Source organism: Streptomyces sp. NPDC048258 (assembly GCF_043201995.1).
Taxonomy (GTDB): domain Bacteria; phylum Actinomycetota; class Actinomycetes; order Streptomycetales; family Streptomycetaceae; genus Streptomyces.
On record NZ_JBICZH010000014.1, the window covers coordinates 203,805 to 248,556 of the forward strand.

Genomic DNA, 44,752 nt, shown 5'->3' on the forward strand with positions numbered 1-44,752 from the left:
GCGCCCCGCCCCCCCCCCCCCGCCCCCCGCCCCCCCCCCCCCCCCCCCCCCCCCCCCGCCCCCCCCCCCCCCCGCGCCCCCCCCCCCCCCCGCCCCCCACCAGCGGTTTCTGCCAGTGCTGGCCTCCCCACTGGGAGGTGTAGGCCGGATCGACCGCGACGATGGCAAGACCGTGTTCGGCGGCCATCGACACGAGTCGGGCTTTGATCTTGCCGGTCGGGATACCGGAGATGACCTGCCGGAACCGTTTCCTGCGGCCGTGCTTCTCCCGTGTCTTCTCGGCGGTGAAATCGAGGTCTTCGATCGCGATGGCCTTCCCGCTTGCGGCTCGCCCAGGTGTCGGTGCTGTGATCGGGACCGTCCGCGCAACGCTGCCTGAGGTCACGGGATGCGAGCCTGCCCTGATGCTCGCCAACAGCCCGGAGGACCTCCTGATCCTCTGGGGTGAGGTGCTTGAGGCGGTCGCGTATCGCCACACCAGAGGGACCGAGCGCCACAAACGAAGGGGCGATGGCGCGTAACTTCCCGGTCGGCTCAGCCATCGTTGGCCGCTGCCTCCAACGCCCTGCGCGCCCGGTTCTTCGCGGAGCGGTGTCCGTACACGCGGGCACAGAACGCGGTCAGCACCTCGACCATGTCAGCGGCCAGGTCGTCTTCGGCCCCGCCGTCATCCAGAACGACCAGGCGGCGGCCCGTCGCGAAGAGGGCCGCCTCGATGAGTTCGACGTTCACCAGCCCGAGCCGGTCCTTGTGCTCCACCACCACGGTCGTGACATCCGGATCGGCCAACAGGCGACGCGCCTTGGCACGGGAGCCGTTCATCCCGGAGGCAACCTCGGATTCGATCCGCACCACCCGATGCCCGGCCTTCTCCGCCCACGCCGACAACCGGGCCGTCTGACGCTCCAGATCCGGCTCCTGACCGGGAGAGGAAACACGGGCATACAGGCCGACACCACCGACCACGCCTGGGACGGTGTCGGCCTCCACGTTCACCAGAATCGTGCGCGGCCCGACACGCTCAGCCGGAACCGGCAAATTGCCCTCACGGAACCAGCGATACGCGGTCTGCGGATGCACACCCTGCGCCTTCGCCCACTCCTTGAGGTTCATACACCTGACTAACAACACGCACCAAAGCGCACTATCACTCACAAGGGTGAACCAAGGAACCAGTAGCCCCCAACTCCTCAGAAGAAGCGCCCTTGCTCACGTTCGGCCGGCCCTCCTTCAAGCGACGGAGCCGATCCGGCCGATCACCGTGGTCGAGGTGGCCTGGAGGTCGGGGTGGATCGGGATGTGCGCCCCGGTCAGGGCGGCGCCGGTGCCGCCGCGGCGGTTGGCGACGATCTCGGCGGCGATGGACAGCGCGGTCTCCTCCGGGGAGCGGGCGCCGAGGTCCAGGCCGATCGGGGAGCGCAGCCGGGCCAGTTCGAGCTCGGTCACGCCGACCGCGCGGAGCCGCTCGTTGCGGTCCTCGTGGGTGCGGCGGGAGCCCATGGCGCCGACGTAGGCGACGGGGAGCCGGAGGGCCAGTTCGAGGAGCGGCACGTCGAACTTGGCGTCGTGCGTGAGCACGCACAGGACGGTCCGGCCGTCGACGGCGGTGGTCTCCAGGTAGCGGTGCGGCCAGTCGACGACGATCTCGTCCGCCTCGGGGAAACGGGTCTTCGTCGCGAATATCGGCCGCGCGTCGCACACCGTGACCCGGTAGCCGAGGAACTTGCCGATGCGCACGAGGGCGGAGGCGAAGTCGATGGCACCGAAGACGATCATGCGCGGGGGCGGGACGCTGGACTCGACCAGCACCTTGAGCGGCTCTCCGCAGAGCCGGCCGTCGGCGCCCATCTCCAGCACGCCGGTCCGGCCGGCGTCGAGCATGGCGCGGGCCTCTTCGGCGATGGTGCGGTCCAGCTCGGGGTGGCCTCCGAAGCCGCCCTCGAAGGGGCCTTCGGCGCGGACGAGCACCGCGCGGCCCATCAGCTCGGCCGGTCCCTCGGCGATCCGGGCGACCGCCGCCGCCTCCCCACGAGCGGCGGCGGCCAGGCCGGCCGCGAACACCTCCCGTACGGGAGAGCCCACGGGGACCGGGGTCACGAGGACGTCGATGATGCCGCCGCAGGTCAGGCCCACGGAGAAGGCATCGTCGTCGCTGTAGCCGAAGCGCTCCTGGACGGTCTCGCCGTCTTCCAGCGCCTGCCGGCACAGCTCGTACACCGCGCCCTCCACGCATCCGCCGGACACCGAGCCGATGGCCGTGCCCTCGCCGTCGACGGCGAGTGCGGCCCCGGGCTGCCTGGGCGCGCTCCCGCCGACCGCCACGACCGTGGCGACGGCGAAGTCACGTCCCTGCTCGACCCACCGGTTCAGTTCTTCGGCGATGTCCAGCATGTGCGGCCTCCTCGGAGAGGTTCGGGTTCCAGTATCGGATACGTGGAGTGCGCGGTTCTTCGTACGGATCAGGCGCTACGGATCAGGTAGGACCTGACCTGTGCGGCCGGGGTCAGCCGACCCCGAGCCAGCCCTCGATCGGGTGGAGCGAGAAGAAGACCAGGAAGATTCCGGTCAGCGCCCACATGAAGCCGCCGATCTCGCGGGCCTTGCCCTGAGCGATCTTGATGGCGACGTAGGAGATGACACCCGCGGCGACACCGGCGGTGATCGAGTAGGTGAACGGCATGATCACGACGGTCAGGAAGACCGGGATCGAGGTCGAGCTGTCGGCCCAGTCCACGTGGCGCGCGTTCTGCATCATCATCGCGCCGATGACGACCAGGGCCGCGGAGGCGACCTCACCCGGGACGATCTGGGTGATCGGGGTGAAGAAGAGGCAGGCGGCGAAGAACAGGCCGGTGACGACGGAGGCGAGGCCTGTGCGGGCTCCCTCACCGACGCCGGTCGCGGACTCGACGAACACGGTCTGGCCGGAGCCGCCCGCGACGCCACCGATGGCGCCACCGGCGCCGTCGATGAACAGGGCCTTGGACAGGCCCGGCATGCGGCCCTTGTCGTCGGCCAGCTTGGCCTCGGTGCCGACGCCGATGATGGTGGCCATGGCGTCGAAGAAGCCGGCGAGCACCAGGGTGAAGACGATCATGCCGACCGTCATGTAGCCGACGTCGCCCCAGCCGCCGAAGGAGACGTCGCCGAAGAGCGAGAAGTCCGGCATCGAGACCGCGGAGCCGCTGAGCTCCGGCGGACCGTTCTTCCAGGCCTTCGGGTCGATGTCCACGATGAGGTTGATGATCGCGGCGAGGACGGTGCCACCGACGATGCCGATCAGGATCGCGCCGCGGACCTTGCGGGCCTGGAGCATGAAGATGGTGATCAGGGTGACGGCGAAGAGCAGCACGGGCCAGCCGGACAGCTCACCGGTCGCACCGAGCTGGACGGGGGGCATGAACTCCCCGCCGTTGCCGACGAACCCGGCCTTCACGAAGCCGATCAGGGCGACGAACAGGCCGATGCCCATGGTGATGGCGTGCTTCAGCGCGAGGGGGATGGCGTTCATGATCATCTCGCGGAGGCCGGTGACGACCAGGAGGCAGATCACGACGCCGTAGACCACGCACATGCCCATGGCCTGCGGCCAGGTCATCTGCGGGGCCACCTGCGAGGCGAGCACGCCGGACACGGAGAGGCCGGCGGCGAGGGCCAGCGGCACCTTGCCGACGAAGCCCATGAGGAGCGTGGTGACGGCCGCGGCGAAGGCGGTGGCGGTGATGATCGCCGACCCGTCCATCACGGTGCCCGCGACGTCCTTGCCCGAGAGGAGCAGGGGGTTGAGCAGGAGGATGTACGCCATGGCCATGAAGGTCGTGATACCGCCACGGACCTCGTTGCCGACGTTGGATCCTCTGTGCGTTATGTGAAAGTACCGATCGAGCCAAGAACGCCCGGCGGGGGTGCGAGAGCCGTCGCCGGCCTCTTCCGCGGTGGTCTTGGGCTCCACAGACGACTGGGTCATGGTGCCTAACTCCCAAGGTTCAAAGGGGCACCCGCATAAAGATTGGAGACGCGGGATTTGGGAAACTCCGTTGGCTGCACGACCCGGGGTGACGGCCCGAGGCGACGCGAAAGTTCTGCGTGTACTGCGGGTACTGCGGGGGTTACCGCTGGTATTCCGGTACTGCTGGGGGTGTTGCTGGGTGCAGGGGTACTGCCGGGTGAAGCGGACCGCGAGCGGTGCGGTACTTCGTACTCCGGGCGGTGCGATGTGAAGTGTGACGTTCCCATGTCGCACCACCCGGAGAGTCTGAGGGGGTCCGGGGGCCTCGCGGCCCCCGGACCACGCCGTCCTAGAGGGTGCCCGTGAGGGCTTCCGGACGGATCGGCGTCTTGTTGAGCTCCAGACCGGTCGCCTGCCGGATCGCCGCGAGGACGGCCGGGGTGGACGAGAGGGTCGGGGCCTCGCCCATACCGCGAAGGCCGTACGGCGCGTTCGGGTCGGCGAGCTCCAGGACGTCGACCGGGATGGTCGGGGTGTCCAGGATGGTCGGGATCAGGTAGTCCGTGAAGGAGGGGTTGCGCACCTTCGCGGTCTTCGGGTCCACGATGATCTCTTCCATGATCGCCACGCCGAGGCCCTGGGTGGTGCCACCCTGGATCTGGCCGACCACGGAGAGCATGTTGAGCGCCTTGCCGACGTCCTGGGCGGTCGCCAGCTCGACGACCTTGACCAGGCCGAGCTCGGTGTCCACCTCGACGACCGCGCGGTGCGCGGCGAAGGTGTACTGGACGTGCCCGTCGCCCTGGCCGGTCTCCAGGTCGAAGGCGACGGTCGGCCGGTGCCGGAACTCCAGCTCCAGGTCGATCGCGTCCTCGCCCTCCAGGATGTCGGCGATGTCCGCGAGGACCTCGCCGCCGTCGGTGACGACCTTGCCGCCTTCGAGCAGCAGCTCGGCCGTGGCCCACGCCGGGTGGTAGGAGCCGTTCTTGCGGCGCCCGATCTCCAGGACGGCCTCGCGCACGGCCTCACAGGTGTTCTTCACGGCGCCACCGGTCATGTACGTCTGCCGCGAGGCGGACGTGGAACCGGCGGAGCCGACCTGCGTGTCGGCCGGGTGGATGGTCACCTGCGTGACACCCAGCTCGGTACGGGCGATCTGGGTGTGAACGGTGACGCCGCCCTGGCCGACCTCCGCCATGGCCGTGTGGACCATCGCGACGGGCTCGCCGTTGATGACCTCCAGGCGCACGCGGGCGGTGGAGTAGTCGTCGAAGCCCTCGGAGAAGCCGACGTTCTTGATGCCGACCGCGTAGCCGACGCCGCGGACGACGCCCTCGCCGTGGGTGGTGTTGGAGAGGCCACCCGGCAGCGCGCGGACGTCCGCGCCCTCGCCGGCGGTCTCCCACTGGCGCTCCGGCGGCAGCGGGCGGGACTTGACCCGGCGCAGCAGCTCGGCGACCGGGGCCGGGGAGTCCACGACCTGGCCGGTGGGCATGATCGTGCCCATCTCCATGGCGTTCAGCTGGCGGAACTCGACCGGGTCCATGCCCAGCTTCGCCGCGAGCTTGTCCATCTGGGCCTCGTACGCGAAGCAGGCCTGGACGGCGCCGAAGCCGCGCATCGCGCCACAGGGCGGGTTGTTCGTGTAGAGCGCGATCGCCTCGATGTCGACGTCCTCCAGGACGTACGGACCCACCGAGAGGGACGACGCGTTGCCGACGACGGCCGGGGAGGCCGAGGCGTAGGCGCCACCGTCGAGGACGATCTTGCACTTCATGTGCGTGAGCTTGCCGTCCTTGGTGGCGCCGTGCTCGTAGTAGAGCTTCGCCGGGTGACGGTGCACGTGACCGAAGAAGGACTCGAACCGGTTGTAGACGATCTTGACCGGCTTGTTCGTGGCCAGCGCCAGGAGGCACGCGTGGATCTGCATCGAGATGTCCTCGCGGCCACCGAAGGCACCGCCGACGCCCGAGAGCGTCATGCGGACCTTCTCCGGCGGGAGGCCGAGGACCGGGGCGATCTGCTGGAGGTCCGAGTGCAGCCACTGGGTGGCTACGTACAGGTCGACGCCGCCGTCCTCGGACGGCACGGCCAGACCGGACTCCGGGCCGAGGAAGGCCTGGTCCTGCATGCCGAAGGTGTACTCGCCCTCGACGATGACGTCGGCGCGCTTGCGGGCCTCCTCCACGTTGCCGCGGATGATCGGCTGACGGTGCACGATGTTCGGGTGCGGGACGTGACCGATGTGGTGGTCGTCGCGGCCCTCGTGGATCAGCGGCGCGTCGGGGGCGAGGGCGGAGGCCTCGTCCGTGACGAGCGGCAGCTCGCGGTAGTCGATCTTGATCTTGGCGGCCGCGCGGCGGGCGGTCTCCGGGTGGTCGGCGGCCACGAGGGCGACCGGCTCACCGTGGTGACGTACCCGGCCGTTGGCGAGAACCGGGGTGTCCTGGATCTCGAGGCCGTAGTTCTTCATCTCGGCCGGCAGGTCGTCGTAGGTCAGCACCGAGTAGACGCCGGGCATCGCGAGCGCCTCGGAGATGTCGATGGAGACGATCTCGGCGTGGGCGACGGTGCTGCGCAGGGTCTGGCCCCACAGCATGTCCTCGTGCCACATGTCCGAGGAGTACGCGAACTCGCCGGTGACCTTGAGGGTGCCGTCCGGGCGGAGGATGGACTCTCCGATGCCGCCCTTGGTGTGCTTCTGCGTGACGTTGGTCGGCGTACCCGCCGGAACCGTGCGCGTGTTCTGAGCCATGGTCAGACCGCCTCTGCCTGACGGGCGGCCGCGAGGCGGACCGCGTCGAGGATCTTCTCGTAGCCCGTGCAGCGGCAGAGGTTGCCGGACAGGGCCTCGCGGATGTCCTGGTCGGACGGGGAGGAGTTCTCCTCCAGCAGCGCGTCGGCCTGGACCAGGAGGCCCGGGGTGCAGAAACCGCACTGGACGGCGCCGGCGTCGATGAACGCCTGCTGGATGTTGGAGAGCTCGACGCCCTCGCCGGTCTGCGAGTCGCCCGGCTTGGCCTGCCACTGCTTGGCCGCGTCCAGGGAGACGCCGCCCTTGCTGCCGCAGCCGCCGCCGGTGCCGCAGGCACCACCGTGGCCGTGCTCCTCGCGCTGCTTGGCGAACTCCGCCAGGCCCTCGACGGTCACGACGTCGCGACCCTCGACCTGGCCGGCGGCCACCAGACACGAACAGACCGGCACGCCGTCGAGACGGACGGTGCAGGAACCGCACTCGCCCTGCTCACAGGCGTTCTTCGAACCCGGCAGGCCCAGGCGCTCGCGCAGGACGTAGAGAAGGGACTCGCCCTCCCACACGTCGTCGGCTTCCTGCTGACGGCCGTTGACAGTGAAATTGACGCGCATGATTACGCAGCCCCTTCAAGCGAGCGGCCGTTGCCGGTACCGCGGTACTGCTCCCAGGTCCAGACGAGCTGGCGGCGAGCCATGATGCCAACCGCGTGACGGCGGTACTTCGCCGTGCCGCGGACGTCGTCGATCGGGTTGGCCGCGCCGGAGGCGAGGTCACCGAACTGCTTGGCGATCGACGGGGTGATGACCTTGCCGGACTCCCAGAAGCCGCCCTCTTCGAGCGCGGCGTTCAGGAACTCCTCGGCGGCCTTCGCACGGATCGGGGTCGGCGCCGCCGAACCGATGCCGGTGCGGACCGTGCGGGTCTCCGGGTGCAGTGCCAGACCGAACGCGCAGACCGCGATGACCATCGCGTTGCGGGAGCCGACCTTGGAGTACTGCTGGGGGCCGTCCGCCTTCTTGATGTGGACGGTCTTGATGAGCTCGTCGGCGGCGAGCGCGTTGCGCTTGACGCCGGTGTAGAACTCGTCGATCGGGATCAGGCGAGAGCCGCGTACGGACTCCACCTCGACCTCGGCTCCCGCCGCGAGGAGCGCGGGGTGGGAGTCGCCGGCCGGCGAGGCGCAACCGAGGTTGCCGCCGACGCCGCCGCGGTTGCGGATCTGCGGGGACGCGACCGTGTGCGAGGCGAGCGCGAGACCCGGAAGCTCCGTACGGAGGTTTTCCATGATCTGCGTGTACGGGACGGAGGCGCCCAGACGAACCACGTCCTCGCCGACCTCCCACTCCCGCAGCAGACCGATGCGGTTCAGGTCCAGAAGGTACTCCGGCCGACGGTGGTCGAAGTTGATCTCGACCATCACGTCGGTGCCACCCGCAATCGGCACAGCTGTGGGGAACTCGGCCTTAGCGGCGAGCGCCTCCTCCCAGCTGGCGGGGCGAAGGAAGTCCATGAGCGGCTCTCTTCTTCTTCATCGTGTCGTTCACTTCAAGCCAGGAGGCCGTGGGGCCCTCGACTGGTCGTTCACGTGCTGTTAACGCGGTGTGGAGTCAGTACACAAGCCGCGCGTCCCCCGGGTGCAGTCACCGAAACCATGAAGGAGTTGGCTGGCGGCCTCCCTCGTCTTGTAGATTCGTATGAAAGGCAGGATGCAACGACCTGCCCGATTTCCAACGGCAACATTCGAGACAGATCGGCGGCGACATCATGCGGCTGCGCGCACTGCTGGAAACCGAGGCGCTGGGGCTGCGGCTGCTGGGCGGCGAGGACGAACTCGACCGGACGGTGCGCGGGGTCATGACGACCGACCTGCGCGATCCCAGCCGATACCTCTCCGGGGGCGAACTCGTCCTCACTGGCCTGGCCTGGCGAAGGAATTCAGCCGACTCAGAGCCGTTCGTACGAATCCTCGCGAGCGCCGGCGTCGCCGGGCTCGCCGCGGGCGAGGCGGAGCTGGGAGACATCCCGGATGATCTGGTATCAGCCTGTCGGCGCAACCGGCTGCCGCTGTTCGCTGTGAACGAAGACATTGCATTCGCCACGATCACCGAGTACGTGGTGCGCCAGGTTTCCGGCGAGCGCGCGGGGGATCTCGCGGCCGTCGTCGACCGCCATCGCCGTCTGATGACCTCGGGCCCGGCGGGCGGTGGACCCGATGTGGTGCTGGATCTGCTCACCACCGACCTCGATCTCCGGGCCTGGGTGCTCTCGCCCACGGGCCGGCAGATCGCCGGGGCCGGCGAGCCGCTGGCACCGGGCATCTGCTCGGCGCTGGCGAGTGAGCACCTCGCGGCGGTCCGGACGGGCCGCAGGGGGCCGCACCGGATCTCCATTCAGGGTATTACCTACTCCCTTTTCCCGATCAGGGGACACGGCCGCGGAGCCGCTGGTCCGGCCTCCCGGGACGTGCGCGAGAGCGTGCTGTCGGACTGGCTGCTGGCCGTCGAGGCGGACGCCGGTGACTGGCCCGCCGAGCGCCTGGACCTGCTCCAGGGCGTGACCCAGCTGATCGCCGTCGAGCGGGACCGGCGCGACGCGGCCCGCACGGTGCGCCGCCGCCTCGCACAGGAGGTCCTCGAACTGGTCCAGACGGGTGCCCCGCCCGCCGAGATCGCCGCCCGCCTGCGGGTGGCGGCCCCCGTGCTGCTGCCCGGACTGGGCGCCGCGCCGCACTGGCAGGTCGTCGTGGCCCGGGTCGACTGGGACGGCGGGGACATCCCCGGCGGCCCGGTGGCCCAGTCGCTGCTGGAGGAGATCCTCGTCGACCCGTCCGTCTCGGGGCCGGAGCCCTCGGACCGGATCGCCGTCGCCCACGCCGGGGACGAGGCCATCGCCCTCGTGCCGCTGCCATCGCTGTCCGGGGAGGGCGGGGAGGAGAAGGGCCCCGACTCGGCCCTGCACGCCGACGAGCTGCTCACGGCCGTACGGGACCCCCTGCAGGCCGGTCTGGCGGACGACGGGCGCCTCACGCTCGGCGTCAGCGCGGCCGTGCACTCCGCCGAGGGGCTGCGCGGGGCGCTGGAGGAGGCCCGGCACGCCCGCCGGGTCGCCGCGGCCCGCCCGGGCCGCGTCTGCGCGGCGGGCCACCACGAGCTGGCCTCGCACGTGCTGCTGCTGCCGTTCGTGCCGGACGACGTGCGCCGCGCCTTCACGGCCCGGCTGCTGGACCCTCTGCGGGACTACGACCGGCGCCACCGCGCGGAGCTCATCCCGACGCTGGAGGCCTTCCTCGACTGCGACGGTTCCTGGACCCGCTGCGCGACGCGGCTGCACCTGCACGTCAACACCCTGCGCTACCGGGTAGGGCGAATCGAGCAGTTGACGGGACGTGACCTGTCCCGGCTGGAGGACAAGCTCGACTTCTTCCTGGCACTGCGCATGAGCTGAGAAGATCCACCCCCGCGGCCGCCGGGTCCGGCCCGGGGGTGGCTGATGATCCGTCCGGACTTTGTGAAAAGGTTCACCCGACCCCTTGGCCGGAGCCGCCGATCCGTGCTCTCATTTCGCCCCAGGGCTCAACGATGTGCTGCTTGATTGCTTTGGGGAGGGCAATGTGGCGGATACCGCCATGTCGGGTGCCGGATCTACCGGGGGAGACGACCCCCTCCAGCGGGCGATATGGCGGCTGCGCTCGCGCGGCTGTTGGACCGACGCGGCGGCGCTGCTGACGCCACACGTCGGCAAACCCGCCCATGCCGGAGCCGCTGTGCAGCGGACCGCGCTGCTGGTCGAGCGGTGCCTGTTCACGGGGCAGGGCTGGGCCGAGGCCGAGGACGCGCTGCGGATCGCCGAGGCGGTGGCGCGGGACGACGACGACCGGGGCGCGGCCGCGTGCGAACGGGGTCACCTGGCCTACGCGGCCACCGTGCTCGGCGTCCGCGACCGGGCCGACGAGGCCCGTTCGGCGCTGGGCCGGGCGGCGGCCCTGCTGTCTCCCGGCTCCCGGACCCGCCCGCTGCTGGACTTCCGTCGCGGCCTGGTGGCCGAGCACCTGGCGGACGCCCCGCAGTCGGCCCGTCCGGCCTACCACCGGGCCCACGCCGGAGCGGTGGTCCACGGGGACACGCTGCTGCTGTCCTTCACCTGGCGGCACCTGGCGGCGCTGGCCCTGCGGGACGGCGAGGTCGCGGAGGCGCGCAAGGGGTTCCTGGAGTCCCTGCGGATCCGGGAGGAACTGGGCTTCCTGATCGGCACGGCCCCGGCGCTGGCCGCCCTGGCCGAGGCCGAGCCGGAACCCGAGGCGGCCCGCCTCCGCGCGGAGGCCCGCCGCCTCTTCCACCTCCTGGGCGGCATCCCCACCTGGCTGGCGGACCAACTCCAACCGTCCCCCTCCCCCGCCACCTCGCCTGCGGCGTAGCCCCGCACCAAGCGGGACTCAACGACCTGGGGCTCCGCCCCAGACCCCGCGCCTCAAACGCCGGCGAGGCTGAAATTGCCCTGCGGGCAACCCAGCCCGCGCCAGGCAGGCAGCACCAGCCGAAATCCAGCCCCGCCGGCGTTTGAGGCGCTGGGGGTCCCCCCGGACGGAGTCTGGGGGAGGGTCCGGGGGCGAAGCCGCCCGGCAACGGCGCCGCACGCTTCGAACCCCGCCGGCTATTGAGGCATGGGGGTCGGAGAGTAGAGCTCCCGGCAGCCAACCAGCCCCGCCGGCGTTTGAGGCGCGGGGGTCCGGGGCGGAGCTCCCGGCAGCGGCGCCGCACCGGGCCACGGCGGACGGGCCGGAGGGTCAGAGGGCGGAGCCCGCGAAGTGTTCGCGCACGAGGGACTCCACCACCGGGAGGTCACCGGCGATCAGGGCCTCCAGCAGCGCCGCGTGCTCCGCCGCATCGGCGACGAGATCCGCCCGCCGCACCCGCGGAGCACCCGGCAGGGGCCACTGCGCCCGCCGATGGAGCTCCTCGGCCACCTGGACCAGCTGCTCGTTGCCGGCCAGCGCGAGCACCTCGCGGTGGAAGGCCCGGTCCGCCTCCGCGTAACCCGGCACGTCGCCCGCCGCCGCCGCCTCCGCCGTCGCGGCGGCCGCCGGCCGCAGCGCCTCCCACGTCTCCGCGGGCACCCCACGGGCCAGCCGCAGCATCACGGGGACCTCGAGCAGGGCCCGTACCTCGGCCAGCTCGGCCAGCTCGCGCGGAGTGTGCGACAGGACGCGGAAGCCGCGGTTCGGGAGGCATTCCACCGCCCCCTCCAGCGCCAGCTGCTGCATCGCCTCGCGTACAGGGGTCGCGGAGACCCCGAAGCGCTCCCCCAGCGCCGGCCCGGAGTAGATCTCGCCCGGCACCAGCTCGCCCTCGACCAGCGCCGCGCGCAGGGCGTCGAGGATCTGCCCGCGCACCGAATGGCGTAGCACCTTCCGGGCGGTTTTCTGCGCCGGAATCGACGGCACGCGGTCCTCCTACAGGTCTCGACCTGTTCTGAGGATACGACCTGATCGCGATCGGGTAAGGTAAGGCTAACCTGTTAACGATCGCGCGATTCGGTGGTCCGTCATGACCGTCACGGCCGTACCCCCCACCCCGGACGTCACGTCCGCCCCGCCCGGCTCCGCGGTGGCGGACGCGTACGCCCGTCTGGCGGAGGCGTTCGCCGGGCTGAGGGTCGCCGAACGGGCCGCGCACGAGGACCCGCCCAGCGGTGTGGGCTGGGTCGGCGCGGACGAGCTCGCGGCGGGCGGACCGGCCCTGGACACCTTCCTCGCCTGGGACGAAGCCCAGGTGCTGCGGGACTACGGGCGCCAGGCCCGGCCCGATGTGGTCGCGAGCTTCGGGCTGCACCGGTACGCGTGGCCGGCCTGCCTGCTGATCACCGTCCCCTGGTTCCTGCACCGGCGGGTGCCCCGGCTCCCGGCCTCCGAGGTGGCCTTCCACCGGACGCTGGGCCGGATGACCGTGCGGGTCGAAAGCTTCGCCTGCCTGCCGGACGACCCGGCGGCCGCTCTCCCGGGGGCCCGTGTCGTGCCCGGCGAGGAGGCGCTGCGCGATGAGGTGCGGGCTGCGGTGGCCCAGCACCTCGGCCCCGTGCTGGAAGGTTTCGGCCCGCGCATGCGGCGCGGCCGCCGCGCCCTGTGGGGCATGGTGACCGACGAGGTCGTCGAGAGCCTCTGGTACGTCGGCCACCTGCTCGGCGAGGAGCAGCGGGCCATGGCCGAGCTGGAGGCCCTCCTGCCCGGCTCGACCGCCCCGTACACCGGGGGCGCGGGATTCCGTACCCTCACCGGCCCGGACGGCACGGAGCTGCCCACGCGGGACCGGGCCAGCTGCTGCCTCTTCTACACGATCCGGCCGGACGACACCTGCGTCACCTGCCCCCGTACCTGCGACGCGGACCGCGTCGCCCTCACCGCGGCCGCCACTGCCTGAACCCACCCGCAGGGGTGACCATAATCGAACTCAACTCGGCTCGTACGGGCGTCAGTTCGAAGAACAACACCCTATCCGGCGGGCCCCGCCCCCCGATGGCGTCCACTTGCCCCGAATCCCGCGTGCACGGCCGGCCGGCTGCGCCACTATGGCGCCCGGAAGCCGCACAGCCGCAGACGCGAGGCAAGGAAATCCGCATGAGACTGACCGACATATCGCTGGACTGGCTGCTGCCCGGCAGCCTGCTGATCCTGGGCGTACTTGCGGCAGTTGCGGTACTGGCCCGGGGCAAGCGCGAGAGCGAGAAGGCCCCGGCCGAGGACAGCTGGGAGCGCAGCGAGGAGCGCCGCAGGCGCAAGGAAGCCGTCTACGGGACCGCCTCGTACGTCCTGCTCTTCTGCTGCGCGGCGGTCGCCGCCGCGCTCTCGTTCCACGGGCTGGTCGGCTTCGGCCGGCAGAACCTCAACCTCTCCGGAGGGTGGGAGTACCTGGTCCCCTTCGGGCTCGACGGCGCGGCCATGTTCTGCTCGGTGCTCGCCGTCCGCGAGGCCAGCCACGGCGACGCGGCCCTCGGCTCGCGCATGCTGGTCTGGCTGTTCGCGGGCGCGGCAGCCTGGTTCAACTGGGTGCACGCGCCGCGCGGGATGGGCCACGACGGGGCCCCGCAGTTCTTCGCCGGCATGTCGCTCTCGGCGGCCGTCCTCTTCGACCGGGCCCTCAAGCAGACCCGCCGGGCGGCGCTGCGCGAACAGGGTCTGATCCCCCGGCCGCTGCCGCAGATCCGCATGGTCCGCTGGCTGCGGGCGCCCCGGGAGACCTTCGGCGCGTGGTCGCTCATGCTGCTGGAGGGGGTGCGCACCCTCGACGAGGCCGTGGACGAGGTGCGCGAGGACAAGAAGGAGAAGGAGAACGACCGGCACCGCCGGCGGGAGCAGCACCGCCTGGACCGCGCGCACATCAGGGCGCTGGGCCGGCAGAACAGGGCGTTCGGGCGGGCACGCGCCCGCGAGGGCGACATGCCGGGGCTCGCCCCCGGAACGGGCTCCGCGCCGGTCGGCGCGGAGCCGGCCATACCGGAACGGGACCAACTGCCATCACTGCGCCGAAGGCCCTCCCTGCAGGCCGTCAACGCAACCGAGTCCCTTGAGGTGACCGGTCCCCGGACGGTGGACCTCACCGCCGAGGACGACACCCAGACGATCCCCCGGCTCGACTCACTGGAGCGCAAACTGAAGGACCTGGAGCAGCAGTTCGGCTGATGGGTCCTGCACCGGAACATCCGGTGGGAACCCCGGAGGGCTCGCCTTTTCTCAGGCGAGCCCTCCGTCCAGTTCGAACCAGACCACCTTGCCGCGGCCCGGTTCCACCACGTCCACGCCCCACGCGTCGGCGAGCGCCTGCACCAGCATCAGCCCCCGGCCGTGCGTACCGTCGTCGGCGGTCGGTACGTACGGCAGGGGCCGGCGGGAGGCGTAGTCCCGGACCTCCACCCGTAACCGGGTGGCGGCGAGGCTCGCGGACACCTCCGCGCCCTGCTCGGTGTGGACGAGGGCGTTGGTGACGAGTTCGGTGACCAGGAGTTCGGCCACCTCCGCGCTGTCGGTCCGGTACCGGTGGCGCATCAACTCCCGGAGCGCCCGCCGGATTTCCCCCACGGCCTTCAGATCCGCCCGGCGCACGCTCCGGGTGATCTCCACCCCCTCCACCGCTCCCCCGTCCTCGACCGACGGTTCGCGCGGTACGGGCCGGCCCCTCCTCCACGGCTTCCCTGTCTTCGCCCCCACCCGCACGGCGATGTCCCTCCCGTGTCCACTGCTCTCGAACAGGTCTACGGGATGCATGCCCCCCGGGCGGTTCCGCACTCCTGCGGGCTTATGGGCGCGGTACGTTGCGGAGGTTGGATCGAGCCATCTGGATCATCCGGCCCACCCCGCCGTCCAGCACGATCTTGCTGGCGGAAAGTGCGAATCCGGTCACCATCTCGGCGCTGATCCTCGGCGGAATCGACAGGGCGTTGGGGTCGGTCACCACGTCCACCAGAGCAGGTCCCCGGTGCTTGAACGCGTCCTTCAAAGCCCCTGTGAGCTGCTTGGGCTTCTCCACGCGGACCCCGTAGGCGCCCGCCGCGCGGGCGATGGCGGCGAAGTCGGGGTTCTTGTTCGTCGTCCCGTAGGAGGGCAGGCCGGAAACCAGCATCTCCAACTCGACCATACCGAGGGATGAGTTGTTGAAGAGGACCACTTTGACGGGTAGGTCGTACTGCACCAGGGTGAGGAAATCTCCCATCAGCATCGAGAAACCGCCGTCGCCCGACAGCGACACCACTTGACGGTTCCGGTCGGTGAACTGTGCGCCGATGGCCTGCGGGAGGGCGTTGGCCATGGAGCCGTGACTGAAGGAGCCGATGATGCGCCGCTTGCCGTTCGGGGAAAGATAGCGCGCGGCCCACACATTGCACATGCCGGTGTCGACGGTGAACACGGCGTCCTCGTCGGCAAGTTCGTCGAGCACCGAGGCCACGTACTCGGGATGGATGGGCGTGTGCTTCTCCACCTTGCGCGTGTAGGCCTTGACCACGCCCTCCAGCGCGTCCGCGTGCTTCTTCAGCATCCGGTCCAGGAAGCGGCGGTCCGTCTTGACCTTCACCCGGGCGTTCAGGGCGCGCAGGGTCTCCCGTACGTCCCCCCAGACCGCGAGGTCCAACTGGGAGCGGCGGCCGAGGTGTTCGGGCCGGATGTCCACCTGGACGATCTTCACGTCGTCGGGGAGGAAGGCGTTGTACGGGAAGTCCGTGCCGAGCAGGATCAGCAGGTCGCACTCGTGGGTCGCCTCGTAGGCCGCGCCGTAGCCGAGGAGCCCGCTCATACCGACGTCGTACGGATTGTCGTACTGGATCCACTCCTTGCCGCGCAGGGCGTGCCCGATGGGCGCCTTGACCCGGCCGGCGAACTCCATCACCTCCGCGTGCGCCCCGGCGGTGCCGCTGCCGCAGAAGAGCGTGACCTTGTCGGCCTCGTCGACGAGGCGGACCAGCTTCTCGATCTCGCCGTCGCCGGGGCGTACGGAGGGCCGGGCGGTGACGAGGGCGTGCTCCACCGTCTTCTCCGGAGCGGGCTCGGCGGCGATGTCTCCGGGCAGCGCGACCACGCCGACGCCGCTGCGGCCGATGGCGTGCTGGATGGCGGTCTGGAGCACGCGGGGCATCTGCCGGGGGTTGGAGATCAGCTCGCTGTAGTGGCTGCACTCGGTGAACAGCCGGTCGGGGTGGGTCTCCTGGAAGTAGCCGAGGCCGATCTCCGAGGAGGGGATGTGGGAGGCGAGCGCGAGGACCGGGGCCATCGAGCGGTGGGCGTCGTACAGGCCGTTGATCAGGTGCAGGTTGCCCGGGCCGCAGGAGCCCGCGCAGGCGGCGAGACGGCCGGTGATCTGGGCCTCGGCGCCGGCCGCGAAGGCGGCCGCCTCCTCGTGGCGGACCTGGATCCAGTCGATGTCACCTGTCCGGCGGATCGCGTCCACCACGGGGTTGAGGCTGTCGCCGACGACCCCGTACATCCTGCGGACGCCGGCGCGCACGAGGATGTCGACGAGCTGCTCTGCCACGTTCTGCTTGGCCATGGGGGAGGCACCCTTCGCGGTCTCCGGTCCGGTCCCGTCCGGTTCTCCGTTGCGTGTGCCTCCCATCCAGCCATGTGTGCGCCGGTTACGCCTCCCAGACTGCGGCGGCCGTGCGGTCGTCGGCGTAGCCCTTGAGGCGGAGCTGGGTGTCGGCGAGGAACGCGGCGAGCCCGGGCGGTTCCGGGTCGGCCCAGCGCGCGGCGAGCTCGGCCGCGAGGACCGCCTCCTCCCGCATCGGCTCGGCCAGACCGCCGGAGCACAGCAGCAGGGTGTCGCCCGGGCGGGCCACGGACGCGCGGAACCGGAAGCCGCCGTCGGCGGGCTCGGCGGCTTCGGCGGTCTCGGGCGGCCGGACGGTCCCGGCCGCCGGTTCCAGGTCCTGCCACGCCCCGGCCCGGAGCCGGAACAGCCCGCCCGCGCCCGCGCCGAAGCACACCCGGGTCCGGCATTCGGGGTCCACCGGGAGCAGCAGCCCGCGCACTCCGGCGGTGTACGCCTCCTCGGCGAGCCCCAGCTCGGCGGCGCGGGCCCGCAGCCGCCCGTACCCCCGGTCGGTGAGGCGCTGGAGGCCGGAGCGCAGGGCGTCGCGGCGCCCGGCCCGGATGTCGTCGCCCAGCCGCTCCTGGCTGCGCCCGACGGCCGCCGCGATGGTCCGGCAGAGCTCGGCGGCGGCCTCGGCGGCTCCGGGGGCGGACCGGTCGCCGCCCGCGAGGGCCACCAGGACCAGGGCGTCGTCGCCGCCGCCGAAGCGGGCGGTGAGCAGGAAGTCCCGGCGGGCCTCGCCGCGGAAGCGGGCGGAGTCGCCGCGCAGGGAGGCGGCGCGCAGGGTGTACGTGCCGTAGCGGGCGCCCTCCAGGACGGTGTCGGCGGTCAGCCCGTCGAGTGCGGCCGGGTCGGCGGGCGGAAGCGCGCCGGGCTCGGCGGCGTACGTGGGCGCGCGGTCGCCGAGGTGACGCACCTCGGCCCGCCGGTCCGGCTCCGCCGGCTCAGCTGCGGGTGCGGGTCCGGGCTGCGGCACGTCCCGGCGCCGGGCGGGCAGCCCGGGCGGCTGCACCGGCGGTACGTCCACGTCCCCGAGGACGTACCCGGTGACACCCCCGGCCCGCGGATCCCGCGGGGGCACGGGCGGGAGGACCGCTTGCTGCTCCGCGGCCGACCGCGGCCCGGGAAGCAGCCCCGGCCCCGGCCGGTCGGCTCCGGGGTCCGGGGCCGGCCCCGGACCCTGAGGTGCGGCCTGCGGCGGACCGGCCTCCGGGACCGTGCGCGGGGGCGGAACCTGAAGCGGGGCCTGCGCCGGCCCCTCCGGGGGCGGCAGCGGGGCCTCCGCCGGCTCCGCCGGGGCGAACTCCCCCGGCGGCGGCACGGCCGGGGACGGCCCGGCCGCGGACCAGGCCCCCACGGGCGGAGCCGCGTGCGACGGTCGCACCGGCAGTCCCGCGTCCTGGCCCGGTGCCTGGTCCGTGCCCGGAAGCGGGGGCTGCGGCGGCGCCGGTACGCCGGACTCGACCGGCGGAACCGTGCTCTGCGACGGCGCCGAATCCCACGGCGGAGCCAGGGACGGCGGCGGAGCCGGGGACTTCGGCGGAGCCGCATGGGCGGGCCCGGCCGGAAGCGGGGGCTGCTGCGGCGCCGGTACGCCGGACTCCCCCGGCGGAACCGTGCTCTGCGACGGCGCCTGCGCCTGCGCCGAATCCCACGGCGGAGCCGGGGACGGCGGCGGAGCCGCATGGGCGGGCCCGGCCGGAAGTGGGGGCTGCTGCGGCGCCGGTACGCCGGACTCCCCCGGCGGAGCCGTGCTCTGCGACGGCGCCTGCGCTGGGGCAGAATCCCACGGCGGAGCCGGGGACGGCGGAGCCGCGTGGGCGGGTCCGTCCGGAAGCGAGGGCTGCGGCGGCGGTGGTGCGGCGGACTCCAGTGGCGGAGCCGGGGGTGGGGCGGGCGGCCAGCCCGGCGGGGGTGGGGGCGGCGAACGGCGGGGGCCCGGGAGCAGCGGCTCCCCGGCGGGCGGGGCGGGCGCGGCGGGCGGTGGCGCCGGCGGGCGCTCGGGCACCGGCTCGCGGCCCGGCGGCGCCGGAACCGATCCCGGTCCCGGGTCCGTCGTCAGGACCGACGCCGAGCGGAAGCGGTTGTCCAGGGTGTCCCCCGGGTCGGCTTCCGGGACCGCGTCCGGGTCCTCGTAGAGCTTCTGCCACCAGTCGTCCGCGCCCGCGCCCTGCTGACTCATGCCCTCATTCTCGGCCTCCCGCACGGGCGGAAAACGCCGAATGCGCGAAAAGGGTCCACCGGGCCGCCCCCCGGTGAACCCCTTCCGCATAACCCGTACGGACTAGCGGACGTCGTACGCCCGCGCGACCGTCTGGGTCACGGACGCGCCGTTCGCGTCGGTCAGTTCGACCTTCAGCGAAACCGGCTTGCCCGCGGCTCCGGCGTGGTCCACGACCGCCGTCCACCGGCCGCCGCGCTCGCTCACCTTCGCCTCGGTCCAGTTCTCACCGTCGTAGGAGTACGACAGCTTCGCCGACTTCAGCGCGCCGGGCGCGTAGCCCGCGTGCCCGGTGACGCTCAGCCCGATGCTCTGGCCGTTCGCCGCCGCGACCGTCTTCATCCCGTCCAGCGGGGCTGCGTAGCGCGGGAAGAGGATCGGCAGTCCCTGCGAGTAGGCCGACGGGTCGAGCTTCGAGGTGAAGCCCCAGCTCGTCCGGACCGAGGTGGACCGCTGCCAGACGCGCGACGGCGGGCCGATCTTCTCGATGGCCTGGGTCAGTTCGTACCGGCCCTCCTCGGCCGGGATCTCGAAGACCCCGAACGGGTACCAGCTGTCGCCGATGACCTCCCCGTTGCGCTTGAGCTGGAGGTTGCCGATGTCACCGAAGCTGCCCGGCTGCGCGGAGTGGCTGCTGTCCCCCCACATGGCGGAGGCGAAGCCGATCAGGTTCCCCTGCCGCTCGGCGGCCAGGACCTCCTTGCCCGCGCTGTCGCGCGGCGCGACCGGGCCGGTCACCCCGTCGTACCAACTCGCCTCGGCCTTCTGCCCCTTGGCGTAGGTGTGCTGCTCGCCGACCATGAACTCGCCCCAGGGGAAGCTGCTGGAGAGCACCTGGTCCCAGGCCGTGTCCCCGGCGGAGTAGTACTCGGTCCGCCGGCCCGGCGCCGCCACGTTCTCGAACCCGCCGAAGTACACGGCGCTGCCGATCGGCCGGTAGGCGCCGGCCAGATCGATGAAGTCGGCGGCCACGCCCATGGAGTGGTAGGTGGAATCGACCTGGCCGAGGTCGCGGTCGCGCACCCGGTAGGTGTGGCCCGCCTTGACCTCTCCCGTCTCGGGGAAGGCGAGCGAGTAGACGTACGGGCTCTTCGCCGTGGCCTTCCAGGACAGCGTGACCCGGCCCGCCGCCAGCTTGTCCAGCAGTGCCTTGCCCTCGGCCGCCTCGATGGCCAGGGAGGGCAGTGCGCCGCCCGCGTAGCCGGTGAAGCCGACCCAGCGGCCGGGGGCCTCCCGGTAGGCGAGCAGTGCCCTGGCTCCGGCGGCCTGCGCGTTCCGCGCGACCTCGTACAGCGCCCCGTCCGTGGCCTTGACCAGGACGATCGCGTCCTTGGCGGCGACCGCGGCGAGCTCCTCGGGGGTGCCGGTGCCCGCGTTCACGAGCGGCGCGCTGCCGTTTCCGTCGAGGTTGTCACTGCCGGTGGACGCGGTGATCGGGTGCAGGACCGGACCGCCGACGGCCTTCAGCTCGGAGACGAGCGGCGCGGCCGCCCGCCAGTAGCTGCCGAACTCGAAGTCTCCGTCCTTCGCGCGGCCTTCGACGGAGGCGTAGAAGCCGCGGATGGTCCGGCCGCCCGCGGCGGTGCCGGCGTGCAGCCAGGCGTCGTCCCAGCTGCGGGCGAACCCGAGGGTGGTGTTGCGGGCCTCGACCGGCTTGTCGGCCTCGACGGCCAGGCGCCCGGCCTTGCGGGCGTCGAGCACGACGGTCGTGTCCTTCTTCACCTCGGCCTGCGGGCGGCCGAGGTAGGTGAGGGAGTCGATCAGCCGGCCGTCTCCCTCACCCGCGTCGGGGGTGCCCACGAAGGCGGAGAGGAAGTACGCGCCCGGACGGACCCGGTAGACCTGGTCGACGGAGCCGTCGTTGAAGCGGCGCTCGCCGGTGGCGTCGTCGGTGCCGATCACGTCCAGGGAGGACGGTCCGGCGGCCGGCTTGCCCGAGCGGTCGATCAGCTTGACCCGCAGGGTCACCGTCTCCGGCTCCACGTACAGCGAGAAGGGGGTGGAGACGCGCACGCCGTTCGCCGTGGCGACGACGCGGCCGGTGACGTCCCCGTACTGGGAGCGCTCCAGCTTCGCGGCCGGGTCGAGCGCGAGCGGCACCTTGACGGTGACGCCGGCCGGGACGGTCACCGTACGCCGTTCGAGTCGGGCGACCTGGCTGCGGACGGCGGAGCCGTCGTTGCCGGTGACCTTCTCGACGGCGAGGTCCAGCGTGACCGGGCTCTTGCCCGTATTGGTGTACGGGACTTCGACGGTCGTGCGGTCGCTGCGGTCCTGCGGCCAGTTGTACGTGCCGCCCTGCACGGCGGGCGCGCCGGTGACGGTGGTGCCGATGGCGGCCCGCACATCGAGGCGGCCGCCGCCGGTCTCCCGTACGTCCCCGGGGACGCCGGTGTCGGCCGAGCCCACGAGGGCGGCCTTGACCTGCTGGGACGTCCAGTCGGGGTGGCGCTGCTTCACGATCGCGGCGGCGCCCGCCACGTGCGGGGTGGCCATCGACGTGCCGGACATGGACTGGTACGCGTACACCCCGCGCCCGCCCGCCGCGGCGGCCGAGATCCCGACGCCGGGGGCGGCGATCTCGGGCTTGAGGATGTGCTGGAGTCCGGCCGGGCCGCGGCTGGAGAAGGAAGCCGTCCTGTCGTCGCGGTCGACGGCACCGACGGTCAGCACACTGGCCGCGCAGCCGGGCGAGGAGACCGTGTTGTTGCCGGGGCCGGAGTTGCCGGCGGCGATGACGAACAGCGGGCCCTGCTGGGAGAGCCGTTCGGCGGCCGCGGCGAGCGGGTCGTCGCAGGAGGTCTGCGAGGGGTCGCCCAGGCTCATGGAGACCACGTCGGCCTTGGACGCGACGGCCCACTCCATGCCGGCGATGATCCACGAGTCCAGGCCGTAGCCCGCGTCGTTGAGGACCTTGCCGCTGAGCAGTTCGGCGCCGGGGGCCACGCCCTTCTTGGCGCCGCCGCTCTCGGCTCCGGAGCCGCCGACGGTGGAGATGGTGTGGGTGCCGTGGCCCTGCCGGTCGGCGTCGGTGTCCGAGTCGGTGAAGTTCTTCGACCCGGAGACGCGGCCCTTGAGGTCGGGGTGCTCCAGGTCGGTGCCGGTGTCGAGGACGGCGACCTTGGTGCCCTTGCCGTCGTATCCGGCGGCCCAGGCTGCGGTGGCGTTCACCTGCCGGGTGGAGCGCTCCAGGTTCGCCTGGACCTTGCCGTCCAGCCACAGCTTCTTCAGCCCGCCGGAGGCGGAGCGCGCGCGGGCGTCCGTACCGGTGACGTCGGCGGTGACATCGGCCCAGAAGGCGGCGGCCTGCGCCTTGTCGGCGGCGAGGGCGACACCGCCGATGGAGCCGAGGACAAGGGAGCGGTCGGCGCCGCGGGGCGCGGGCGGGGCGCTGCGCGCCACGTTCACGGAACCGTCGTAGACCGCGATGAGCGGGAGCTTCTTGGCGTGCGCGTCGTCGTAGCCCTGCCGGATGAGGCCGGTGACGTTGAAGAGTTCGTGGTCGGCCTTGCCCGCGGCGAGCGCCTTGACCGCGCTCTCGGGATAGACGTACAGGTCCTTGCCGGACTGGCGGGTCTGTACGACCGGCTGCGAGCCGTCCTCCCGCGGCATGGCGGTGGCGGCGGTCCGGCCGGCCGCGTCGGTGGAGACCGCGATCCGGTCTCCGGTGACGAGGGTCACCGTGACGGGGGCGGTGGGCTGCCTTCCGGCCGCCTCGCTCCCCACGAGTGGTCGCTTTCCCGCTTCGGACGCTCCATCGCTCGGCTGTGCCGTCGACGGGCCGACGGCGGTGACAGCCAGGACGGCCGCTGTGGCCGCCCCGAGTGCCGTACGCGATATCGGGCGCATCGCTCTCCCCAGGTGAATTCCGGCCAACTACTGCATTGCACGGCAAAGCTGCCGCGTAAATGGCTTCTGGCCAGCGGATGTTGGTGCTGCGGTGGCGTCACCTTGGCAGAGTGGCGGGGGGTGCGGCGATGATGTCCGCGGCGGGTTTGCGCCGTGGCCGCTTCCCGCCAGGCGGCGTGTTCTGAGAGGTGGGTGGACGGGTTGCTGGGTGCGATAGGCCTGGACGAGGGCCAGGAGTCGGCGTACCGCGCGCTGGTGGCGCTGGGGGCGGCGGAGGTGCCCGACCTCGCGCACCGGCTGACCCTGCCGGTGCCGCAGACCGAACGGGCGCTGCGGCACCTGGAACGCCAGGGCCTGGCCGCCCAGTCCTCGGCGCGCCCGGGGCGTTGGGTGGCGGCGCCGCCCGGGGTCGCGCTGGGGGCGCTGCTGACCCAGCAGCGGCACGAGCTGGAGCAGGCTGAGCTGGCGGCCGCACTGCTGGCGGAGGAGTACCGGGCGGAGGCGGCCGAGCCCGCCGTGCACGACCTCGTGGAGGTGGTGCAGGGCGCGAGCGCGGTGGCGCACCGCTTCCACCAGCTCCAGCTGGGCGCGGAGAAGGAGGTGTGCGCGCTGGTCACCGGCCGCCCGCAGGTGGTGACGGGCACCGACAACGAGGCGGAGGACCGGGCCTCCGTACGCGGTGTCGACTACCGGGTGGTCATCGAGCGGGAGGTGCTGAACTCGCCGAGCGGTATCCGGGAGGCGTCGACTGCGCTGGCCCGGGGCGAACGGGTCCGGGTGACGGGCGAGGTCCCGACGAAGCTGGTGATCGCGGACCGGACCCTCGCCATGGTCCCGTTGACGGCGCGCGGGGCGGAGCCGGCGGCGCTGGTGGTGCACGCGTCGGGGCTGCTGGAGTCCCTGATGGGCCTGTTCGAGGCGGTGTGGCGGGAGTCGCTGCCGCTGCGGCTGGGCGCGTCGGGCTCGCCCGAGGAGTCCGACGGCGGCCCGGACGCCACGGACCTGGAGATCCTGACCCTGCTGCTGGCGGGGATGACGGACGCGAGCGTGGCGAAGCACCTGGAGCTGGGCCTGCGGACGGTGCAGCGGCGGGTGAAGGGCCTGATGGAGCTGTCGGGGGTCACGACACGGCTCCAGCTGGGCTGGCACGCGTACGAGCGGGGCTGGGTGGCCCGATAGCCCCTGATCGGTCACGCTGAGCAGATGGATCCGCCTCAGCTGCTCCTGGTGGGGCTGGTGCTGCTGCTCGGGGTGCTCGGGGTGCTGGTCCCCGGCGTGCCGGGCACCTGGCTGGTATGGGCGGGTCTGATGTGGTGGGCGCTGCACGTACGGTCGGCGCCGGCCTGGTCCCTGCTGGTCGCGGCGACGGCCCTGCTGCTGGTGGTGCAGGTGGTGAAGTGGCTGCTCCCGCCCCGGCGGCTGCGGGGTGTCGGGGTGAGCCGCAGGATGGTGGTGTACGCGGGCGCCGGCGCGGTACTGGGCTTCGTGCTCATCCCGGTGCTGGGGGCGATCCCGGGCTTCGTGGGCGGCATCTACCTCTGCGAGCGGCTCCGCCTCGGCACGCACGGCGAGGCGTTGGCGTCGGTCCGGGCGGTGATGCGGGCGGTGGGCACGAGCGTGCTGGTGGAGCTGTTCGCGTGCCTGATGGTGGTCGGGGCGTGGCTGGGCGCGGTGGCGGCGGGGGTCTGACGACGTAGGACCGGAGCCCGATGTGGGTGGCCACGGATTTTGCGAGGCTTTCGGGCATGACGGACTTCAAGGGTTTCAGCGAGGCGGAACTGGCGTACCTCCGGTCCCAGCGCCTGGGCCGCCTGGCCACGGTGGACACGGCCGGGCAGCCGCAGGCGAACCCGGTGGGGTTCTTCCCCCAGGAGGACGGGACGGTCCTGGTGGGCGGGATGGCGATGGGCACGACGAAGAAGTGGCGCAACCTTCAGCGGAATCCGCGGCTGGCGTTGGTCGTGGACGACCTGGTGAGCACTCGCCCGTGGCGTGTCCGGGGCATCGAGATCCGCGGCCACGCCACGCTCGAGGTCGGGCCGCACAGCCTGGGCCCCCACTTCAGCCCGGAGGTCATCCGCATCCACCCGGACCACGTCCACGCGTGGGGGCTCTGACCGCTGGGAGGGGCACCCTCTGCCTCACATCCCGGCGGGGCTGGGACTTCCAGCCCCGCCGGGATGTGAGGCGTTCACAACGTCAGCCGTGTCAGGAGATGGGTTCGTCGTTGTACTTGCCGTCGACGCAGATCCACCGGCCGGTATCGGAGTCGTACTCCACCGTTCCGCCCCCGGACATACACGTCTGCCCGTCGACACCGGGTACGGCAGCTTGTGCAACAGAGCCCATGGCGCCGAGAGCGGTCAATATCACGGCAGCGGTGAACCCGAGAAGTCGTCTACGCATGGGGAGCTCCTGTCAGGACGAGTGATTCGTCCTGACCAGGCTCACCCCGCACTGCGTCAAGACGCCCACCTGGTTACTCCATTCGAGTGAAGGCGCTCTCCCGGTACGACAGGGACGCGCACCCGAGGCGCGCCCCTCAAGGAGCGTTCACCCCACATCAGCGGCAGGCTGGTGTCATGGCGAACACGCCCGCGGTATCCGTAGGTGCACCGGATGACCTCGGCTTGCGGAAAGTCATCATCGACGGTAAGACCGCAGGCAAGGTCTGGTCCCCCAGAGAATTCCGAAGGCTCCTGCGTCGCGCTGGTCCGGCGTACGGCCCCGACGACATCCATTGGCTGGGCGGAGACAGCGCTGTCTGGCCGGACCGCGCGTGGCGGCGGCGCATCGTCGGCACCCTCATGGCGGCCGGGCTCCTCACGACGGCAAGCGTGCTCGCCAGGATCGGCATGGCGGACACTTTTGATGCCCTCACTTACGGCGGACGGATCGCGGGAGTTACTTTCCTCGTGTTGGCCCTCGTCGAGGTATTGGCCGCACTGACCACTCTCGACTATTGGCGCAAACGGCGATCCACCTACTCGGGAGTCATCATCCTTTTCGGATCCCTGGTCGCCTTCGGAATCAGCTCGCTGCTCCTCACGGTGCAGCTATGCGGCCGGGTGTACAGCGGCTACCTGCTGCTGTGGACGACCCTCACGCTCTGGTCCTCATGGGCTCTGTGCACACTTTTCCGCGACCGGGCATGGAAGGGTGTGCACAATCCCAGGCGCATCGCGATCGGGGCGTTCATCCCCACCCTCCTCGCAGGCGCCAACCTGACGTATTCACAATTCTACGTCCCCTATGTGACATCTCCGCTGGTGCAGACGGCGGCTGAATTCAGAACGCCAAGTCTGAACAAGGACGGGACGACGATGTACCTGCCGATCCATGTCTACGTGAAGAACGCAGGCCAGGTGCCGGTGTACATCCTCGGCAGCATCTTCTGGATCCGCGGTCGGCCTGATGGCACTGAACGCTCCAAGCTGATCAAGGCTGACGAGTTCATCACACCACCGGGCGGGGCGTTGAATCCGGGAGAACAATTCTCACTGGATTCGGTCATCGAGATCAAAAATCCTGAGAAGTCCGCCATTGAAACAGTCAGCGCGCAGACCGAGCTTTACACGATCCGTAAAGACAGAATGACCATGAATGCCGATTACGAGTTCTCCAAAAAATTTGTCGGGAAGCTCAGGAAAGAGGGTAAGGAAAGAGATCCTCAGGGACCCGCCGGCGAATACTACAGATATCAATCCGAAATCTCGAACAGCAGCGAGATTCTCAATGTCACACGAGGCCGACAACGCGTGACGATGTGGTGGGCGCTGCGCAGGGAGCGGCCATACATCCATGTGGATGTGGCACCACCGGGCGTGCGGAGGGACTTCGACCTCAATAACCCCGACGCGAACAAGGACAGTATTGATCGGTACGGTCTCGCGAAGGTGCGTGGCCCACTGGCACAGATGCCGTTCGTGGAACTCCTGGAGAAGGCCGAGCGCTCCACCCGGTGATCCCGGCGCACAGGAACTCCCGCAGCACGGCCGCGTGGTGACCGTGGGCGGGCGGCCGGCGGACCGCACCGCGCACGGCGACCTCATCGCATCGAGCAGTTCGGCGGCCAGGGGCAGGGGTCAGGCCCCCGCCCCTGGCCGGCAGGGGCTACGCCCGGCCGCCGCGCTTGGCCGCGTAATTGGCCCGGCCCTGCGCCGACTTGAGGCGCCAGTCACGGCGGATCTCCGAGCGGAGCCTGGCGTCCGTCTTCGCCACGATCCGCTGGTTCTCCCTCAGCAGCTTGCGGTAGCTCTCCAGGCGGCGCTCCGGGAGCTCACCCGAGGCAACCGCGGCCAGCACCGCGCACCCCGGCTCCGCCTCGTGCCCGCAGTCGTGGAAGCGGCACCGCTGCGCGTACTCCTCGATCTCCGAGAAGACCTGGCCGACCCCGGCCTCGGCGTCCCAGAGCCCGACGCCGCGCAGCCCCGGCGTGTCGATCAGGACGCCGCCGCCCGGCAGAGCGAGCAGATTGCGCGTCGTCGTGGTGTGGCGGCCCTTGCCGTCGACCTCGCGGGCCTCCTGGACCTCCATGACATCGGAGCCGAGCAGCGTGTTGGCCAGCGTGGACTTGCCGGCCCCCGAGACGCCGAGCAGCACACTGGTGCCGTCCGCGACGACGGCGGCGAGGACGTCCGTGCCCTCCCCGGTGAGGGAGGAGACGGTGAGGACCTGGACCCCCGGCGCGGTGGTCTCCACGTCCTGGACCAGGTGCGCGAGCGTCGCCGGGTCCGGGACCAGGTCCGTCTTGGTGAGGACGACCAGCGGCTGGGCCCCCGACTCCCACGCCAGGGCCAGGAAGCGCTCGATGCGCCCGAGGTCCAGTTCCACGGCGAGGGAGACGGCGATGATCGCGTGGTCGACGTTGGCGGCGAGGATCTGCCCCTCGGACCGCTGCGAGGAGGTGGACCGTACGAAGGCGGTCCGGCGCGGCAGGTACGCCTTCACGTAGCGCGGGTTGCCGGCCGCCTCCACCGCCGCCCAGTCCCCGGTGCAGATGACCCGGAGCGGGTCGTGCGGGGTGACGAAGGCGGTGTCGGCGCGGACGATGCCGGCCTCGGTCATGACGTCGCACTGACCGCGGTCGACGCGTACGACCCGGCCGGGTACGAGGCCCTGCTCGGCGTACGGGGTGAACTCGGCCGCCCAGGCGTCGTCCCAGCCGAAGGGGCTGAGCGCGTGCGAGAGCGAAGAGGCCTGCGGGAAAGACGGGAAAGAAGAGAAAGACAAGGGGAACCCTTCACAGGGTGGCCCCGGCAGTCCGCGCCCGCTCGGTGGCGGCGCGCGAAGAGGTGTGTGAGGTCAGCCGGAGACCACGGAAGTGACATTGACGGTCTTCTGAGTGCGGGCAGCGCCCTGCGCGACGACGACAGTCATCAATGAACTCACCTCCGGGTCATGCACGTGCTGTGCTGACGGTTCCGCACCGGTCGGCGGGAACGGATGCACCGTAACAAGTCCCCTCCCACGCGCGCCATTTATTTTTCGGCGGCCCGCGCGCAGCATCAGAGGCCGTCCGGGTACGAGGCCTCGGCGTGGCCCGAAGCCGCCTCGATGTCCAGCGTGCGGGGCGAGCCCGCGTCGCGCAGGGCGTCCGGGACCCCGCAGTGGCCGGCTCCGGCCTCGCAGCGGACCCGGAAGCGGGTGGCCGCGGGCGCGGTGAGGACGAGGTGGCCGGAGCCGACGCGGGCGGTCACGTGGTCCGGCGGCGCGATGAAGGCCGTGTCGGCGCGGCCGGAGCCGACCCGGATCTCGGCCTGGGCGGAGGTGAGGTCGGCGGCCCGCAGGCGCCCGGAGCCGATCTCCGCGCGCAGGGCGCCCCGCAGCCCGGTGATGTCGACCTGGCCCGAGTCGACCCGCGCGTCGACGTTGCCGCCCAGGCCGCTGAGCGAGACCCGGCCGCCGCCTGCCGTCACCTTCACCGGGATGCCCACGGGTACGGTCACCCGCAGCCGCACCGAGCAGCCTGCTCCGGCGGTCACCCAGGAGTCCGCGCCGGGGCAGTGCGGGGTCAGCCGCAGGGTGTCGCCGACCCAGCTCTGCTCGATGGTGGGCGCCCTGAGGGACCAGCTGACCTCGGCGCGGTAGCCGACCTCGTGGTCCCCGCGGGGGGTGACGGCGACATCGGAGTCGCCGCCCACGATCTCCAGGGCGGTCACCGGGCGGCCGCCGCTGCCGCCCTGCAGGACGCGGCTCTGCGCGGTCCCGTACGACCATGCCTGCCAGGTGACCGGCGCGATGACGAGCAGCGCGCCGAGGACCGCGGCGACGGTCCACGCGAGCCGCCGCCTGGGACGGTCGGGGGACTGGGCCGCAGCCGGGGCCGCAGCCGGGGTCGGGCCCGGGGCCGCAGCCGGGGCCGGGCCCGGGGCCGGGCCCGGGGCCGGAGCCGCCGTCACGGCGTACCGTCCAGGAAGCGCAGGACCGCGAGGACCCGGCGGTGGTCGCCGTCGGCCGGGGGCAGGTCGAGCTTGGCGAAGATGTTGTTGATGTGCTTGGCCACCGCGCTCTCGCTCACGACGAGTTCGGCCGCGATCCCGGCGTTGGAGCGGCCCTCCGCCATCAGGGCCAGCACCTCGCGCTCGCGCGGGGTGAGCCGCTCCAGAGGGTCCGGTCCGCCGCCGCGGCGCAGCAGGAGCTGGGCGACGACCTGCGGGTCGAGCGCCGTGCCGCCGGAGGCCACGCGCCGCAGCGCGTCGATGAACTCCTCGACGTCGGCGACCCGTTGCTTGAGCAGGTAACCGATGCCGGAGCCGCTCGGGGCGCCCAGCAGGTCGGCGGCGTACCGTTCCTCCACGTACTGCGACAGCAGCAGCACGGCCGTACCGGGGCTCTGCTGTCGGATCATCAGGGCCGCCCGGACGCCCTCGTCGGTGAAGCCGGGTGGCATCCGTACGTCGACGAGCGCGAGCTCGGGGCGGTGTTCCTCGACGGCGGCGAGCAGGCCCTCGGCGTCGCCGGTCTCGGCGGCCACCTCGAATCCGGCCATTTCGAGGACTTTGACGAGTCCTATGCGCAGCAGGACGGAGTCCTCGGCGATCACAGCCCGCACGGCAGCTCCACGGTGATGGCGGTCGGGCCCCCGAGGGGGCTGTCGATCATGATGGTTCCGTCGACCGACCCTATGCGTTTGCGCAGGCCGACCAGGCCGGTGCCGCCCGCCGGGTCGGCCCCGCCCACCCCGTCATCGGTGACGGTGACGCGCAGCAGGTCCCCCCGGCGGCCGGCCCCGCCCGGCGCGGGACCGCGTACGACCCGTACCGAACACCGGTCGGCGCGGGCGTGTTTGGCCACGTTGGCCAGGGTCTCGGAGACCACGAAGTAGGCGACGGCCTCGACGGTGGCCCCCGGCCTGGTCCCGATGTCCACGGTCAGCTCGACGGGGAAAGGGGCGCGGGCGGCGATCCCGGAGAGCGCCGCGTCGAGCCCGCGGTCCTCCAGTACGGCCGGATGCAGGCCCCGTACCAGGCTGTTGAGCTCCTCGATGGCCTCCTTCGCCTCCCGGTGGGCCTCGTCGATGACGGCCTTGGCCTCGGGCGGCAGGTCGGGGAGGGTGGCGCGGGCGATGCCCAGGTTCATGGCGAGGGCGACGAGCCGCTGCTGGGCGCCGTCGTGCAAGTCCCGCTCGATGCGGCGGCGTTCGAGGTCGGCGGCGTCCAGGACGCCGGCCCGGCTCTCCGCGAGGTCCTCGACCCGCCGCTCCAGTTCCCGGGACCGGTTCGGGCCGAGGAGGGCGGCCGCGGCGAAGGCGTCCAGGCGGGTCACGAGGGCGGCCGCCCAGGGCGCGGCGAGCAGCAGCAGGGCGCCGGCGCCGGTGATGAGGTCGTATTCGCCGGTCCAGCCGGGGGTGCGGGTGTCCGCGGGCAGGAACCAGCACCAGGCGTAGACGCTCGCGCCGGCGGCGCCGCAGACCCAGGTGAGGACCACCAGCGCCCCGGCGGCGGCGGCGAGCGGGCTGACGAGGAGGTGGTAGCCGTACTGCCGCCAGGTGGACTCCGAGCGCAGCCGCTCGGCCAGCCCGCGCGGGCTCCACCAGCGCCGCTCCCGCACGAGCTCCGGCACGTCGAGGCCGAGCAGCGCCCAGAAGCGGCTGCGCTGGAGCCGGGTGAGCAGCGGGGAGAGGGCCAGGACCAGGAGCAGCGGGACCGGGCTCCGGCCGGGTACGAGGGCCATGTACGTGAGGCCGAGGAGGGCGGGCAGGGCCGGTGGTATCGCGGCCGCCGTGAAGGCCGTGTTGCGCCGGGCCCACGCCGACCACGGTGCGCGCGCCGCGATCCAGGTGTACATACGCGTCGGCGCGCCGGGAGTTGCCATGCCAGTACGGTAATCGCACTGGTCAGGGGCGTGCCATCACCCTGGTACCCGCCCGGGGGTGTACCTGGCACCACCCTGGCTCCGGACCGTGGTGTGAGTGACCGCGGCGGCCCGGCGGACCAGGGTGGTGGTGTGCCCGGGGGACGGACCGCCGGGCCGGAAGGAGACCCACGGCCATGGCACTTGTCGCCCCGCAGGCCCGCGTCCGGCACACCCGCCGTACGGCGACGGCAACGGCCGCCCTGTTCACCGGAGCGGGGGTGGCGCTGGTGCCGTGGATGCTGGTTCTGGCGAAGACCATGCCGCGGACGGCCGAGGTGTCGAACTGGGCCACCGCGTGGATCGGCCTGGACCTGATGCTGGCCGCCGGGCTGACCGGCACCGGGCTGCTGCTGCGCAAGGGGGACCCCCGGGCGTCGGCGGTGGCGGCGGCGACCGCCGCGCTGCTGGCGATGGACGCCTGGTTCGACGTCACCACCTCGCTGGGGACCGGCCAGCAGGGCATGGCGCTGCTGCTGGCGGCGGGCGCCGAGCTGCCCCTCGCCCTGGCGTGCGCGGCGGTGGCCGTACGGCCGCGGGGCTGAGGTCCGCGCCCCCGGGCCGGAGCGTGTCCGTTTCGTTCAAGACGGCCCGGCCGGGGCGTGCCTAGCCTGCCCGTATGACTCCTCGACTCGACATGATCGGCCTGGTCGTCTCCGACATGGCCGCCTCACTCGCCTTCTACCGGCGCCTCGGGCTGGACGTCCCGGCCGACGCCGATGACCAGCCGCACGTGGAGGCGGCCCTGCCCGGGGGCCTGCGGATCGGGTGGGACACGGAGGAGACCATCCGCTCCATCGACCCGTCCTGGACCCGGCCCACCGGTGACGGCCGCCGGGAGCTGGCCTTCCTGTGCGACTCCCCCGCCGAGGTGGACGCGCTGTACGCCGAGCTGACCGGCGCCGGACACCCCGGGCACCTCAAGCCCTGGGACGCCTTCTGGGGCCAGCGCTACGCCGTGGTCCTCGACCCGGACGGCTGCGGGGTCTCGCTGTTCGCCCCCTCGGAGCCCGCGACGTAGGCGCTCAGCGTCGTCCCGGCCAGGGCGCGCACCTCGCGGGCCAGATGCGCCTGGTCGGCGTACCCGGCGACGCAGGCGACCTCCGCGTACGCCATGCCCGCGCGGGCCAGGGCGAGGGCGCGGCGCAGCCGGAGCACCCGGCCCAACGTCCTGGGCCCGTACCCGAAGGCGTCGAGCGAGCGCCGGTGCAGCTGCCGCTCGCCGAGGCCGACCGCGGCGGCGATCCGGGCCACGCCCTCCCCGGCCCGGAGCCGGGCCGTGACCTCGGCGGCGAGGGGGTCCGGCGGGCCGGTATCGGCGGCGCGGCGGGCGGCCAGCGCCTCCAGCCCGGCGCGCGGGTCCCCGTACGCCGCCACCTGCCCGGCCAGGCGGCCCACCTCCCGGGCGGGCCACAGGTCGGCGAGCTCGACGCGCCGGTCCCGCAGCAGGTGCGCCGGTACGCCGAGCAGCGCGGGCGCGGTCCCGGGCGCGAGCCGGATCCCGGCGAAGGCCCCGCCCGGCACCTCCCCGGCGGGATGCGGCCCGGTGTCGGGCCCGGCCACCAGCAGCCGCCCGTCGGCCCACAGCAGGTCCATGCACCCGTCGGGGAGCACCACCCCGCCGCCTCCGGCGCGCCACAGCACGGCCCCGGGCACGGCTTGCGACCGCTGTTCCTCGTACACCCCTCCAGGCTAGGAGGGACGCCCGTGCCCGCGCAGCTGTCAGTGCTTGCGCAGCCGCGACGAGTAGTCCTCCGGCGGCAGGAACTTCGACCAGCGCTCCGGGAACTCGGACGGCATCCCCTCGTCCTCGTCGTCCTCCGACTCACCCTCTGCCATCGCCCGCCAGGCCGCGGCCCGCGCGATCAGCTGCGCGGCCTCCGCCTCGCGGGCCCGCTCGTTCGCCTCGCGCGCGGCCGCCGTGGCCACCGAGGGCCAGACCCGGTCGATCGCCGCGTTGACGGCCGCGCCGACGAGGACCGCGAAGGCCGAGATGCCGATCCACAGCAGCACCGCCACCGGCGCGGCCAGCGAGCCGTAGATCGTCGGCCCCTCCACGGTGTTGGTCAGGTAGATCCGCAGCAGGAACGAGCCCAGCACCCACATGGCCAGGGCCACCAGCGCGCCCGGCACGTCCTCGATCCAGGGCGAGCGCACCGGGACCGACACGTGGTAGAGCGTCGTCAGGAAGGCGATCGACAGCAGGGTCACGGTCGGCCAGTACAGGACCGCGATCACCTCGGTGCCCCAGGGCACCAGCCGGACCACCGCGTCGGGTCCGACCACCATCAGCGGCAGCACGATCGCGCCGATCAGCAGCGCGATGACGTACAGCAGGAAGGCCAGCAGCCTGGTCTTGACGATGCCGCGCTGTCCGTCGAGCCCGTACATCACGGTGATGGTGTCGATGAAGACGTTGACGGCGCGCGAGCCGGACCACAGGGCGAAGGCGAAGCCGAGCGAGATCAGGTCCGGGCGGCCGCGCCCGGTGACGTCGTCGAGCAGCGGTCTGGCGATGTCGTTGACGCCCCGGTCGGACAGGACGGTGCCGACCGCCCCCAGGATGTTCTCCTCGATGCTCTCGACGGTGCGGGTGTCCGTCCAGCCGTCCACGTAGCCGAGGAGGCCGAGCAGGCCGAGGAAGAGCGGGGGCAGCGAGAGCAGGGTGAAGAAGGCCGCCTCTGCCGCGAGGCCGAGGATCCGGTACTCGATGCACGAGTTGACGGTGTCCTTCAGGAGCAGCCAGCCCATCTTCCGCTTCGAGACGTTGCGGTAGAGGGCGCGGGCCCGGTGGAGCCGTCCATGGCGTCCGAGGATCCGCTCGGGTGTTTCTTTTGCTGGCTGCACGTCCTTACGGTATCGGCATGGCAGCCACCACCCACACAGTCACCAATCAGGCCCCGCCCCTCGTGGGCCACGACGTCTACGGGGGCGACCGGGCCCTCACCGAGGGCGTGGAGCGTCATCTCGCCTCCGCGGACCCCGAACTCCTCGGCGAGGTACAGGAGGAGCTCACCCTCCTCGGGCGCTCGGCGGGCTCCGCGCAGGCCCAGGAATGGGGTGCGCAGGCGAACGAGAATCCGCCGAAGCTGCGGACGCACGACCGGTACGGGAACCGGATCGACGAGGTGGAGTTCCACCCGGCCTGGCACCGCCTGCTCGGGAAGGCGGTGACCTCCGGGCTGACCGACGCCTGGGGGCGCCCGGCCGGGCATCTGCGCCGCGCCGCCGGGTTCTTCGTGTGGTCCCAGGCCGAGGCGGGGCACGGTTGCCCCGTCTCGATGACGCACGCGGCCGTGCCGGCGCTGCGGGCCGATCCGGAGCTGGCCGCCGAGTGGGAGCCCCGGCTGACCTCGCACGTGTACGAGGAGGGGCTGCGGCCGGCCGCCGAGAAGGCCGGCGTGCTCTTCGGCATGGGGATGACGGAGAAGCAGGGCGGCAGCGACGTACGGGCGAACACGACGGCGGCGGTGCCGCTGGACGCGTCGGGCGAGTACCTGCTGACCGGGCACAAGTGGTTCTGCTCGGCGCCGATGTGCGACGGGTTCCTGGTGCTGGCGCAGGCTCCGGGAGGACTGACCTGCTTCCTGGTGCCGAGGGTGCTTCCGGACGGCACGCGCAACGTCTTCGCGATCCAGCGGCTGAAGGACAAGCTGGGGAACCGGTCGAACGCGTCGAGCGAGGTGGAGTTCGACGGGACCTGGGCGCGGCGGGTGGGCGAGGAGGGCCGGGGCGTGCGGACCATCATCGAGATGGTCGCGGCGACCCGGCTGGACTGTGTCATCGGCTCGGCCTCGCTGATGCGGCAGGCGCTGACGCAGGCCGTGCACCATGCGGAGCACCGCTCCGCTTTCGGAGCACCGCTCATCGACCAGCCGCTGATGCGCAACGTCCTCGCCGACCTCGCGCTGGAGTCGGAGGCGGCCACCACCCTGACCCTGCGGCTCGCGGCCGCCTACGACGCCGGGACCGACCAGGAGAAGGCCTTCCTGCGCCTCGCGGTCCCCGCCGCCAAGTACTGGGTGACCAAACGCTGCACGCCGATGGTGGCAGAGGCCCTGGAGTGTCTGGGCGGCAACGGCTACGTCGAGGAGTCCGGGCTGCCGAGACTGCTGCGCGAATCCCCGCTGAACTCCATCTGGGAGGGCTCGGGCAACGTCCAGGCCCTGGACGTGCTCCGCGCCCTCCAGCGGGAGCCGCAGGCGCTGAACGCCTTCCTCCAGGAGGTCGGCCTGGCCCGGGGCGCGGACCACCGGCTCGATTCGGCCATCAAGGACCTGCTGACGGACCTCGCCGACCTGGACGGCATCGAGGCCCGGGCCCGCCGCGTGGTGGAGCGCATGGCCCTGGTGCTGCAGGGGTCACTGCTGGTCCGGTGGGCCCCGCCGGAGGTGGCGGACGCGTTCTGCGCCTCGCGGCTGGGTGGCGACTGGGGCGCGGCCTTCGGCACGCTCCCGCACAGCCTCGACCTGCGGACGGTCGTGGAACGAGCGCGGATCGCGGGCTAGGGAGACGGGGGCCGCCGGGCACCCCTGCGGTCCCCCGACCGCTCCCAGCCGGGATCCGGGCCCGTGACCGGGAACAGGGATGGCGCCGCGCCGACTCGGCACCACCCCTGATCCGAGAAGCCCCGAGGAGGAGCTGTCACGCCGCTCAGCGGCGTCCGGACAGTTTCGGTCGGGCGACCGGGACTTGGCGAGAGTTGCATACCGTTGCAACCTTTGAATCGGCAGCCGCCCCGGCGGCTTCCGTCGTACGTCCTGTTCGCACGGGGAGGTTCCGATGGCCGACACCACCGGCCGTACGGTCGATGCGGCCCGCATCTCGGCCATGGACGCGCGGGACGCCGCGCGTCTGCTCAAGGGCGTACGGGCGGCCGCGCTGGCCGGGGACCGACCGCCGGCGGCGCCGCGGCCGGAGATCGCCGAGTCCTGGCGCCGGATGCTGGCGGGCGGGGTGCACCCGGACCGGGACGCGCGCTCGCGGATGCTGTCGGCCGCCGAGACCGAGGAGCGGCGGCACGTGTCGCCGCTGCGGGAGATCCTCCCGGTGCTGCGGGAGGGACTGCTGCCGGCGCTGGACGAGGCCCTGCACATCATGGTCGTGGCCGACGCGGAGGGGCGGCTGCTGTGGCGGGAGGGCCACGCCTCCATCCTGCGCAAGGCGGACCGGCTGGGCTTCGGGGTGGGGGCCGACTGGGACGAGGCCGTGGTCGGCACGAACGGGGTGGGCACCGCGCTGGTGGCCCGGCGGCCGGTCCAGGTGTTCTCCGCGGAGCACTTCGTCTCCAGCCACCACGACTGGACCTGCGCGGGGGCGCCCGTACGGGACCCGCGGGACGGCCGGCTGCTCGGTGTGGTCGACGTGAGCGGGCCGCTGGCCACCATGCACCCGGCGACCCTGGCGTGGGTGAGCTCGGTGGCCCGGCTCGCGGAGCGGGAGCTGCGCGTACGGCACCTGGAGTCGCTGGAGCGACTGCGGGCGGTGGCGGCCCCCCTGCTGGCCCGGCTGCCGGGACGGGCGCTCGCCGTGGATCCCAACGGCTGGACGGCGGCCGTGACGGGGCTGGCCCCCGTGGACCGCGTCCCGCTGCCGAAGTCCTTCGGGCCGGGGCGGGTGTGGGTGCCGCAGCTCGGCCACTGCGCGGTGGAGCCGCTCCCCGGCGGCTGGCTGCTGCGGATCGCGCAGGAGCGTGCGAGCACGGGCGTGACCCGGGTGGTGCTCGACCTCAGCCGGTCCGGGTCCTGGTCGGTGACGGTGTACGGGGCCGCCGGGAGCTGGTCGCAGGAGCTGAGCCCGCGCCACGCGGAGCTGCTGTTCCTGCTGGCGGAGAGCCCGCGGGGACGCTCGGCGGCCGATCTGTCCGGGGAGCTGTTCGGGGACCCGACGCGCACGGTGACGGTCCGCGCGGAGATGTCCCGCGTACGCCGCAACCTGGCGGGGGTGCTGACCCACCGGCCGTACCGCTTCGCGGACGACGTGGAGGTGGAGCTGATCCGCCCGGAGGACCCGGCCGCGCTGCTCTCCCACTCCACCGCCCCGGCGGTGATCCGGGCCCGCCTGGGCCGTTCCGGGCCCGGCGTGATTCCCTGACGTGCATGAACACCATCACCCTCACCACCTGGTCCCTGGAGATGACCTCCCCGGAGGACCTGATACCCGCGACCGCGCCGGGCCCGGAGATCACCATCGCCCGGGCGGAGGTGCCCTCCCCCGAGTTCAGCCGCTTCCTGTACGCCTCGGTGGGCGGTGACATCCACTGGACGGACCGGCTGTCCCTGACGCGGGCGCAGTGGGTGGAGCAGCTGGGCCGGCCGGGCGTGGAGACGTGGGTGGCGTACGACCGGGGCACGCCGGCGGGCTACGTCGAGTTCGACCCGCAGGCCGACGGTGTGGTGGAGATCGTCTACTTCGGTCTGCTGCCGGACTTCCGCGGCCGCCGCATCGGCGGGCACCTGCTGTCGGTGGGCATCGCCCGCGCGTGGGACCTCGCGGAGCGCTGGCCGGACCGCGAGCCGACCCGCCGGGTCTGGCTCCACACCTGCAGCCAGGACGGCCCGACGGCGATGGACAACTACCTCCGCCGCGGCTTCAAGCTCTTCAGGACCGAGACGGAGACCAAGGAGGACACCCCGACGCCCGGCCCCTGGCCGGGGGCCTGAGGCCCACGGCTCGGCGTGGCTCCGAGCCGGCGGCTCATCTCACGGAACGGGGACGAGCCGCCCCCTCCACCCCTGCCCCCGCTGCCCCCGCCACCTCCCCGTCGGCCGCCGCCCTTGAGAGACTCGGGGCGGAGGGCCCCGAGGCGGCCGGCATCGAGACCTCGACCCCCTTCCGGCCCGTCACGCTCGCTCCTCCGGCGTCGGCGACGCGCTGACCGGAAAGCGCACACCGGCGGTTCTCCGGCGCCTTCCGGGCCGTGACCCGCGTCACGCCGTCCCACCATTCGGGACGACTTCGTCCGCATCATGGACAGTAGTGGACTCCTCCAATCGGCACATGACACGCTTCCGCCATGAATGGAGCTGGAATTGCCTTGGTGAGTCGGCGGCACGTCGACCTCGGCCGCATGTCCAGCGCCATCTGTCCGGCGCGCTGACGGAACCAGCCACGCCGCACGTCGTCGCCGTCCCCGCCGCCGCGGACGCGCCGATCACCCGATAGCCCCCTGAGGCCGATGTACCGCCCTGCCCGCCGGCAACCCCGGCAAGGGGGCGGGAATCTGCCACACCCGCTCAGAGTCCAGGGGTCACGCTACGCCGCCGCCTCCCCCTGCCCTTGCCTTGAGCCGCCGAAGAAGGACGTACCGCCATGGCCGCCACCCCCGAAACGCCCGCAGCCGCAGCTCCCGCAGCCGCCGCGCGCCGCAAGACCGGCCGTCACCGCGGTGAGGGCCAGTGGGCCGTCGGACACCACACGCCCCTCAACGGCAACGAGCAGTTCAAGAAGGACGACGACGGTCTCAACGTGCGGACACGCATTGAGACGATCTACTCCAAGACGGGCTTCGACTCGATCGACCCCAACGACCTGCGCGGCCGCATGCGCTGGTGGGGTCTCTACACCCAGCGCAAGCCCGGGATCGACGGCGGCAAGACCGCGATCCTGGAGCCGGAGGAGCTGGACGACAAGTACTTCATGCTGCGCGTCCGCATCGACGGCGGCCGGCTGACCACCGAGCAGCTCCGCGTCATCGGCGAGATCTCGCAGGAGTTCGCGCGCGGCACCGCCGACCTCACCGACCGGCAGAACGTGCAGTACCACTGGATCCGGATAGAGGACGTCCCGGAGATCTGGCGCCGTCTGGAGGCCGTCGGCCTCTCGACCACCGAGGCCTGCGGTGACACGCCCCGCGTCATCCTCGGTTCGCCCGTCGCCGGCATCGCCCAGGACGAGATCATCGACGGCACGCCCGCCATCGACGAGATCTACCGCCGCATCGTGGGCAACCCCGCCTTCTCCAACCTGCCCCGCAAGTTCAAGTCCGCGATCTCCGGCTCGCCGCTGCTCGACGTGGCGCACGAGATCAACGACGTGGCGTTCGTGGGCGTCAACCACCCCGAGCACGGCCCCGGCTTCGACGTCTGGGTCGGCGGCGGCCTCTCCACCAACCCCAAGCTCGGTGTGCGCCTGGGCACCTGGGTCTCGCTCGACGAGGTCCCGGACGTCTACGAGGGCGTCATCTCGATCTTCCGCGACTACGGCTACCGCCGGCTGCGCACCCGCGCCCGCCTGAAGTTCCTCGTCGCCGACTGGGGCCCGGCCAAGTTCCGCCAGGTCCTGGAGGACGAGTACCTGAAGCGCGAGCTGACCGACGGCCCCGCGCCGGAGCAGCCCAGCGGCCAGTGGCGCGACCACGTCGGCGTCCACCAGCAGCAGGACGGCCGCTTCTACGTCGGCTTCGCGCCCCGCGTGGGCCGCGTGGACGGCGCCACCCTCACCAAGATCGCGGACGTCGCCGCGCAGCACGGCTCCGGCCGCCTGCGCACCACCGCCGAGCAGAAGATGATCGTCCTCGACATCGAGGCCGACCAGGTCGACTCGCTGGTCGCGGCCCTGGAGGCGCTCGACCTGCGGGTCAACCCGTCCCCGTTCCGCCGCGGCACGATGGCCTGCACCGGCATCGAGTTCTGCAAGCTGGCCATCGTCGAGACCAAGGCGCGCGGTGCCTCGCTGATCGACGAGCTGGAGCGCCGCCTGCCGGACTTCGCCGAGCCGCTCACCATCAACATCAACGGCTGCCCGAACGCCTGCGCCCGTATCCAGGTGGCGGACATCGGTCTCAAGGGTCAGCTGGTCCTGGACGACGACGGCAACCAGGTGGAGGGCTACCAGGTCCACCTGGGCGGCGCCCTCGGCCTGGAGGCCGGCTTCGGCCGCAAGGTCCGCGGCCTCAAGGTCACCTCCGCCGGTCTGCCCGACTACGTCGAGCGGGTCGTCAAGCAGTACGAGGAGCAGCGCGAGGACGGCGAACGCTTCGCGGCGTGGGTCTCCCGCGCGGACGAGAAGAGCCTCTCGTGAGCGAGCGCGCCGCACCGTTCTACTGCCCGTATTGCGGCGACGAGGACCTGTTTCCCCACGAGACGAGCCACGGAGCCTGGGAATGCAGGGCCTGCAACCGAGCCTTCCAGCTGAAGTACCTCGGGCTGCTGGCCCGGGGCATTCAGTCCAAGACCGCTGGAGGGGACGAGATATGACCACCACTCAAGACGCGGGTCTCAAAGCTGCGACGCTCCGAGAACTGGCCGAGCAGGCGGGCCGCGACCTGGAGGACGCCTCCGCGCTGGAGATCCTCACCTGGGCGGCCGAGACCTTCGGCAAGAAGTTCGCCGTGACCTCCTCCATGGAGGACGCGGTCGTCGCCCACCTGGCGTCGCGCGCCTTCCCCGGCGTGGACGTGGTCTTCCTCGACACGGGCTACCACTTCGAGGAGACCATCGGCACCCGCGACGCGGTCGAGGCGGTGATGGACGTCAACGTCATCACCCTCACGCCGCGCCAGACGGTCGCCGAGCAGGACGCGGAGTACGGCCCGAAGCTGCACGACCGCGACCCCGACCTGTGCTGCGCGCTGCGCAAGGTCAAGCCGCTCGAAGAGGGACTGACCGCGTACGACGCGTGGGCGACGGGCCTGCGCCGCGACGAGTCCCCGACCCGGGCGAACACCCCGGTGGTCGGCTGGGACGAGAAGCGGCAGAAGGTCAAGATCTCGCCGATCGCCCGCTGGACCCAGGACGACGTGGACGCGTACGTGGCCGAGCACGGCGTGCTCACCAACCCGCTGCTGATGGACGGCTACGCCTCCGTCGGCTGCGCCCCGTGCACGCGCCGCGTGGCGGAGGGCGAGGACGCGCGGGCCGGCCGGTGGGCCGGGCGCGGCAAGACCGAGTGCGGACTGCACGGCTGATGACGACCAGCGAAGAACTTACGGAGACAGAGCAGATGAGCGTGAGCGACCAGGGCGCCACCGTGTGGCTGACCGGGCTGCCGAGCGCGGGCAAGACCACCATCGCCTACGCGCTGGCCGAGCGGCTGCGCGCCGAAGGCCACCGCGTGGAGGTGCTCGACGGGGACGAGATCCGCGAGTTCCTCTCCGCCGGCCTCGGTTTCAGCCGCGAGGACCGGCACACCAACGTGCAGCGGATCGGCTTCGTCGCCGAGCTCCTCGCGAGCAACGGTGTCAAGGCGCTGGTGCCGGTGATCGCGCCGTTCGCGGACAGCCGTGAGGCCGTCCGCAAGCGGCACGCGGCCGCCGAGACGAACTTCCTCGAAGTGCACGTGGCCACCCCGGTCGAGGTGTGCTCCGAGCGTGACGTGAAGGGCCTGTACGCCAAGCAGGCGGCGGGCGAGATCTCCGGTCTGACCGGGGTCGACGACCCGTACGAGGCACCGGAGTCCCCGGACCTCCGTATCGAGTCGCACACGCAGTCCGTGCAGGAGTCGGCTTCGGTCCTGCACGCGCTGCTCACCGAGAGGGGTCTGGCATGACGACGACCGTCGCACACGTCCACGACGAGACGGACGCTCCCTACGCGCTGTCGCACCTCGACGCCCTCGAGTCCGAGGCCGTGCACATCTTCCGTGAGGTGGCGGGTGAGTTCGAGAAGCCGGTGATCCTGTTCTCCGGCGGCAAGGACTCGATCGTCATGCTGCATCTGGCGTTGAAGGCGTTCGCGCCGGCGCCGGTGCCGTTCACCCTTTTGCACGTCGACACGGGGCACAACTTCCCCGAGGTGCTGGAGTACCGCGACCGCACGGTCGAGAAGCACGGGCTGCGTCTGCACGTGGCGTCCGTGCAGGAGTACATCGACGCGGGCAAGCTGCGCGAGCGCCCGGACGGGACCCGCAATCCGCTGCAGACCGTCCCGCTGACCGAGGCGATCCAGCAGCTCAAGTTCGACGCCGTGTTCGGCGGCGGACGCCGCGACGAGGAGAAGGCCCGCGCCAAGGAGCGGGTGTTCTCGCTGCGTGACGAGTTCTCCCAGTGGGACCCGCGCCGCCAGCGCCCCGAGCTGTGGCAGCTCTACAACGGCCGCCACGCGCCCGGCGAGCACGTGCGGGTCTTCCCGCTCTCCAACTGGACCGAGCTGGACGTGTGGCAGTACATCGCCCGCGAGGGCATCGAGCTGCCGGAGATCTACTTCGCTCACGAGCGCGAGGTCTTCCAGCGCAACGGCATGTGGCTGACGGCCGGCGAGTGGGGCGGCGCCAAGGAGGGCGAGACGCCCGAGACGCGTCTCATCCGCTACCGCACCGTCGGTGACATGTCCTGCACCGGCGCCGTCGACTCCGACGCCGCCACGCTGGACGCCGTGATCGCCGAGATCGCCGTCTCCCGCCTCACCGAGCGGGGCGCCACCCGCGCCGACGACAAGATGTCCGAGGCCGCGATGGAAGACCGCAAGCGCGAAGGGTACTTCTAGACATGACCTCCACCACCGAGCAGTTCGCCGATCTGTCGGCGACCACCCTGCTGCGCTTCGCGACCGCCGGCTCCGTCGACGACGGCAAGTCCACCCTCGTCGGCCGGCTGCTGCACGACTCCAAGTCGGTCCTGACCGACCAGATGGAAGCCGTCGAGGCCGTCTCCCAGGCCCGCGGCCAGGACGCCCCCGACCTCGCGCTGCTCACCGACGGCCTGCGGGCCGAACGCGAGCAGGGCATCACCATCGACGTCGCCTACCGCTACTTCGCCACCGCCCGCCGCCGGTTCATCCTCGCCGACACCCCCGGGCACGTGCAGTACACCCGCAACATGGTCACCGGCGCCTCCACCGCCGACCTGGCCGTGGTCCTGGTCGACGCCCGCAACGGCGTGATCGAACAGACCCGCCGCCACGCCGCCGTCGCCGCCCTGCTGCGCGTCCCGCACGTGGTCCTGGCCGTCAACAAGATGGACCTCGTCGGCTACCAGGAGACCGTCTTCGCGGAGATCGCCGAGGAGTTCACCGCCTACGCCTCCGACCTCGGCGTTCCGGAGATCACGGCGATCCCGATCTCCGCGCTGGCCGGGGACAACGTGGTCGAGCCGTCCGCGAACATGGACTGGTACGGCGGCCCGACGGTGCTGGAGCACCTGGAAACCGTCCCGGTCAGCCACGACCTCACCGCCTGCCCGGCCCGTTTCCCCGTGCAGTACGTGATCCGCCCGCAGACCGCCGAACACCCCGACTACCGCGGCTACGCCGGCCAGATCGCCTCCGGCGTCCTGCGCGTCGGTGAGGCCGTCACCGTCCTGCCCTCCGGCCGCACCTCCGTCATCGAGGGCATCGACGCGCTCGGCGAGTCCGTCGACATCGCCTGGGCCCCGCAGTCGGTGACCGTGCGGCTCAAGGACGACATCGACATCTCCCGCGGCGACCTGATCGCACCGTCCGCGAGCGCCCCGGCCACCACCCAGGACGTCGAGGCGACCGTCTGCCACGTCGCCGACCAGCCCCTCGCCGTCGGCGCCCGCGTCCTGATCAAGCACACCACGCGGACGGTCAAGGCGATCGTCAAGGAGATCCCCTCGCGGCTGACCCTCGACGACCTGTCCCAGCACCCGAACCCCGGACAGCTCGTGGCCAACGACATCGGCCGCGTGGTCGTCCGCACCGCCGAACCCCTCGCACTCGACGCGTACGCCGACTCCCGCCGCACCGGATCCTTCCTCCTCATCGACCCGGCCGACGGAACCACCCTGGCGGCAGGCATGGCAGGCGAATCCTTCGCCTCCACGGCCGAGACCACCGTGCAGGCCGACGAAGAAGGGTGGGACTTCTAGCCCATGCCTTCCGACATCTACTCGACCTTCGCGAAGGAGGGCGGCCGCGTAGGCAGCGGCGCCCTCGGCAGCGGCCAGGGAGGGGTGGCGCGATGTGCGCGATGACGTACGCGCACCGCATGCGCGCCCACACCCCCCACGAGCTCTACCTGCCCTTGCTCCACAGACGAAGACGTGCGTCATGAGATGACCACGTCACGAGAGGAAGCCCTCCCGTGCCTGCCATCCGCACCACCCGGACCACCCTGCGCCGCAGCGTCGTCGCCGCTGCCGCCCTGCCGCTGCTGATCGGCGCGCTCGCCTCCTGCGGCTACGGCTCCCAGGCGGACAAGTCCGCCGGCAAGGACGCCGACAAGGCCAACGTCGCCGCCACCGACGGCAAGAAGCTGTCGGCCTCCGAGGTCCGTATCGGGTACTTCCCGAACCTGACGCACGCCACCGCTCTGGTCGGTCTCCAGGAGGGCCTGATCGAGAAGGAACTGGGCGGCACCACGATCAAGCCGCAGTCCTTCAACGCCGGCCCGTCCGAGATCGAAGCCCTCAACGGCGGCTCTCTCGACATCGGCTTCATCGGCCCCTCGCCGTCGATCAACGCCTACGTCAAGTCCAAGGGCTCCAACCTGCGGATCGTCTCCGGCTCCGCCTCCGGCGGCGTGAAGCTGGTCGTGAACCCGGACAAGATCAAGACCCTCGACGACCTCAAGGGCAAGAAGATCGCCACCCCGCAGAAGGGGAACACCCAGGACGTCGCGTTCCTCAACTGGATCGCCGAGAAGGGCTGGTCGGT

General features: G+C 72.0%; 39 protein-coding genes and 1 pseudogene. 21 read left to right on the forward strand and 19 right to left on the reverse strand.

Translation table 11 applies throughout. The features are described from left to right. Positions 1 to 92 precede the first annotated feature (92 nt). The 7 genes and pseudogenes from ACGFYQ_RS28670 to ACGFYQ_RS28700 form a co-directional block, all read right to left on the reverse strand. A pseudogene (locus tag ACGFYQ_RS28670) lies at positions 93 to 316 on the reverse strand (IS200/IS605 family accessory protein TnpB-related protein); the annotation flags it as partial. A gap of 218 nt (positions 317 to 534) precedes the next feature. Next, positions 535 to 1,113, reverse strand: coding sequence for an IS607 family transposase (locus ACGFYQ_RS28675; RefSeq protein WP_393748791.1), 579 nt, complete (start codon positions 1,111 to 1,113; stop codon positions 535 to 537). Between the two features lie 117 nt (positions 1,114 to 1,230). Then, on the reverse strand, positions 1,231 to 2,391 hold the full coding sequence (locus ACGFYQ_RS28680; protein ID WP_393748793.1) for an XdhC family protein: 1,161 nt from the start codon (positions 2,389 to 2,391) through the stop codon (positions 1,231 to 1,233). Positions 2,392 to 2,503: 112 nt separating this feature from the next. After that, positions 2,504 to 3,967 carry an NCS2 family permease gene (locus ACGFYQ_RS28685; protein ID WP_215146377.1) on the reverse strand — a complete coding sequence of 488 codons (1,464 nt, stop codon included), beginning with the start codon at positions 3,965 to 3,967 and terminating at the stop codon, positions 2,504 to 2,506. 331 nt (positions 3,968 to 4,298) lie between these two features. After that, on the reverse strand, positions 4,299 to 6,704 hold the full coding sequence (gene pucD, locus ACGFYQ_RS28690) for a xanthine dehydrogenase subunit D (protein ID WP_393748795.1): 2,406 nt from the start codon (positions 6,702 to 6,704) through the stop codon (positions 4,299 to 4,301). A 2-nt stretch (positions 6,705 to 6,706) separates the two neighbouring features. After that, on the reverse strand, positions 6,707 to 7,315 hold the full coding sequence (locus ACGFYQ_RS28695) for a (2Fe-2S)-binding protein (RefSeq protein WP_393748797.1): 609 nt from the start codon (positions 7,313 to 7,315) through the stop codon (positions 6,707 to 6,709). A 2-nt stretch (positions 7,316 to 7,317) separates the two neighbouring features. Continuing rightward, positions 7,318 to 8,214, reverse strand: a complete 897-nt coding sequence (locus tag ACGFYQ_RS28700; RefSeq protein ID WP_031151493.1) for a xanthine dehydrogenase family protein subunit M — start codon at positions 8,212 to 8,214, stop codon at positions 7,318 to 7,320. Positions 8,215 to 8,468: 254 nt separating this feature from the next. Here ACGFYQ_RS28700 and ACGFYQ_RS28705 point away from each other — a divergent pair, with 254 nt between their 5' ends. Together ACGFYQ_RS28705 and ACGFYQ_RS28710 are read left to right on the forward strand one after the other, a co-directional pair. Beyond that, positions 8,469 to 10,148: a PucR family transcriptional regulator gene (locus ACGFYQ_RS28705; protein WP_393748800.1), complete on the forward strand. Its 1,680-nt coding sequence runs from the start codon at positions 8,469 to 8,471 to the stop codon at positions 10,146 to 10,148. A gap of 166 nt (positions 10,149 to 10,314) precedes the next feature. Beyond that, positions 10,315 to 11,118 (forward strand): hypothetical protein, encoded by an 804-nt coding sequence (locus ACGFYQ_RS28710; protein ID WP_393748802.1) that lies wholly within the window; start codon positions 10,315 to 10,317, stop codon positions 11,116 to 11,118. A 369-nt stretch (positions 11,119 to 11,487) separates the two neighbouring features. Here the strand turns inward: ACGFYQ_RS28710 and ACGFYQ_RS28715 are convergent, their stop codons facing one another. Continuing rightward, a complete protein-coding gene (locus tag ACGFYQ_RS28715; protein ID WP_393748804.1) occupies positions 11,488 to 12,144 on the reverse strand; it encodes a GntR family transcriptional regulator in 657 nt (218 codons plus the stop codon). 103 nt (positions 12,145 to 12,247) lie between these two features. On the opposite strand from ACGFYQ_RS28715, the gene ACGFYQ_RS28720 reads away from it, so the two are divergent. Both ACGFYQ_RS28720 and ACGFYQ_RS28725 read left to right on the forward strand, forming a co-directional pair. Next, on the forward strand, positions 12,248 to 13,117 hold the full coding sequence (locus tag ACGFYQ_RS28720) for a (2Fe-2S)-binding protein (protein WP_393748806.1): 870 nt from the start codon (positions 12,248 to 12,250) through the stop codon (positions 13,115 to 13,117). A 197-nt stretch (positions 13,118 to 13,314) separates the two neighbouring features. Next, entirely contained in the window at positions 13,315 to 14,376 is a 1,062-nt protein-coding gene (locus tag ACGFYQ_RS28725) for a DUF2637 domain-containing protein (protein ID WP_393748808.1), read from the forward strand. Positions 14,377 to 14,427: 51 nt separating this feature from the next. Here ACGFYQ_RS28725 and ACGFYQ_RS28730 read toward each other — a convergent pair whose 3' ends face one another. The 4 genes from ACGFYQ_RS28730 to ACGFYQ_RS28745 form a co-directional block, all read right to left on the reverse strand. Beyond that, positions 14,428 to 14,814, reverse strand: a complete 387-nt coding sequence (locus ACGFYQ_RS28730) for an ATP-binding protein (RefSeq protein ID WP_393748810.1) — start codon at positions 14,812 to 14,814, stop codon at positions 14,428 to 14,430. Between the two features lie 175 nt (positions 14,815 to 14,989). Further along, complete coding sequence (locus ACGFYQ_RS28735) at positions 14,990 to 16,732, reverse strand: pyruvate dehydrogenase (protein ID WP_393748812.1); 1,743 nt, start codon at positions 16,730 to 16,732, stop codon at positions 14,990 to 14,992. A gap of 85 nt (positions 16,733 to 16,817) precedes the next feature. Continuing rightward, on the reverse strand, positions 16,818 to 18,956 hold the full coding sequence (locus ACGFYQ_RS28740) for a protein phosphatase 2C domain-containing protein (RefSeq protein ID WP_393748814.1): 2,139 nt from the start codon (positions 18,954 to 18,956) through the stop codon (positions 16,818 to 16,820). A 102-nt stretch (positions 18,957 to 19,058) separates the two neighbouring features. Then, positions 19,059 to 22,844, reverse strand: a complete 3,786-nt coding sequence (locus tag ACGFYQ_RS28745) for a S8 family serine peptidase (protein WP_393748816.1) — start codon at positions 22,842 to 22,844, stop codon at positions 19,059 to 19,061. A 201-nt stretch (positions 22,845 to 23,045) separates the two neighbouring features. Here ACGFYQ_RS28745 and ACGFYQ_RS28750 point away from each other — a divergent pair, with 201 nt between their 5' ends. The 3 genes from ACGFYQ_RS28750 to ACGFYQ_RS28760 are packed head-to-tail and all read left to right on the forward strand — an operon-like array spanning position 23,046 to position 24,961. Next, the gene (locus tag ACGFYQ_RS28750) at positions 23,046 to 24,023 is read left to right on the forward strand and encodes a helix-turn-helix domain-containing protein (protein ID WP_393748818.1); all 978 of its coding nucleotides are present in this window, start codon (positions 23,046 to 23,048) and stop codon (positions 24,021 to 24,023) included. Between the two features lie 24 nt (positions 24,024 to 24,047). Next, positions 24,048 to 24,533 (forward strand): DUF456 domain-containing protein, encoded by a 486-nt coding sequence (locus tag ACGFYQ_RS28755; RefSeq protein ID WP_393748820.1) that lies wholly within the window; start codon positions 24,048 to 24,050, stop codon positions 24,531 to 24,533. 56 nt (positions 24,534 to 24,589) lie between these two features. Next, positions 24,590 to 24,961 carry a PPOX class F420-dependent oxidoreductase gene (locus tag ACGFYQ_RS28760; protein ID WP_393748822.1) on the forward strand — a complete coding sequence of 124 codons (372 nt, stop codon included), beginning with the start codon at positions 24,590 to 24,592 and terminating at the stop codon, positions 24,959 to 24,961. 91 nt (positions 24,962 to 25,052) lie between these two features. Here ACGFYQ_RS28760 and ACGFYQ_RS28765 read toward each other — a convergent pair whose 3' ends face one another. Next, positions 25,053 to 25,250 carry a hypothetical protein gene (locus tag ACGFYQ_RS28765; protein WP_393748824.1) on the reverse strand — a complete coding sequence of 66 codons (198 nt, stop codon included), beginning with the start codon at positions 25,248 to 25,250 and terminating at the stop codon, positions 25,053 to 25,055. Between the two features lie 176 nt (positions 25,251 to 25,426). Here ACGFYQ_RS28765 and ACGFYQ_RS28770 point away from each other — a divergent pair, with 176 nt between their 5' ends. After that, entirely contained in the window at positions 25,427 to 26,809 is a 1,383-nt protein-coding gene (locus ACGFYQ_RS28770; RefSeq protein WP_393748826.1) for a hypothetical protein, read from the forward strand. A 148-nt stretch (positions 26,810 to 26,957) separates the two neighbouring features. On the opposite strand, the gene rsgA is transcribed toward ACGFYQ_RS28770, so the two are convergent. The 4 genes from rsgA to ACGFYQ_RS28790 all read right to left on the reverse strand — a co-directional run bounded on the left by rsgA (position 26,958) and on the right by ACGFYQ_RS28790 (position 31,160). Continuing rightward, positions 26,958 to 28,076: a ribosome small subunit-dependent GTPase A gene (gene rsgA / locus ACGFYQ_RS28775; RefSeq protein ID WP_393748828.1), complete on the reverse strand. Its 1,119-nt coding sequence runs from the start codon at positions 28,074 to 28,076 to the stop codon at positions 26,958 to 26,960. Between the two features lie 275 nt (positions 28,077 to 28,351). Next, complete coding sequence (locus ACGFYQ_RS28780; RefSeq protein ID WP_393748830.1) at positions 28,352 to 29,245, reverse strand: hypothetical protein; 894 nt, start codon at positions 29,243 to 29,245, stop codon at positions 28,352 to 28,354. Next, on the reverse strand, positions 29,242 to 29,898 hold the full coding sequence (locus ACGFYQ_RS28785) for a response regulator transcription factor (RefSeq protein WP_393748832.1): 657 nt from the start codon (positions 29,896 to 29,898) through the stop codon (positions 29,242 to 29,244). Before ACGFYQ_RS28785 ends, ACGFYQ_RS28780 begins: the two co-directional genes overlap by 4 nt. Continuing rightward, entirely contained in the window at positions 29,886 to 31,160 is a 1,275-nt protein-coding gene (locus tag ACGFYQ_RS28790) for a histidine kinase (RefSeq protein WP_393748834.1), read from the reverse strand. The genes ACGFYQ_RS28785 and ACGFYQ_RS28790 overlap by 13 nt, the downstream gene beginning before the upstream one ends. 176 nt (positions 31,161 to 31,336) lie before the next feature. On the opposite strand from ACGFYQ_RS28790, the gene ACGFYQ_RS28795 reads away from it, so the two are divergent. After that, complete coding sequence (locus tag ACGFYQ_RS28795) at positions 31,337 to 31,744, forward strand: hypothetical protein (RefSeq protein ID WP_393748836.1); 408 nt, start codon at positions 31,337 to 31,339, stop codon at positions 31,742 to 31,744. A 74-nt stretch (positions 31,745 to 31,818) separates the two neighbouring features. Beyond that, positions 31,819 to 32,220 carry a VOC family protein gene (locus tag ACGFYQ_RS28800; protein WP_393748838.1) on the forward strand — a complete coding sequence of 134 codons (402 nt, stop codon included), beginning with the start codon at positions 31,819 to 31,821 and terminating at the stop codon, positions 32,218 to 32,220. Here ACGFYQ_RS28800 and ACGFYQ_RS28805 read toward each other — a convergent pair. Continuing rightward, the gene (locus ACGFYQ_RS28805) at positions 32,151 to 32,882 is read right to left on the reverse strand and encodes a helix-turn-helix domain-containing protein (RefSeq protein ID WP_393748840.1); all 732 of its coding nucleotides are present in this window, start codon (positions 32,880 to 32,882) and stop codon (positions 32,151 to 32,153) included. The genes ACGFYQ_RS28800 and ACGFYQ_RS28805 overlap by 70 nt on opposite strands. Before the next feature lie 39 nt (positions 32,883 to 32,921). Then, the gene (locus ACGFYQ_RS28810; protein ID WP_393748842.1) at positions 32,922 to 34,046 is read right to left on the reverse strand and encodes a YihY/virulence factor BrkB family protein; all 1,125 of its coding nucleotides are present in this window, start codon (positions 34,044 to 34,046) and stop codon (positions 32,922 to 32,924) included. Between the two features lie 17 nt (positions 34,047 to 34,063). Here ACGFYQ_RS28810 and ACGFYQ_RS28815 point away from each other — a divergent pair, with 17 nt between their 5' ends. From ACGFYQ_RS28815 to ACGFYQ_RS28865, 11 genes are all read left to right on the forward strand, one after another. After that, positions 34,064 to 35,707, forward strand: coding sequence for an acyl-CoA dehydrogenase family protein (locus ACGFYQ_RS28815; protein WP_393748844.1), 1,644 nt, complete (start codon positions 34,064 to 34,066; stop codon positions 35,705 to 35,707). Between the two features lie 274 nt (positions 35,708 to 35,981). Then, complete coding sequence (locus ACGFYQ_RS28820) at positions 35,982 to 37,292, forward strand: GAF domain-containing protein (RefSeq protein WP_393748846.1); 1,311 nt, start codon at positions 35,982 to 35,984, stop codon at positions 37,290 to 37,292. Positions 37,293 to 37,297: 5 nt separating this feature from the next. Beyond that, complete coding sequence (locus ACGFYQ_RS28825) at positions 37,298 to 37,861, forward strand: GNAT family N-acetyltransferase (RefSeq protein ID WP_393748848.1); 564 nt, start codon at positions 37,298 to 37,300, stop codon at positions 37,859 to 37,861. Positions 37,862 to 38,214: 353 nt separating this feature from the next. Then, the gene (locus tag ACGFYQ_RS28830) at positions 38,215 to 38,298 is read left to right on the forward strand and encodes a putative leader peptide (RefSeq protein WP_312847410.1); all 84 of its coding nucleotides are present in this window, start codon (positions 38,215 to 38,217) and stop codon (positions 38,296 to 38,298) included. Between the two features lie 212 nt (positions 38,299 to 38,510). After that, positions 38,511 to 40,220, forward strand: a complete 1,710-nt coding sequence (locus ACGFYQ_RS28835; RefSeq protein WP_393748850.1) for a nitrite/sulfite reductase — start codon at positions 38,511 to 38,513, stop codon at positions 40,218 to 40,220. Next, on the forward strand, positions 40,217 to 40,396 hold the full coding sequence (locus ACGFYQ_RS28840; protein ID WP_393748852.1) for a hypothetical protein: 180 nt from the start codon (positions 40,217 to 40,219) through the stop codon (positions 40,394 to 40,396). Before ACGFYQ_RS28835 ends, ACGFYQ_RS28840 begins: the two co-directional genes overlap by 4 nt. Further along, entirely contained in the window at positions 40,393 to 41,106 is a 714-nt protein-coding gene (locus tag ACGFYQ_RS28845; protein ID WP_393748854.1) for a phosphoadenylyl-sulfate reductase, read from the forward strand. Before ACGFYQ_RS28840 ends, ACGFYQ_RS28845 begins: the two co-directional genes overlap by 4 nt. A gap of 35 nt (positions 41,107 to 41,141) precedes the next feature. Beyond that, positions 41,142 to 41,687 (forward strand): adenylyl-sulfate kinase, encoded by a 546-nt coding sequence (gene cysC, locus ACGFYQ_RS28850; protein ID WP_393748859.1) that lies wholly within the window; start codon positions 41,142 to 41,144, stop codon positions 41,685 to 41,687. Further along, the gene (gene cysD, locus ACGFYQ_RS28855) at positions 41,684 to 42,622 is read left to right on the forward strand and encodes a sulfate adenylyltransferase subunit CysD (protein ID WP_393748861.1); all 939 of its coding nucleotides are present in this window, start codon (positions 41,684 to 41,686) and stop codon (positions 42,620 to 42,622) included. The genes cysC and cysD overlap by 4 nt, the downstream gene beginning before the upstream one ends. A gap of 2 nt (positions 42,623 to 42,624) precedes the next feature. Continuing rightward, the gene (locus ACGFYQ_RS28860; protein ID WP_393748863.1) at positions 42,625 to 43,965 is read left to right on the forward strand and encodes a sulfate adenylyltransferase subunit 1; all 1,341 of its coding nucleotides are present in this window, start codon (positions 42,625 to 42,627) and stop codon (positions 43,963 to 43,965) included. A 224-nt stretch (positions 43,966 to 44,189) separates the two neighbouring features. After that, a partial coding sequence (locus ACGFYQ_RS28865; protein WP_393748871.1) for an ABC transporter substrate-binding protein occupies positions 44,190 to 44,752 on the forward strand: 563 nt, incomplete at its 3' end.

Coding starts and splice junctions, on each gene's coding strand:
- ACGFYQ_RS28740 (WP_393748814.1), bottom strand. CDS start 18,956: ATGAGTCAGCAGGGCGCGGGCGCGGACGACTGGTGGCAGAAGCTCTAC.
- ACGFYQ_RS28720 (WP_393748806.1), top strand. CDS start 12,248: ATGACCGTCACGGCCGTACCCCCCACCCCGGACGTCACGTCCGCCCCG.
- ACGFYQ_RS28795 (WP_393748836.1), top strand. CDS start 31,337: ATGGCACTTGTCGCCCCGCAGGCCCGCGTCCGGCACACCCGCCGTACG.
- ACGFYQ_RS28760 (WP_393748822.1), top strand. CDS start 24,590: ATGACGGACTTCAAGGGTTTCAGCGAGGCGGAACTGGCGTACCTCCGG.
- ACGFYQ_RS28800 (WP_393748838.1), top strand. CDS start 31,819: ATGACTCCTCGACTCGACATGATCGGCCTGGTCGTCTCCGACATGGCC.
- ACGFYQ_RS28765 (WP_393748824.1), bottom strand. CDS start 25,250: ATGCGTAGACGACTTCTCGGGTTCACCGCTGCCGTGATATTGACCGCT.
- ACGFYQ_RS28705 (WP_393748800.1), top strand. CDS start 8,469: ATGCGGCTGCGCGCACTGCTGGAAACCGAGGCGCTGGGGCTGCGGCTG.
- ACGFYQ_RS28825 (WP_393748848.1), top strand. CDS start 37,298: ATGAACACCATCACCCTCACCACCTGGTCCCTGGAGATGACCTCCCCG.
- ACGFYQ_RS28835 (WP_393748850.1), top strand. CDS start 38,511: ATGGCCGCCACCCCCGAAACGCCCGCAGCCGCAGCTCCCGCAGCCGCC.
- ACGFYQ_RS28790 (WP_393748834.1), bottom strand. CDS start 31,160: ATGGCAACTCCCGGCGCGCCGACGCGTATGTACACCTGGATCGCGGCG.
- ACGFYQ_RS28700 (WP_031151493.1), bottom strand. CDS start 8,214: ATGGACTTCCTTCGCCCCGCCAGCTGGGAGGAGGCGCTCGCCGCTAAG.
- ACGFYQ_RS28675 (WP_393748791.1), bottom strand. CDS start 1,113: ATGAACCTCAAGGAGTGGGCGAAGGCGCAGGGTGTGCATCCGCAGACC.
- ACGFYQ_RS28815 (WP_393748844.1), top strand. CDS start 34,064: ATGGCAGCCACCACCCACACAGTCACCAATCAGGCCCCGCCCCTCGTG.
- ACGFYQ_RS28770 (WP_393748826.1), top strand. CDS start 25,427: ATGGCGAACACGCCCGCGGTATCCGTAGGTGCACCGGATGACCTCGGC.
- ACGFYQ_RS28820 (WP_393748846.1), top strand. CDS start 35,982: ATGGCCGACACCACCGGCCGTACGGTCGATGCGGCCCGCATCTCGGCC.
- cysD (WP_393748861.1), top strand. CDS start 41,684: ATGACGACGACCGTCGCACACGTCCACGACGAGACGGACGCTCCCTAC.
- ACGFYQ_RS28695 (WP_393748797.1), bottom strand. CDS start 7,315: ATGCGCGTCAATTTCACTGTCAACGGCCGTCAGCAGGAAGCCGACGAC.
- ACGFYQ_RS28830 (WP_312847410.1), top strand. CDS start 38,215: ATGAATGGAGCTGGAATTGCCTTGGTGAGTCGGCGGCACGTCGACCTC.
- ACGFYQ_RS28725 (WP_393748808.1), top strand. CDS start 13,315: ATGAGACTGACCGACATATCGCTGGACTGGCTGCTGCCCGGCAGCCTG.
- ACGFYQ_RS28680 (WP_393748793.1), bottom strand. CDS start 2,391: ATGCTGGACATCGCCGAAGAACTGAACCGGTGGGTCGAGCAGGGACGT.
- ACGFYQ_RS28745 (WP_393748816.1), bottom strand. CDS start 22,844: ATGCGCCCGATATCGCGTACGGCACTCGGGGCGGCCACAGCGGCCGTC.
- ACGFYQ_RS28735 (WP_393748812.1), bottom strand. CDS start 16,732: ATGGCCAAGCAGAACGTGGCAGAGCAGCTCGTCGACATCCTCGTGCGC.
- ACGFYQ_RS28860 (WP_393748863.1), top strand. CDS start 42,625: ATGACCTCCACCACCGAGCAGTTCGCCGATCTGTCGGCGACCACCCTG.
- pucD (WP_393748795.1), bottom strand. CDS start 6,704: ATGGCTCAGAACACGCGCACGGTTCCGGCGGGTACGCCGACCAACGTC.
- cysC (WP_393748859.1), top strand. CDS start 41,142: ATGAGCGTGAGCGACCAGGGCGCCACCGTGTGGCTGACCGGGCTGCCG.
- ACGFYQ_RS28845 (WP_393748854.1), top strand. CDS start 40,393: ATGACCACCACTCAAGACGCGGGTCTCAAAGCTGCGACGCTCCGAGAA.
- ACGFYQ_RS28685 (WP_215146377.1), bottom strand. CDS start 3,967: ATGACCCAGTCGTCTGTGGAGCCCAAGACCACCGCGGAAGAGGCCGGC.
- ACGFYQ_RS28755 (WP_393748820.1), top strand. CDS start 24,048: ATGGATCCGCCTCAGCTGCTCCTGGTGGGGCTGGTGCTGCTGCTCGGG.